The 56,391-nt window shown below is 71.6% G+C and carries 54 protein-coding genes (2 of these 54 only partly in view); 22 read left to right on the top strand and 32 right to left on the bottom strand.

Annotated features, from left to right (window positions below; translation table 11 throughout):
- The 3 genes in view from MZC64_RS03900 to MZC64_RS03890 are tightly spaced (each overlapping or abutting the next) and all read right to left on the bottom strand, a layout consistent with a single transcriptional unit that may run on beyond the window.
- A protein-coding gene (locus MZC64_RS03900; protein ID WP_247755667.1) for an error-prone DNA polymerase crosses the window boundary here: on the bottom strand, positions 1-1,051 show its beginning. Its footprint begins 2,243 nt before the window's first position; the window shows 1,051 of its 3,294 coding nt (coding positions 1-1,051); the start codon lies at positions 1,049-1,051; the stop codon falls past the left edge of the window.
- On the bottom strand, positions 1,051-2,967 hold the full coding sequence (locus tag MZC64_RS03895) for a DNA polymerase Y family protein (RefSeq protein WP_247755666.1): 1,917 nt from the start codon (positions 2,965-2,967) through the stop codon (positions 1,051-1,053). Before MZC64_RS03895 ends, MZC64_RS03900 begins: the two co-directional genes overlap by 1 nt.
- Positions 2,967-3,731, bottom strand: a complete 765-nt coding sequence (locus MZC64_RS03890) for a hypothetical protein (RefSeq protein WP_247755665.1) — start codon at positions 3,729-3,731, stop codon at positions 2,967-2,969. The genes MZC64_RS03895 and MZC64_RS03890 overlap by 1 nt, the downstream gene beginning before the upstream one ends.
- Before the next feature lie 342 nt (positions 3,732-4,073).
- Here MZC64_RS03890 and MZC64_RS03885 point away from each other — a divergent pair, with 342 nt between their 5' ends.
- Positions 4,074-4,715, top strand: a complete 642-nt coding sequence (locus tag MZC64_RS03885; RefSeq protein WP_247755664.1) for a hypothetical protein — start codon at positions 4,074-4,076, stop codon at positions 4,713-4,715.
- A gap of 24 nt (positions 4,716-4,739) precedes the next feature.
- Here MZC64_RS03885 and purH read toward each other — a convergent pair whose 3' ends face one another.
- From purH to MZC64_RS03845, 8 genes are all read right to left on the bottom strand, one after another.
- Entirely contained in the window at positions 4,740-6,320 is a 1,581-nt protein-coding gene (gene purH, locus MZC64_RS03880; protein WP_247755663.1) for a bifunctional phosphoribosylaminoimidazolecarboxamide formyltransferase/IMP cyclohydrolase, read from the bottom strand.
- 41 nt (positions 6,321-6,361) lie between these two features.
- Complete coding sequence (purN, locus tag MZC64_RS03875) at positions 6,362-6,979, bottom strand: phosphoribosylglycinamide formyltransferase (protein WP_247756247.1); 618 nt, start codon at positions 6,977-6,979, stop codon at positions 6,362-6,364.
- Between the two features lie 120 nt (positions 6,980-7,099).
- Entirely contained in the window at positions 7,100-8,608 is a 1,509-nt protein-coding gene (locus MZC64_RS03870; RefSeq protein WP_247755662.1) for a DUF6350 family protein, read from the bottom strand.
- 141 nt (positions 8,609-8,749) lie between these two features.
- Entirely contained in the window at positions 8,750-9,436 is a 687-nt protein-coding gene (locus MZC64_RS03865) for a DUF5336 domain-containing protein (RefSeq protein WP_247755661.1), read from the bottom strand.
- A 162-nt stretch (positions 9,437-9,598) separates the two neighbouring features.
- Positions 9,599-10,489, bottom strand: coding sequence for a succinate--CoA ligase subunit alpha (sucD, locus tag MZC64_RS03860; RefSeq protein ID WP_185000240.1), 891 nt, complete (start codon positions 10,487-10,489; stop codon positions 9,599-9,601).
- A 3-nt stretch (positions 10,490-10,492) separates the two neighbouring features.
- A complete protein-coding gene (gene sucC, locus MZC64_RS03855; protein WP_247755660.1) occupies positions 10,493-11,662 on the bottom strand; it encodes an ADP-forming succinate--CoA ligase subunit beta in 1,170 nt (389 codons plus the stop codon).
- A gap of 104 nt (positions 11,663-11,766) precedes the next feature.
- Positions 11,767-12,165 carry a cobalamin B12-binding domain-containing protein gene (locus MZC64_RS03850; RefSeq protein ID WP_247755659.1) on the bottom strand — a complete coding sequence of 133 codons (399 nt, stop codon included), beginning with the start codon at positions 12,163-12,165 and terminating at the stop codon, positions 11,767-11,769.
- Between the two features lie 9 nt (positions 12,166-12,174).
- Entirely contained in the window at positions 12,175-13,839 is a 1,665-nt protein-coding gene (locus tag MZC64_RS03845) for a hypothetical protein (protein WP_247755658.1), read from the bottom strand.
- A 140-nt stretch (positions 13,840-13,979) separates the two neighbouring features.
- On the opposite strand from MZC64_RS03845, the gene MZC64_RS03840 reads away from it, so the two are divergent.
- The 6 genes from MZC64_RS03840 to MZC64_RS03815 all read left to right on the top strand — a co-directional run bounded on the left by MZC64_RS03840 (position 13,980) and on the right by MZC64_RS03815 (position 18,643).
- Positions 13,980-14,981, top strand: a complete 1,002-nt coding sequence (locus MZC64_RS03840) for an alpha/beta fold hydrolase (RefSeq protein ID WP_247755657.1) — start codon at positions 13,980-13,982, stop codon at positions 14,979-14,981.
- A 302-nt stretch (positions 14,982-15,283) separates the two neighbouring features.
- Entirely contained in the window at positions 15,284-15,952 is a 669-nt protein-coding gene (locus MZC64_RS03835; protein ID WP_247755656.1) for a M23 family metallopeptidase, read from the top strand.
- 478 nt (positions 15,953-16,430) lie between these two features.
- Entirely contained in the window at positions 16,431-16,733 is a 303-nt protein-coding gene (locus tag MZC64_RS03830) for a hypothetical protein (RefSeq protein ID WP_247755655.1), read from the top strand.
- On the top strand, positions 16,730-17,728 hold the full coding sequence (locus tag MZC64_RS03825) for a hypothetical protein (protein WP_247755654.1): 999 nt from the start codon (positions 16,730-16,732) through the stop codon (positions 17,726-17,728). The genes MZC64_RS03830 and MZC64_RS03825 overlap by 4 nt, the downstream gene beginning before the upstream one ends.
- A gap of 2 nt (positions 17,729-17,730) precedes the next feature.
- Entirely contained in the window at positions 17,731-18,072 is a 342-nt protein-coding gene (locus tag MZC64_RS03820) for a hypothetical protein (protein ID WP_247755653.1), read from the top strand.
- Positions 18,073-18,088: 16 nt separating this feature from the next.
- On the top strand, positions 18,089-18,643 hold the full coding sequence (locus MZC64_RS03815) for a hypothetical protein (protein ID WP_247755652.1): 555 nt from the start codon (positions 18,089-18,091) through the stop codon (positions 18,641-18,643).
- Here the strand turns inward: MZC64_RS03815 and pcrA are convergent.
- Positions 18,640-21,036 (bottom strand): DNA helicase PcrA, encoded by a 2,397-nt coding sequence (gene pcrA / locus MZC64_RS03810; RefSeq protein ID WP_247755651.1) that lies wholly within the window; start codon positions 21,034-21,036, stop codon positions 18,640-18,642. The two genes, MZC64_RS03815 and pcrA, sit on opposite strands and share 4 nt — an antisense overlap.
- 138 nt (positions 21,037-21,174) lie before the next feature.
- Here pcrA and MZC64_RS03805 point away from each other — a divergent pair, with 138 nt between their 5' ends.
- Entirely contained in the window at positions 21,175-21,789 is a 615-nt protein-coding gene (locus MZC64_RS03805; protein ID WP_247755650.1) for a DedA family protein, read from the top strand.
- On the opposite strand, the gene MZC64_RS03800 is transcribed toward MZC64_RS03805, so the two are convergent.
- Positions 21,773-22,243 (bottom strand): hypothetical protein, encoded by a 471-nt coding sequence (locus tag MZC64_RS03800; RefSeq protein WP_247755649.1) that lies wholly within the window; start codon positions 22,241-22,243, stop codon positions 21,773-21,775. The genes MZC64_RS03805 and MZC64_RS03800 overlap by 17 nt on opposite strands.
- Before the next feature lie 278 nt (positions 22,244-22,521).
- Here MZC64_RS03800 and MZC64_RS03795 point away from each other — a divergent pair, with 278 nt between their 5' ends.
- Complete coding sequence (locus MZC64_RS03795) at positions 22,522-22,818, top strand: chorismate mutase (protein ID WP_282104639.1); 297 nt, start codon at positions 22,522-22,524, stop codon at positions 22,816-22,818.
- On the opposite strand, the gene MZC64_RS03790 is transcribed toward MZC64_RS03795, so the two are convergent.
- Positions 22,815-23,921, bottom strand: a complete 1,107-nt coding sequence (locus MZC64_RS03790) for a histone deacetylase (RefSeq protein WP_247755647.1) — start codon at positions 23,919-23,921, stop codon at positions 22,815-22,817. The two genes, MZC64_RS03795 and MZC64_RS03790, sit on opposite strands and share 4 nt — an antisense overlap.
- A gap of 62 nt (positions 23,922-23,983) precedes the next feature.
- Here MZC64_RS03790 and MZC64_RS03785 point away from each other — a divergent pair, with 62 nt between their 5' ends.
- The 6 genes from MZC64_RS03785 to MZC64_RS03760 all read left to right on the top strand — a co-directional run bounded on the left by MZC64_RS03785 (position 23,984) and on the right by MZC64_RS03760 (position 30,012).
- Positions 23,984-24,286, top strand: a complete 303-nt coding sequence (locus MZC64_RS03785) for a hypothetical protein (RefSeq protein ID WP_247755646.1) — start codon at positions 23,984-23,986, stop codon at positions 24,284-24,286.
- 102 nt (positions 24,287-24,388) lie between these two features.
- Complete coding sequence (locus tag MZC64_RS03780; RefSeq protein ID WP_247755645.1) at positions 24,389-25,126, top strand: PIG-L deacetylase family protein; 738 nt, start codon at positions 24,389-24,391, stop codon at positions 25,124-25,126.
- Positions 25,127-25,165: 39 nt separating this feature from the next.
- The gene (locus MZC64_RS03775; RefSeq protein ID WP_247755644.1) at positions 25,166-26,041 is read left to right on the top strand and encodes a hypothetical protein; all 876 of its coding nucleotides are present in this window, start codon (positions 25,166-25,168) and stop codon (positions 26,039-26,041) included.
- 220 nt (positions 26,042-26,261) lie between these two features.
- Positions 26,262-27,071 carry a hypothetical protein gene (locus MZC64_RS03770; protein ID WP_247755643.1) on the top strand — a complete coding sequence of 270 codons (810 nt, stop codon included), beginning with the start codon at positions 26,262-26,264 and terminating at the stop codon, positions 27,069-27,071.
- Positions 27,072-27,181: 110 nt separating this feature from the next.
- Complete coding sequence (locus MZC64_RS03765; RefSeq protein ID WP_247755642.1) at positions 27,182-28,090, top strand: hypothetical protein; 909 nt, start codon at positions 27,182-27,184, stop codon at positions 28,088-28,090.
- A 170-nt stretch (positions 28,091-28,260) separates the two neighbouring features.
- Positions 28,261-30,012: a serine/threonine-protein kinase gene (locus MZC64_RS03760; protein ID WP_247755641.1), complete on the top strand. Its 1,752-nt coding sequence runs from the start codon at positions 28,261-28,263 to the stop codon at positions 30,010-30,012.
- Here the strand turns inward: MZC64_RS03760 and MZC64_RS03755 are convergent, their stop codons facing one another.
- Entirely contained in the window at positions 30,013-30,918 is a 906-nt protein-coding gene (locus MZC64_RS03755) for a LysR family transcriptional regulator (protein WP_247755640.1), read from the bottom strand.
- Between the two features lie 82 nt (positions 30,919-31,000).
- Here MZC64_RS03755 and MZC64_RS03750 point away from each other — a divergent pair, with 82 nt between their 5' ends.
- A complete protein-coding gene (locus tag MZC64_RS03750) occupies positions 31,001-31,930 on the top strand; it encodes a DMT family transporter (protein ID WP_247755639.1) in 930 nt (309 codons plus the stop codon).
- A gap of 37 nt (positions 31,931-31,967) precedes the next feature.
- Here MZC64_RS03750 and MZC64_RS03745 read toward each other — a convergent pair whose 3' ends face one another.
- Both MZC64_RS03745 and MZC64_RS03740 read right to left on the bottom strand, forming a co-directional pair.
- Positions 31,968-32,660 (bottom strand): response regulator transcription factor, encoded by a 693-nt coding sequence (locus tag MZC64_RS03745; protein WP_247755638.1) that lies wholly within the window; start codon positions 32,658-32,660, stop codon positions 31,968-31,970.
- Positions 32,657-33,988, bottom strand: coding sequence for a PspC domain-containing protein (locus MZC64_RS03740; RefSeq protein ID WP_374205609.1), 1,332 nt, complete (start codon positions 33,986-33,988; stop codon positions 32,657-32,659). The genes MZC64_RS03745 and MZC64_RS03740 overlap by 4 nt, the downstream gene beginning before the upstream one ends.
- A gap of 143 nt (positions 33,989-34,131) precedes the next feature.
- Here MZC64_RS03740 and MZC64_RS03735 point away from each other — a divergent pair, with 143 nt between their 5' ends.
- The 3 genes from MZC64_RS03735 (at position 34,132) to MZC64_RS03725 (ending at position 37,025) form a co-directional block, all read left to right on the top strand.
- Positions 34,132-35,670: a PspC domain-containing protein gene (locus tag MZC64_RS03735; RefSeq protein WP_247755637.1), complete on the top strand. Its 1,539-nt coding sequence runs from the start codon at positions 34,132-34,134 to the stop codon at positions 35,668-35,670.
- The gene (locus MZC64_RS03730; protein WP_247755636.1) at positions 35,660-35,863 is read left to right on the top strand and encodes a hypothetical protein; all 204 of its coding nucleotides are present in this window, start codon (positions 35,660-35,662) and stop codon (positions 35,861-35,863) included. The genes MZC64_RS03735 and MZC64_RS03730 overlap by 11 nt, the downstream gene beginning before the upstream one ends.
- A gap of 124 nt (positions 35,864-35,987) precedes the next feature.
- The gene (locus MZC64_RS03725; protein WP_247755635.1) at positions 35,988-37,025 is read left to right on the top strand and encodes a LacI family DNA-binding transcriptional regulator; all 1,038 of its coding nucleotides are present in this window, start codon (positions 35,988-35,990) and stop codon (positions 37,023-37,025) included.
- A gap of 79 nt (positions 37,026-37,104) precedes the next feature.
- Here MZC64_RS03725 and guaA read toward each other — a convergent pair whose 3' ends face one another.
- On the bottom strand, positions 37,105-38,679 hold the full coding sequence (guaA, locus tag MZC64_RS03720) for a glutamine-hydrolyzing GMP synthase (RefSeq protein ID WP_247755634.1): 1,575 nt from the start codon (positions 38,677-38,679) through the stop codon (positions 37,105-37,107).
- Positions 38,680-38,757: 78 nt separating this feature from the next.
- On the opposite strand from guaA, the gene MZC64_RS03715 reads away from it, so the two are divergent.
- Complete coding sequence (locus MZC64_RS03715; protein WP_247755633.1) at positions 38,758-39,465, top strand: aminoglycoside phosphotransferase family protein; 708 nt, start codon at positions 38,758-38,760, stop codon at positions 39,463-39,465.
- 27 nt (positions 39,466-39,492) lie between these two features.
- The gene (locus MZC64_RS03710; protein WP_247755632.1) at positions 39,493-40,950 is read left to right on the top strand and encodes an aldehyde dehydrogenase family protein; all 1,458 of its coding nucleotides are present in this window, start codon (positions 39,493-39,495) and stop codon (positions 40,948-40,950) included.
- Here the strand turns inward: MZC64_RS03710 and MZC64_RS03705 are convergent.
- The 6 genes from MZC64_RS03705 to guaB form a co-directional block, all read right to left on the bottom strand.
- A complete protein-coding gene (locus MZC64_RS03705; protein ID WP_247755631.1) occupies positions 40,940-42,406 on the bottom strand; it encodes an FAD-binding oxidoreductase in 1,467 nt (488 codons plus the stop codon). The two genes, MZC64_RS03710 and MZC64_RS03705, sit on opposite strands and share 11 nt — an antisense overlap.
- A 62-nt stretch (positions 42,407-42,468) precedes the next feature.
- Complete coding sequence (locus MZC64_RS03700) at positions 42,469-44,013, bottom strand: FAD-dependent monooxygenase (protein WP_247755630.1); 1,545 nt, start codon at positions 44,011-44,013, stop codon at positions 42,469-42,471.
- A gap of 163 nt (positions 44,014-44,176) precedes the next feature.
- Complete coding sequence (locus tag MZC64_RS03695) at positions 44,177-45,844, bottom strand: FAD-dependent oxidoreductase (protein WP_247755629.1); 1,668 nt, start codon at positions 45,842-45,844, stop codon at positions 44,177-44,179.
- Positions 45,845-45,902: 58 nt separating this feature from the next.
- Positions 45,903-46,415, bottom strand: a complete 513-nt coding sequence (locus MZC64_RS03690) for a GNAT family N-acetyltransferase (RefSeq protein ID WP_247755628.1) — start codon at positions 46,413-46,415, stop codon at positions 45,903-45,905.
- A complete protein-coding gene (locus tag MZC64_RS03685) occupies positions 46,412-47,539 on the bottom strand; it encodes a GuaB3 family IMP dehydrogenase-related protein (RefSeq protein ID WP_247755627.1) in 1,128 nt (375 codons plus the stop codon). Before MZC64_RS03685 ends, MZC64_RS03690 begins: the two co-directional genes overlap by 4 nt.
- Positions 47,540-47,601: 62 nt before the next feature.
- Positions 47,602-49,113, bottom strand: coding sequence for an IMP dehydrogenase (gene guaB, locus MZC64_RS03680; protein WP_247755626.1), 1,512 nt, complete (start codon positions 49,111-49,113; stop codon positions 47,602-47,604).
- A 138-nt stretch (positions 49,114-49,251) separates the two neighbouring features.
- Here guaB and MZC64_RS03675 point away from each other — a divergent pair, with 138 nt between their 5' ends.
- Positions 49,252-49,638, top strand: a complete 387-nt coding sequence (locus MZC64_RS03675) for a DUF5319 family protein (RefSeq protein WP_247755625.1) — start codon at positions 49,252-49,254, stop codon at positions 49,636-49,638.
- Positions 49,639-49,766: 128 nt separating this feature from the next.
- Here the strand turns inward: MZC64_RS03675 and MZC64_RS03670 are convergent, their stop codons facing one another.
- The 8 genes from MZC64_RS03670 to MZC64_RS03635 form a co-directional block, all read right to left on the bottom strand.
- The gene (locus MZC64_RS03670; RefSeq protein ID WP_247755624.1) at positions 49,767-51,101 is read right to left on the bottom strand and encodes a hypothetical protein; all 1,335 of its coding nucleotides are present in this window, start codon (positions 51,099-51,101) and stop codon (positions 49,767-49,769) included.
- Positions 51,102-51,202: 101 nt separating this feature from the next.
- Complete coding sequence (locus tag MZC64_RS03665) at positions 51,203-51,856, bottom strand: DUF1345 domain-containing protein (RefSeq protein WP_247755623.1); 654 nt, start codon at positions 51,854-51,856, stop codon at positions 51,203-51,205.
- Positions 51,849-52,715 (bottom strand): CPBP family intramembrane glutamic endopeptidase, encoded by an 867-nt coding sequence (locus MZC64_RS03660; RefSeq protein ID WP_247755622.1) that lies wholly within the window; start codon positions 52,713-52,715, stop codon positions 51,849-51,851. The genes MZC64_RS03665 and MZC64_RS03660 overlap by 8 nt, the downstream gene beginning before the upstream one ends.
- Positions 52,715-53,851: a PrsW family intramembrane metalloprotease gene (locus tag MZC64_RS03655; RefSeq protein WP_247755621.1), complete on the bottom strand. Its 1,137-nt coding sequence runs from the start codon at positions 53,849-53,851 to the stop codon at positions 52,715-52,717. Before MZC64_RS03655 ends, MZC64_RS03660 begins: the two co-directional genes overlap by 1 nt.
- On the bottom strand, positions 53,848-54,381 hold the full coding sequence (locus MZC64_RS03650; protein ID WP_247755620.1) for a hypothetical protein: 534 nt from the start codon (positions 54,379-54,381) through the stop codon (positions 53,848-53,850). Before MZC64_RS03650 ends, MZC64_RS03655 begins: the two co-directional genes overlap by 4 nt.
- Before the next feature lie 118 nt (positions 54,382-54,499).
- On the bottom strand, positions 54,500-55,474 hold the full coding sequence (locus MZC64_RS03645; protein ID WP_247755619.1) for an anti-sigma-D factor RsdA: 975 nt from the start codon (positions 55,472-55,474) through the stop codon (positions 54,500-54,502).
- Between the two features lie 2 nt (positions 55,475-55,476).
- Positions 55,477-56,049 (bottom strand): sigma-70 family RNA polymerase sigma factor, encoded by a 573-nt coding sequence (locus MZC64_RS03640; protein WP_185000298.1) that lies wholly within the window; start codon positions 56,047-56,049, stop codon positions 55,477-55,479.
- 291 nt (positions 56,050-56,340) lie between these two features.
- Positions 56,341-56,391 carry the end of a response regulator transcription factor gene (locus tag MZC64_RS03635; protein WP_086781717.1) on the bottom strand. 546 nt of this gene lie beyond the right edge of the window, so the window shows 51 of its 597 coding nt (coding positions 547-597); the start codon falls outside the window, past its right edge; its stop codon occupies positions 56,341-56,343.

The raw sequence follows: 56,391 nt of genomic DNA, 5'->3' as shown, positions 1-56,391 counted from the left end.
AGCTGTCCTCGTCGTGGCCCGGCCCCACCGGGTAGGGCGGCAGCCGCGGTTTGACGCTGTTGAGGTCGAAGCGCAACCGGATGCCCAGTTCGGCGGCGGTGGGCACCGCGGTGGGATAGCGCCGGAACCGCTCGGCCATCTCCGCGCCGGAGCGCAGGTGCGCGGCCCCCGCGGCAGGCAGCCAGCCGTCCATCTCGTCCAGGCTGCGCCGGGCCCGCACCGCGGCCAGCACGGTGGCCAGCCGGTGCCGGTGCGGCGCGGCGTAGTGCACCGCGTTGGTGGCCACCACCCGCAGCCCGGCCCGCTCGGCCAGTCCGGCCAGCCGGTCGTTGCGGATGGTGTCGCCGGGCAGCCCGTGATCGGTCAGCTCGACCACCACGTGCTCCCGCCCGAACAAGGCCACCAGCCGGTCCAGTTCCCGCCCGGCCGCGTCAACGCCACCGGTGGCCAACGCCTGGCGCACCATGCCTTTCCGGCAGCCGGTCAGCACCAGCCAGTCCTCATTCGCCTGCGCGGCCACGTCTTCCAGCTCATAGACCGGCTTGCCCTTCTCCTGCCCCGCCATGTGCGCCGTGGTGATCGCCCGGCACAGCGAGCGGTAGCCGTGCGCGTTCCGCGCCAGCACCAGGAGATGACTGCCCTCCGGATCCGGGATCCCGTTCTGCGGCATGGTCAGGCCCAGGCTCAGCTCGGCCCCGAACAGCGTGCCCAGCCCGTGTGCCCTGGCCGCCTCAGCGAAGCGCACCACGCCGTACATGCCGTCGTGGTCGGTGATGGCCAGCGCGGTCAGCCCCAGTCGCGCCGCCTCGGCCGCCAGTTCCTCCGGATGGCTGGCGCCGTCCAGGAAGCTGAAGTTGGAGTGGCAGTGCAGTTCGGCGTAGGGCACCCGCGGCGGCAGCTGGCTGGGCGGCAGATCCGGTTCGTAGGCGGCGCGGCGGCGGGTCCAAGCCGGGCTATCCCCGCCGTCGCCGGGATGTTCCTCGTCCCGAGGCTTGCCGGACAGCGCCCGCTCGAACTCCTGCCAGCTCACCGGCGGGTTGTTCCAGCCCACTAGTCGTACACCCCTTCCACCTGCCAGGACCCGTTGACGCAGGCCAGTAACAGCGCCTGCCCGTCGGCCAGCAGCACCTGCAACCGGGCCACCCGGTTCGCGCCCTGCTCCGGCGGCAGCCACCAGCGCTCCTCCACCGTCCACGGCCCGGCCCAGGCGGTCACCAGCCGCGACCGTCCACTTTCGACAGTCACCTCATACGGCACGCCGCTGATCCGCTGCCGCGCGCTGACCCCGATCAGGTTGCCGAGCCGATCCCGCACGATCGCGGCCACCGGCTCCTCCGGCACCAGCGTCGGCGAGGGCGCGGGCAACTGTCCCGGCCACGGCGGTTCCGGATCGTGCCGGGCCCGCGGCTCATCCCCCCAGGGCACCAGCCGGACACGCTCCCCAGGACCGCGCCCACCGCCGAGCACCCCGGTGCACACCGCGTCCGGCCCCAGCATCCCCTGCACCCGGACGAAGGCCCGGCCCGCGCGTTCGGCCAGTTGCGCGGCGCCCTCGCCCTTCCACAGGTCGAGCTGGAGCACCCCGGCGTCGACCACTTCCTCCGGCTCCACCCGCAGCAGGCTGATCCCGGCGGTGGGCCCGCCGGCCCGCAGCCAGCCGTCCAGCTGCCAGCGCACCCGGTCGGCGATCCCGTTGGCGGTCAACGGTTCCGCACAGCGCCACACCCGGCTCAGCTCCTCCCCGTGCTCGGTCCGGGCCTGGATGCCCAGCCGGGTGCAGGCCAGCCCGCGCGCGGTCAGCAGCGTGTGCAGTTGCTCGGCCAGCGCCCGCGCCGCGAACGCCGCCGCGTCCACCCGCTCCACCGGCGGATCCAGCACCTGGGCCACGGCCAGTTCCGCGGGCGGCAACCGCCGGTCCGCGGGCCGTTCCTCCAGCCCACGCGCCAGCCGATGCGCCCGCACCGCCCCCGCCCCGAACCGCGAGGCCACCTCCCGCTCCGGCAACGCCCCGAACTCCCCCAGCGACCGCAACCCCAGCCGCCGCAACAAATCCACCAGCTCCCCGCGGCCGCTCAGGCGCTCCGCGGGCTGGTCCAACTCCCCAATCCCCAATGGCGCCAAGAACTCCGGGCTCCCACCCGCCGGCACCAACACCCCCCGATGCGCGGCCAGCGTCGCCGCGAACAACCCATCAGCCACCCCGACCTGGCACTCCACCCCCGCCAGCGCCCCCACCTGGTCCACCAACCGCTCCGCGGCCCCCGCCGCCCCGAAGTACCCCACCGGCCCCTGAGCGGGCAACGCGACCAACCCCGGCCGCACGATCTCGATCCCCGGCGCGAGTTCCTCGATCCCCAACGCCACCGGCTCGAACAGTCGTGCGTCCCGGGTCTGGTCGTCCTCGAACACCACCAACTCCGGACAGCGCCCCTCGGCCTCCCGCCGCCGCAACCCACGCCGGATGCCCTCCACCCGCGCGGTGACCGAGCAGGCGAGCACCTTGCCGCCCGCGAGCACGGCGCAGGGGGTGCGCGGGTCGAGCCCGGCAGCGGCGATGGCGGCGGTCACCGGCCAGTCCGGGCACCAGAGCACGAGCAGGCGCAGCGGTCGGTAGCCGGCGGGGATCGCGGGCAGCGCGGCTTCCGGGACCCGGTGCGCGAGCCCGGCATAACGCGCCAGCCCGGTACCGCCGCCGGTAGGGCGGGGAGGGCGGCCCGGCTCCGACGGCGCAGATCCCGGCGACTCGGCCTCCAGCCCGCAGCCACCCCGCCGGTCAAACGGCTCCGGCGCCAACGGCACGGACTCGGGCAACGCGGGCCCGGAGAACGCGGGTTCAGACACCGCGGGCTCTGCCAGCACGGACTCGGACAACGCAGGCTCGGAGAACGCGGGCCCGGACAGCGCGGCTCCCACCGTGCTGCCGCCACCCCGGCCGGACTGCCCCGCCCCCGGTTCGGCCGCCATCATCAGCCCGCCAGCGCCGCGTCCGCCGCGACACCCACGGTCGCAGCACCCATCGCCGCAACATCCGCCGCCGCGGCATCTCTTGCCCCAGCCCTCCCTGCCGCAGCAACCACCGCGGGAACTCTCCCCGCCGCGGCGTCCACCACCGCGACACCCGCTGGCGCGACGCCCACCTCGCCGAACTCATCCGGTGCTGGCGTGCCCGGTCCCTCCAAGCTCAGCCAGTCGCGGCGGGGGCGGGTGGCGGCGCGTCTGCCGCTGACCTCGATCAGCAGCTCGCTGCGGGTGAACTGGCCGTGGCCGTTCGCCAGGCCGTGCCAGCGGATGTCCACACAGGACAGTTGGAGGTCGGCGCCCGGCCAGGTGCCGAAGGCGAGCAGCACCGAGCCGCGGTGGCGGGCCCGGACTTCCAGCTTGCGGGCCTGGGCGGGAGCGAGCGCGGCCGGGTTGGCCAGGACGACCAGGTCCAGGCCGTCGAGCAGGGCGGCGGTCACCGCCGCCGATTCCCGGCGCGGCCGTGGTACCAGGGCCAGGCGTTGTACCGCCACCCCCGCTTCCGCGGCGGCGACGAGCCCTAGCCCCGGCAGCCCAACCACGGCGGCCCAGGAACCGGCGGCGGTGGCCGTCGACAGCAATCCCAGCAGGAGTGCTGTCGACCCGCGCACCGCTACGGTGCTGCCGCGGCGCAGGCCACCCCCTGGGAGAATGGCAGCCAGCTCCGCGCGCACCGGCAGCATCCGCCCCAAGGCGCGATCGCCGGTGGTCACGGCAACCCCATTTGCCGTGACCACCTCAGCGAGCGCTGCCAGCGAGGCAACTGCCACCTCAACACCGCCTTCCCACGTTCACGTGCACGCACCCAGGTGCACGTCACAAGCCGTGGGAAGTCGGCTGATCGAGTTCCCCGGAACCCCGGCACCGGTTTCCTCGACTCAATCGAACAGGTGTTCGATCGATGGGAGTATCTAATCGGGTCGAGGGGGCGAAGGTCAAGTGACGTCACCCGTTTTTTCGAACTGACGTTCGAGCGCCACACTGTCGGGCAGAACGATGTTCGACCGTCACGCTCTGGGGGTTTGATGACCGCGGTTCCACCACCCGGCTGGGGGATGCCGAAGCCTCGCCGGCATCGCAGCACCATCCCGCTGGTGATCCTGCTCGTCGTACTGGTACTGATGATCATCGGTGGCGGGATCTTCGCCTACATCCAGTACCAGTACGCGCACAAGGACTACGGCACATCGCCGAACACCCTCAGCTCGAACGCGTTGTGCGACAAGGTGTCCGGGCCGGCCAAGGAACGCGCCCGGACCACCAACCCGGACAAGGCCGAGCTGAAGAAGTACGACAACGGCAGCCAGATCGCCTGGTGCGGCTGGCGGCAGACCAAGGGCAAGGACGGCGAGGGCCAGCGCTTCCTGCAGGTCGAACTGGCCGACTCCACCGAGAGCACCGACACCCGGCGGGCCGAGGACCTGGTGGAGCGGCTGGAACTGGCCAAGCGCTACGCCGGCGGCGATTACCAGGTGGACAAGCTCGACGGCGTGGGCGACGAGGCCTACTTCGCGGTGAAGAAGCCGGCCACCACCAGCATCACCACCGTCGAGGTCCAGGTGGGCGCGCGCAACGCGAACGGATTCGTCAAGGTCACCTACAGCGGCTTCGACGTCGGCACCTTCAGCAAGCGCCAGCCGAACCTGGACGACCTGAAGACCGCGGCGGTCGCGGTCACGCAGGACGCCCTGCGCTGACCACGACCGCCGCCGGTCCCAGGATCAGTGTGCGAAGTGCCGGGTCCCGGTGAGGTACAGGGTGACCCCGGCGGCCTCCGCGGCGGCGATGACCTCGGCGTCGCGGACCGAGCCGCCGGGCTGCACCACGGCCCGCACCCCGGCGGCCAGCAGCACTTCCAGGCCGTCCGGGAACGGGAAGAAGGCGTCCGAGGCGCCGACCGCGCCCTTGGCCCGCTCACCCGCGCGGGAGACCGCGAGCCGGGCCGCGTCCACCCGGTTGACCTGGCCCATGCCGCAGCCCACGGTGGCCCCGTCGGCGGCGAGCAGGATGGCGTTGGACTTCACCGCGCGGCAGGCCCGCCAGGCGAAGGCCAGATCGGTCAGGGTGGCCTGGTCCGCGGGCGTGCCGCAGGCCAGGGTCCAGTTCGCCGGGTCGTCGCCGGTGGCGTCGATGGCGTCGGCCTGCTGGACGAGCAGCCCGCCGGAGACCGGGCGCAGCTCGATACCGCCCCGCTTCGGCGGTTCGGCGACCAGGATGCGCACGTTCTTCTTGCGTGCCAGCACATCCACCGCGCCGTCGGCGTAGCCGGGGGCGATGATCACCTCGGTGAAGATCTCCGCGACCTGCTCGGCCAGCTCCACGGTGACCTCGCGGTTGACCGCGATGACCCCGCCGAAGGCGCTGACCGGGTCGCAGGCGTGCGCCCGCCGGTGCGCGTCCGCGATGGCGCCAGGGTCACCGTCGGGCAGCGTGGAGACCGCGATGCCGCACGGGTTGGCGTGCTTGATGATGGCCACACAGGGCAGCTCGTGGTCGTGCGCGGCCCGCCAGGCGGCGTCGGAGTCGACGTAGTTGTTGTACGACATCTCCTTGCCGTGCAACTGCTCCGCGTTGGCCAGCCCGCCGCCGCGGTGGCTGGAGGTGTACAGCGCGGCCTGCTGGTGCGGGTTCTCGCCGTAGCGCAGCACCGAGGCGCGCTGCCAGGTCGCGCCGACCCAGCCGGGGAAGCCGGAGCCCTCGTCGTCGGGCGCGAGCGTGCTGCCGATCCAGGAGGCGACCGCGACGTCGTAGCTCGCGGTGTGCCGGTAGGCCTGCGCGGCCAGCCGCTGGCGCTGGGCCAGGGTGAAGCCGCCGGCCTGGATCTGCTCCAGCAGCCAGCCGTAGCGGGTCGGGTCGACCACGACGGCCACGTTGGCGTGGTTCTTCGCCGAGGCGCGCACCATCGCCGGGCCGCCGATGTCGATCTGCTCCACGCACTCCTCCGGCCCGGCGCCGGAGGCGACCGTGGACTCGAACGGGTACAGGTTCACCACCAGCAGGTCGAACGGGGCCACGCCGAGCTGGCCGAGCTGCTCGACGTGCTCGGGCCGCCGCACATCGGCGAGCAGCCCCGCGTGCACCCTCGGGTGCAGGGTCTTGACCCGCCCGTCCAGGCACTCGGGGAAGCCGGTCAGCTCCTCCACCGGGGTCACCGGCACGCCCGCGTCGGCGATCCGCGCCGCGGTGGAGCCGGTGGAGACGATCTCGATGCCCGCCGCGTGCAGGCCGGTGGCCAGCTCGAGCAGGCCGTCTTTGGCGGAGACGCTCACCAGTGCGCGGCGCACGGGACGTCGTTCGTCCACCGGGGACTCTGTGGGTCGAACCGTCGCATCAGGCGCAGCGGTCACGGAATGCTCACCTCTCGTCCGGTCACGGTGCAGCCGTGTGCGGCCAGCCTGGCGATGGTGTCCACCAGCAGGCCGCGCTCCACCGTCTTGATCCGTTCATGCAGCTCGTCAAGGCCCTCGCCGGGCCGGACGTCCACCGCGCCCTGGGCCAGGATCGGGCCGGTGTCCACCCCGGCGTCCACCAGGTGCACGGTGCAGCCGGTGACCTTGACCCCGTAGGCCACGGCGTCGGCCACCGCGTGCGCGCCGGGGAAGGCGGGCAGCAGCGCGGGATGGGTGTTGACCACCCGGCCGCCGAAGCGGGCCAGGAAGTCGGGTCCGAGGATCTTCATGAACCCGGCCGAGACGACCAGGTCGGGTTGGCAGGCCTGGACCGCCTCGGCCAGCGCGGTGTTCCAGGCCGCCCGGTCGGCGTGCTCGCGCAACCGGACCGTGAAGGTCGGGATCCCCGCGCGCTCGGCGCGGGCCAGCCCCTCGATGCCGCCCCGGTCGGCGCCGACCGCGACCACGGTGGCCGGGTAGTCCGGCGCGGCCGCGGCGTCCAGCAGCGCCTGCAACAAAGTGCCGGAGCCGGAGACGAGGGCGACGATGCGGACCGGTGCGCTCCACCGCAGCCGTTGGACTGCCGGGGCGAGGTCCGGTTCGATAGTGCTCAGCGTGGTCTCCTGCGGGCCGGATCCGGGGCTGCGACCAGCGTAGGCGCTGCCCCGTTCGGCCCTGTGGCCAGGGGCGGCCTAGCGTTTCCCTGGTTCCTCTGGCGGTTCCAGGAGGGCTTGTTCCAGCTCCTCCTCGCCGACGAAGTCCTCCTCCTCACCCGCGGGCGGCGGCACCTCCTCGGCCACCGGCTCGGGCTCGGGCGTCACCTCGGCCGCGTCGTCCTCAGCGACCTCCGGCTCCTGATCCGGCTCGTCCTCGGCCACCGGTTCCGCCTCGTCAGCGTCCTCGACGGCCTCCGCAGCCACCTCGGCAGCGTCCTCGGCCTCGGCGTCGGTTTCCGCGCCGTCAGCGGCATCCTCGGCCGCCTCGGCGTCCTCCTCCTCGACGGCCTCCGGATCGTCCTCATCCTCGATCTCGTCCGTCTCCTCGCGCGGCCCGGCGACCCAGGCCACCACCGCCGCGGGCCCGGCCACCCAGCAGAACAACGCCACCGCGAGCAGCCCGGCCTGGATCCGGAAACTCGTCACACCCAGGTTCCCACCGGTCAGCGCCGCCGCCACGAAGGCCGCCGCGGCCACCACCGCGCCGGCCACCCCGACCACCAGCACCCGGTTCTGCGGCTGCGGATCCGCCCGGCGGCACACCCAGCCCAGCAGCACTCCGGCGCCGATCGGCAGCAGCAGGCACACCAGCCACCACCGGGTGCCGGACTCCGGCAGCGCGGCCAGCAACGGAAACGGCGGTTCCAGTCCGCCGATCACCCGCAGCGGACTCACCACCACCGCACCGAGGTTGAACCCCGCACCGGCCACAAAGGACAGTGCGGCGACCACCGCGTTCGGCAGGTACAGCAGGCACACCAGCAGCAGTCCGAACCCGCCGATCCCGGGCGCCAGCTCGGCGAAGGCGCCGCGCACCGAGCCGAAGGACAGCGCCAGTGCCAGCGCGACCAGCAGCGCACCCATGGCGCACAAGGACATCAGCGCGACCCGGGCCGCGCGCAACCCGGCGTACCCGCCCTCACCCAGCCGCCGCCGGAGCAGCGCGGTCAGCCCGCACCCGCGGGCCACCCCGGTGGTCGCGGCCAGCGCGGCGATCAGCCCGCAGGCCAGCGCGCCGGTGGCCGGGGCGGCGGCGAAGGGCGGATCGGTGAACGCGGCCAGCATCCCGCCGACCACCAGGTGCGCCACGCCCATGGTGGCGATCACCCGCACCGCGTCGGCCGGGCGACTCAGCCGCAACCGGCGGGCCAGGCCACCGGCGGCCTTGGCGGACAACAGGAACACCAGCACGGTGGGCAGCAGCGGCAGCACGCCGAGGGCGAAGCCGCGAATGGTCAGCGGCACGTGGTGGGCGGCCAGCCACAGCGGTCCGGCGGCCGCGGACACCGCCTCCAGCGAGATCACCGCGCGGTCCGCACCGGCCAGCACCAGCGCGATGACCGCGGCCGATCCCAGGTAGCCCAGGGCGATCACGCCGAGGGCCACCGCCAGCGCGGCCCGCACCTGCTGCGCCGCGGTGGCGGGCGGCGCGGCAACGCCGGGGCCGGGGACGCTGCCGTGCGTAGTCGGTCGGAGCACGGTCACCCGGCCACCATCGCACCCCGACCTGGGCGATTCGCCGAGGCACGCCGAGCTAACCAGGTATCTGCACACCACCGGGGGTGACTCCGAGTGTTCGGAATCACCCCCGGCGTCGCACTGTCCGCTATGGACAGTGCGGGTGGCTCAACTCTGTTGCGGGCCGCCGAATCCACTGGGCGGCGTGCCCGGGTGCTGGAACTGCCGGGTCGCCTCGGGCGAGCCGAAGCCGCCACCGGCGGGCGGCGGCTGCTGTGGCTGCCCGTACTGCTGCGGCTGCCCGAACTGGCCGGGCTGCTGCTGCGGCTGGCCATACTGCTGCGGCTGCTGGCCATAGGGGGGCTGCTGCTGCGGCATCGCGCCCGAGGGCGGGTTCCAGCCACCGGGCTGGCCGCCGTAGGGGTTGGCCGGCGCGGCGGGCTTCGGCTCGAACTTGATCATGCCGATGTCCAGCAGCAGCGCGGCGGAGACCGCACCGGCCTGGAGCACCGCGGCGATCAGCACCACCACGTACAACCCGGCCACGCTCACCGTGTTGGTGATGTTGACCAGCAGGTCGAGCATGCCGACCACGGCCAGCATGGCCGCCACCCACAGGAACTGCGGCGCCTTGGGCAGCAGGGTCATCCCGGTCAGCACGGCGCTGGCCAGCATCAGCGCGATGCCGAAGGGCAGGCCGAGCCGGGAGACGTCATCGGAGAAGGTGCAGAAGAAGATGACCAGGCCGAGCCCGGCCGCGACCAGCGCGAGGATCAGGCCGAAGTTCGGTCCGGCGGCTGGCTGCCCCGGCTGCTGCTGCGGCTGCGGCGGGGGAACGCCGAATGGCACGGACATGACCGGTTGTCCTCCTCGTTCGAGGTGACCGCGAGTGACGGCTCTGCGCCGGAAACGCTAGCCGATATCGATCGGGTGAGATGCCCCGGGACCCCGGAACGACAGCGGCCGGGCGCCCCCGTTGGGCACCCGGCCGTGTCCGTCCACAAAGGACTATTGGGCTCAGCCCAGGTTCTGCATGATCTCGCGCATCAGCGCGGCGGTCGCACTCGGGGTCTTGCCGACCTTGACGCCTGCGGCCTCCAGGGCCTCCTGCTTGGCCGCGGCGGTGCCCGAGGAACCGGAGACGATGGCGCCCGCGTGGCCCATGGTCTTGCCTTCGGGGGCGGTGAAGCCCGCGACGTAGCCGACCACCGGCTTGGTGATGTGCTCGGCGATGTAGGCCGCCGCGCGCTCCTCGGCGTCGCCGCCGATCTCACCGATCATCACGATCGCCGCGGTCTCCGGGTCGTCCTGGAAAGCCTGGAGGGCGTCGATGTGGGTGGTGCCGATGATCGGGTCGCCACCGATGCCGACCGCGGTGGAGAAACCGAAGTCCCGCAGCTCGTACATCATCTGGTAGGTCAGGGTGCCCGACTTGGACACCAGACCGATCTTGCCCGGCCCGGAGATGTCGGCCGGGATGATGCCCGCGTTGGACTTGCCGGGCGAGATGACGCCGGGGCAGTTCGGCCCGATGATCCGGGTCTTGTTGCCGGTGGCGTTGGCGTGCGCCCAGAAGTAGGCGGTGTCGTGCACCGGGATGCCCTCGGTGATGACCACCGCGAGGCCGATGCCGGCGTCGATGGCCTCGACCACGGCGCCCTTGGCGAACTTCGGCGGCACGAAGACCACGGTGACGTCCGCACCGGTGGCGGCCATGGCCTCACCGACGGAGTTGAACACCGGGAGCAGGGTGCCGTCGAAGTCGACGGTCTGGCCGCCCTTGCCGGGGGTCACGCCGCCGACAATGGTGGTGCCGGACTTCAGCATCCGCTTGGTGTGCTTGGAGCCCTCGGCACCGGTCATGCCCTGGACGATGACCTTGCTGTGCTCGGTCAGGAAAATAGCCATCGGTCATGCCCCCGCAGCAGCGAGCTCGGCGGCCTTGTCGGCCGCGTTGTCCATCGTGTCCACCACGGTCACCAGCGGGTGGTTGGCCTCCGCCAGGATGCGGCGGCCCTCTTCGACGTTGTTGCCGTCCAGGCGGACGACCAGCGGCTTGGTGGCCTCGTCACCGAGGATGCCCAGCGCCGCGACGATGCCGTTGGCCACCGCGTCGCAGGCGGTGATGCCACCGAAGACGTTGACGAAGACCGACTTGACGTCGGTGTCGCCCAGGATGATCTCCAGGCCGTTCGCCATGACCTCGGCGGACGCGCCGCCGCCGATGTCCAGGAAGTTGGCCGGCTTGACGTTGTTGTGCTGCTCGCCCGCGTAGGCCACCACGTCCAGGGTGGACATGACCAGGCCCGCGCCGTTGCCGATGATGCCGACCTGGCCGTCGAGCTTGACGTAGTTGAGGCCCTTGGCCTTGGCCTTGGCCTCCAGCTCGTTCTCGGCGGCCTTGTCGACCAGCTCGGCGTGCGCCGGGTGCCGGAAGTCGGCGTTCTCGTCGAGGGTGACCTTGCCGTCCAGGGCGATGATCTTGCCCTGGGGGTCGCGGACCAGCGGGTTGACCTCGACCAGGGTGGCGTCCTCGGCGACGAAGGTCGCCCAGAGCTTCACGATGACCTCGGAAACCTGGTCGGCCACCTCGGCCGGGAACTTGGCCAGCGCGACGATCTCGTCCGCCTTGGCCTTGTCCACGCCCTTGATCGGGTCGATCAGGACCTTCGCGAGGGCCTCGGGCTTGGAGACCGCGACCTCCTCGATGTCCATCCCGCCCTCGACGGAGGCCATGGCCAGGAAGGTGCGGTTGGCCCGGTCCAACAGGAAGGAGAAGTAGTACTCCTCCGCGATGTCGGAGGCCGGGGTGACCAGGACGCGGTGCACGATGTGCCCCTTGATGTCCAGGCCCAGGATGGCTTCCGCCTTGGCCTTGGTGTCCTCGGGGCTCTCGGCGAGCTTGACGCCGCCGGCCTTGCCACGCCCGCCGGTCTTGACCTGGGCCTTGACCACAACGGTCGTGCCGAGGTCCGCCGCGATCGCGCTGGCTTCTTCAGGGGTGCTGGCCACGTTGCCGGGCAACACCGGCACTCCGTGGGCGGCGAAGATATCCTTCGCCTGGTACTCGTACAGGTCCACTAGAAGTCTCCTGCGACGCCGGTGTCGGACTGGCAGACCCTATCGACACCAGACCCTTGACACGCGCCCCTACCCGGTGAAGTCCGTCACCGTGAGCAACGGCACTACTGCGCAGGCACGTTCCCGCGGACCCAGTCCACGATTTCCTGGGTGGTCGCGCCGGGGGTGAAGACCTTCGCCACGCCCAGCTCACGCAGCCTGGGCAGGTCGTCGTCGGGGATGATGCCGCCGCCGAAGACGACCACGTCCGCCGCGCCTTTCTCCCGGAGCAGTTCGATCACCCTGGCGAACAGGGTGAGGTGCGCGCCGGAGAGCACGGACAGGCCGACCACGTCGGCATCCTCCTGGATGGCGGTCTGCACCACCTGTTCCGGCGTCTGGTGCAGGCCGGTGTAGATGACCTCCATGCCGGCGTCCCGCAGTGCCCGCGCGACCACCTTGGCGCCCCGATCGTGGCCGTCCAGACCGGGCTTGGCCACCACCACGCGAATGCGACCGCTCATGCCGGCACGCTACTCCGTGGAGCGCGTTGCTGACGAGCGTCGCGACCACGCGACACCCGCCCCGGCGAGCAGCACGATCAGCGCGCAGATCCCGGCGAAAAGTCCGGCACCGGCAGAACCGCCACCGCGGATCGGCAGTTCGGCCACCCGCAACGCGATCACCAGCGCGGCCCCGGCAAGCAGCGCGGTGCCCCTGGCCGGCCGGGCGCGCGGGGCGAGCAGGGCCGCGGCCAGCACGGCGGCCGCGGCCAGCAGCAGGCCCCAGCTCTCGGTGCGGAAGTCGCCGAGCAGCCCGCTGGCGAAGTCCGGGCTGTCCACCACCGGCAGCAGGTAGGCGGCCAGCCCCAGCACGGCCGCGAGCAGCGCCGGGACCAGCACCACCCGGTCCGCGCTGATCTCGGACAGGTCCACGGTGTCCTCCCGCTCCACCCCGCCGGCCAGCAGGGTGAGCAGCCCGGCGACCGCCGCGCAGGCCACCGCGATGATCACCAGCACCGCCGCCAGCACCGCCACCGGCGTCCCGTTGACCTGGCTCAACGCCGTGTCCAGCACGTCGAGGCCGGTGACCGGGACCGCCACCCAGGCCACCGCGAGCGCGGGCCGGGTGCTGGTCGCGGTGTCCCGGAAGAGCAGCAGCAGCCCCAGCCCGAGCAGGATGAACCCGGCCGGGGCGAGCATCCGGGAGGAGCCGACGGTCTGCGTCACGCCCGAGGCGAGCCGGGCGATCGGCAACGCGCTGGCCGTCACCGCGAGCACGCCGGAGACGGTGGCCAGGATGCCCGCGGCGAGCTGGAGCTTCTGGTACCCGGCCAGTCCGATCTCGAAGACCAGGTCCCGGCGTAGCCCGGCCACCCAGGCGAAGACCAGCAGCGCCGTCAGCAGCAGCGCGGTCAGCAGCGCGCCGATCCAGTGCAGCAGGCCGAGCTCCAGACCGGGCGTGGCCAGCGCGGAGATCATCGGCACCAGCGTCTGACCGGCGAGGACGGCGACCAGGCCGATCAGCCCACCCCTGGCCACCGCCGGATCGGCCGCGCTGGCGAAATACCCGGCGGCGAACAGCACCGACCCGGCCAGCAACAGTGTGCCGGCGAACGCCAGCGCCGGGGTCTCAGTGATCACCCGGACCGGCAGGAACGGCTCGGTGGAGCCGAAGGCGGGCAGGAACTGCAGCAGCACGACCGCGCAGGCCACGCCCAGCACACCGAACATCAGCCCCGGCCGGGACCGCGCGGCCTCCCTGGCCTCGACCTCCCCGCCGCTGCCCGCGAGCACTCCGGCCGCGGCCAGCAGCAGCCTGCTCAGCAGCAACAGGTAGAGGCCGCCGCTCGCGGAGAGCTGCACCAGCGCGGTCGGCACGAACAACTCCGGCCGGGTCACGCTCCACGGGTCGGCCAGCACCTGGAGATCGGCCAGCAGCAGACCGGGGGTGAGCATCGCGGCGGCGCGCAGGATCCCGGCCGCCCCACCGTGGTCGCCACGCACCGTCCAGATCAGCGCCAGCACCGCCGGTAGCGCGCTGACCAGCCCCAACAGCAGCCAGGACGGGTAGCTGGGCGGCATCGCGGGCGAAACCGACCCGATCAGCGGAGCGAGTGCGGCGAACGGGACCGCGAGCGCGGCCACACCGATCGCGGCGCGTAGCCGGGCGGGCGAGACGGGGGATCCGGACGTCACTGCGCAGATCGTAGGTGAGCCGGGTGGCCCAGGCGCGGCGAATGATCTCCAGCCAACCCTGGTTCGCGCTGGTGGGAACCCACATAAAACGATGCGATCGAGGGCGGCGAATATGGTCCAGATCACTTACCGTGAGTTGTATGGGCAACGATGCCACGACCGGGTTACTGGGGTTCGCCAGCGGGCTGCTCCAGCAGGCCCGGCATGGCGTGGACGGGGCGGTTGAGGTCTCGTCGGAGACGCTGCGGTTCGTCCGGTCGCTGCTGACCCCCGGCGGGTTGCGCGGGGCGACCATGGAGACGGCCTGGCTGGCCGCGCACGCGGTGCTCTACCCGTGGGGCGCGCTGACCGAGCAGCTGCGTTCCGAGGGGCCCTACGGCAGCTACCGCACCGACGGGCTGCCGCCGATGCAGCGCGGGCTGGTGTGCTCGGACCTGGAGGCGGCCGGCACGCCGATCGTGCTGGTGCACGGGATCGGCGACAACCGGTCGATCTTCACCTTCCTGGCCGCCGCGCTGCGCAGGCGCGGCTTCGGCGTGGTGCACGCGGTGAACTACAGCGTGCTGACCGCGCTGACCGGCGACATCCGGGCCGCCGCGGAGTACCTGGGCAGGCACCTGGAGCGGATCTGCGAGCAGACCGGGGCCGAGTCGGTGCACCTGGTCGGGCACTCCCTCGGCGGTGTGATCGCCCGCTATCACGTGCAGAAACAGGGCGGGGACGCCCGGGTCCGCTCGCTGGTGACGCTGGGCTCGCCGCACGCGGGCACGATGACCGCCTACCTGCTGCCCACCCGGCTGGCCCGGCAGCTGCGGCCGGGCTCCAAGCTGCTCGGCGAGCTGGCCGAGCCCGCGCCCGGCTGCCGGACCCGGTTCCTGGCGGTGTGGAGCGAACTGGACCAGATCATGATCCCGCAGCGGACGGCTTGCCTGGAGCACCCCGATCTGGACGTGGTCAACCACCGGGTCCGGGATGTGGGTCACCTCTCGCTGCCGGTGGACCCCGCGATCGTGCACACGGTGCTCACACACCTCACTCGATCGGATGGACTGAGGCAGCACCCAGTAGCGAACAGAAGTGAGCTGGGTCACATGATCGCGGATACTGAGTGTCATCTCAGCAAGTCTCAGACTTGCCAGTAACCCCCGTTCAGCAGAATCTCCGCCCAGGGGTTTGCCCCTAGGGGCGCCGCGCCGTTACTGTCCCCGGGTCCGTTGTCACGGTCCGATCACAAGAGGACACGGAGCCGGTTACCCCGACCAGCTCCACCAGGATCCCCCGCCTGGTTCGTCCAATCGGACTCCCCGAGACGGAAGGGCAGGCATTGACTCAGCACCGCTCCCCCGGCGGCGGTCATCCCTCCCACGCTGTCGACGTGGTCGAACAGCAGAAGGGCGAAGTGCGTCCCCGTGGCGCGCACCGGCTTCCGCCGCCGTCCTCTGCCATGCGTGGCAGGGTTGTCGTAGCAGCAGTAGCAGCAGGCGCTTTTGTCGCCGCAGGGTCATCCCTGGGCACCGGCAACAGCACTGCCGCGGCCAATGACGAGGTCACCCCACTGGCCTCCGGCGCGGACGCGTCGGCCAACTTCACCGCCGTCGGCGGCGACTCCCTGGAGGTCCTGCCGCTCTCGCGGTCCACGGACTCCTCGGTCGAGTACCAGAAGCTGGCCAAGAGCGAGCGCCTCAAGCAGGACCGCGCGGCCCGCGACGCCGAGGCGCGCAGGCCCATGTTCGTCCCGCCCGCACAGGGCGTGTTCACCTCCGGCTTCGGTGGCCGCTGGGGCACCACGCACTACGGCATCGACATCGCCAACCGCCTGGGCACCCCGATCGTCTCCGTCGCTGATGGTGAGGTCATCGAGGCCGGCCCGGCAAGCGGTTTTGGCCTGTGGGTCCGCGTGCAGCACAAGGACGGCACCATCACCGTCTACGGCCACATGGACCGCATCACGGTCAAGGAAGGCCAGAAGGTCAAGGCCAACCAGCAGATCGCCACCATGGGCAACCGCGGCTTCAGCACCGGCGTGCACCTGCACTTCGAGGTCTGGAGCCCCAGCGGCAAGAAGATCAACCCGCTGCCCTGGTTGAACGAGCGCGGCGTGTTCGTGAAGTAACCCGCGCCCAAGCCTGAACCGCGCCCGCCCGGGTGTCGCATTCACGTGCGGCACCCGGGCGGATGCGTGTCCCCACAGTTCCCCGGCCGGTTGTCTCCCGTCGGACCCGGCGGCCCCCGAAACACGCCGCCCAAGCCCTCAACCGCCGAAGCTCTGTCTCTTGGTAACTACCCGTTGTCCTCCCCGGTTATTCCCGCCCGTTCGGGTGCCGATGACGATCTAACACCGCCCCACCGACAAAACTTCCCGGCCCGCGCGCCCGGGTGCCTGTCGAGTTCCTGTTGGGGTGGAGTCGCAGGTCAGGGACTTGGCCAGAATTGGTCAGGGGCGGTTGTGGATGTCCGGAGGGGCAGCCCGCCGCGACCGTTAGGCCAAACGGGTCAGGACATACCGGCTGGTAGCGTGCTCGGCGGTGTCAGAGGGGAGGCTGCACCACCCCTCTCGCCATGTCTGTGTTCCGACAGTGCGGGGAGGCGCTGTGGCTGGAATCAGCCTGACCGAAGAACAAATCCGCCAGGCAGGCCAGGCCTTCGTCAACGAGGCCGCCGTGATCGGCGAACAGGAACGCACGGTGGCCGCGGGCACCGTGGACGCCACCGCGGCGGGCCGGACCTTCTTCGCCGACGCCGAGGCCTACACCACCGTGATCGACCGCCTGCGCGCCGCGGTACGCGACTCCAGCGCCCGCGCGAGCCGGATCGGCGACACCCTGATCACGAACGCGGGCGACTACGCGAGCACGGAAGGCACGAACACCGGCCACCTGCGAGCCGCCCAATGAGCTTCGTTGTCACCATCGCCAAGCTCCAGGAAGCCTTCACCCCGGGACTGACGGGCTACGCGAAAACCCTGGAGCAGGCCATCTCGACCGGGGAGGCCTACGACCGGTCCATCGCGCAGGACACCCAGGCGCTGGAACGCGGCCGGCAGGTCATCGCCAAGGCTCCCGGCGACCTCGGCAAGTCCGACGAACTGCTGGACGCGGCCCGCCCGGCGCTGCTCTTCTTCGACCGCTTCCTGCCGCTGTACAACAAGTGGACCTACTCCGCGCTGAGCCTCCAGGAGGAGGTCTACGCGAAGTTCGACCGGTTCCGCGGCATCGATTTCGCCCGGTTCCGTGCGGACAGCGAATCACTGCGCTCGGTGCGGCAGGAACTGGTCGGCGCCGACGCGGTGCTGCGCAAGGCTCACGACGGCCTGAGCACGCAGTGGCGCGGCAAAGCAGCGGATGGCGCCACCGAGCACATCGACCGGTACCTGACCGTCACCGACGAGGTGAACCGGCGCTTCACCACCATCAGCGCGCACACGGACAACCTCACCAACGGCCTGGTGCGCGACATCCAGCGACTGGCCACCGAGGTAATCGCACTGCACTCCGCGGACTGCGGCGGTTACACACCGCATCAGGTGGACGAAATGATCAACTTCGTCCGCGGTGAGACCGGCATGCCGCTGGCCAACGCCTTCAGCAAGGTCCTCTCCTGGACCGGCGACACCTCGGCCGATGTGGTCAAGGAACTCCCGAACGTCGGCTCGGCGGCGGCCGCGGGTGTCATCAAGGTGCTCAACGCCATCCGCAAGAGCTTCGAGGAACGGCTCAACGAGCGGTTCGCGAAGAACTTCACGGAGAAGCTGAAGACGTTCCAGGACACCCTGTGCAAGGGGCGCGAGGCCGCCATCCGGGAGATGTGGGACGGGTTCAGGGGCGCGACCGCCAAGTTCACCGACCACCCGTTCGAGAAGGTGCCGCTGCTGCCGCCCAGGGGGAAGTGACCATGACTCAGGACGAGCACCGCTTCGCCGAGGAGATCGACCGGATCCTGGCCGCCACCCAGGAACGCACGGACACCGCCCTCGCCGAGCTGCACCGCGCCGAGGAGGGGTTCCGGGAGGTGGCCGCCGCCGAGAACGCCCAGTTCGAGGCTGAGGCCGACGCCGCCGTCAGAGCCGTGCGGGAGGCCGAGGCGCGCCCGACGCCCGGCGGCGCTCCGGACCTCAAGCTCTACGACGACTCCTGGGAGGAGCGGCCCGCCCAGCCCAGGCCACCGGCCAGGAAACCGGTTCAGCACCCGGCGGACGAGGACGAGGACTTCTCCGAACGGAAGTGGACCTCATGAAGGGACCGGCACGCCGATGACCTGGCAACCACCCATGCCGCCCCAGCCGCCGAGCTACCCACCACCGCTGTTCCAGCCGCCACGCCGACCGGCGGCGGTGGAAGCGGCCTTCGCGCTGCTGCTCATCCGATCGCTCGTCCTCATGGGCTTGCTGAAGCTGCGCATCGACGCCAGCAACGAGGCGAACCGCTCGCCGGGCGTCTCGCTGCGCCCCGAGATCGAAATCCTGTCGGTGCTGTTTCCCCTTGGCGTGCTGGCGTTGCTGGTGATGTTCGCGGTCAAGATCCGGCGTGGGTCCGGCGCGACCGCGATCGGGATGAGCGTGCTGTTCGGCTTCCTCGCCGTGTCCGAGGTGACGGGGCTGTTCAGTGCCGCCACCCCGGTCGCGCTGGTGACCGGTCTGGTGAGCATCGCGCTCAGCGGCACCATGATCGCGCTGCTGTGGCTGCCGTCCTCGCGGGCCTACTTCGAGGGCATGCGGCCGTTCCGGGCGAAACGGCCGCCCATGCCGCCACCCGGCTGGCAGCCGCCCCCACCGCCGCCGCAGCGCTGGGGGCCGCCGCCGGGTTAGAGCTTCACCATCGGCACGCCGCCGATGAGCATCAGGCGGACCTTGCCGGAGCTGCCGAAGTCGATGGTGGCGGTGGCCTGTGGGCCGGTGCCGTTGGTCTCCACCACGGTGCCAAGGCCGTACTTGTCGTGGCTGACCCGGTCGCCGACGTCGAGTTGCATGGCGGGGGTGTTCTGCCAGTTGCGGGCGCCGGGCATGCGGGAGCCGCGCAGCGGGGAGGTGACCGTCTGGCTGCTGCTGGCGGCGCGGTCGAAGCCGCGGCGGCCCCAGGTGGTGGCGGCGGCCGGGCCGGCGCGGTCGGGTTCGACCCGGCGCCAGTCGAGCAGTTCGGCCGGGATCTCGTCCAGGAAGCGGGAGGCGGGGTTCATCATCGGCTGGCCCCAGGCCGAGCGCATCAGGGCCCTGGAGACGTAGAGGCGTTCCCTGGCCCTGGTGATGCCCACGTAGGCCAGCCTGCGCTCCTCGGCCAGCTCGGCCGGGTCGCCGAGGGCACGCTGGTGCGGGAACATGCCGTCTTCCCAGCCGGTGCAGAACACGACCGGGAACTCCAGGCCCTTGGCGGTGTGCAGGGTCATCAGGGTGACCACGCCGTCGCCCTCGTCCGGCAGCTGGTCGGAGTCGGCGACCAGGGAGACGCGTTCCAGGAAGGCGGCCAGCGAGTCCTGGGCCGGCAGGCCGTCGTCCTCGGGCAGCGGGGCGACCTCCGCGTCGTCCTCGCCGTCGGTGGGGGTGGCGACCTGGAGCTGGACGAACTCGCGGGCGACGGTGACCAGTTCGGTCAGGTTGTCCAGCCGGGAGGCGTCCTGCGGGTCCTCGCTGGCCTCCAGCTCACCGCGGTAGCCGGTCTTGTCCAGCAGGGTGTCCAGCACCTCGGCCACGTCCTGGCCGACCTCGACCAGGCCGCGCAGTTCGGTGATCAGATCCACGAAGCCGGTGATGGCACGCTGGGAACGCGGGTTGAGCAGCGAGATGCGGTCCGCGGCCGCCTCGCGCAGGGCGGCGGCGAAGGAGATCCGCTCGCGTTCGGCGTGCGCGGCCAGCACCGCCTCGGCCCGGTCACCGATGCCGCGCTTGGGCACGTTGAGGATGCGGCGCAGGCTGACCGTGTCCTCCGGGTTGTCCAGCACCCGCAGGTAGGCCAGCGCGTCCCGGACCTCGCGCCGCTCGTAGAAGCGGACGCCGCCGACCACCCGGTAGGGCAGGCCCAGCCGGATGAAGACCTCTTCGAAGACACGGCTGGAGTTGTTGGTGCGGTAGAAGACCGCGATATCGCCGTTGACCGCCTCGGCCGAGTCGACCAGCCGGTCGATCTCGTTGGCCACGAACGCGGCCTCGTCGTGCTCGTTGTCCGAGACGTAGCCGACGATCTTCTCGCCGTCGCCGGAGTCGGTCCACAGCCGCTTGTCCCGGCGGCCGGTGTTGCGCGCGATCACCGCGTTGGCCGCGGACAGGATGGTCTGGGTGGAGCGATAGTTCTGCTCCAGCAGGATGGAGCGCGCCTGCGGGTAGTCCCGCTCGAACTCCTCGATATTGCGGATGGTCGCGCCGCGGAAGGCGTAGATGGACTGGTCCGCGTCGCCGACCACGCACAGCTCGGCGGGCGGGACGCCGTCCGCCCCGGTGCCGACCAGCTCGCGGATCAGCACGTACTGCGCGTGGTTGGTGTCCTGGTACTCATCGACCAGCACGTGCCGGAACCGCCGCCGGTAGTACTCGGCGACGCCGGGGTGCTGCTGCAGCAGCTCCACCGTGCGCATGATCAGGTCGTCGAAGTCCATCGCGTTGGCCTGGGTCAGCCTGCGCTGGTACTCCCCGTAGACCTCGGCGACCCGGCGCTCCAGGTCGTTGCCCGCGCGCTCGGCCGCGTCCGCCGGGACGAGCAGCTCGTTCTTGAGGTTGGAGATCTGGATGGCCAGGTTCCGCGCCGGGTAGCGCTTGGGGTCCAGGTCCAGATCCCTGGCCACCAGGGTGATCAGCCGGCGGGAGTCGTCGCTGTCGTAGATGGAGAAGTTGGAGTTCAGCCCGGCGGACTTCGCCTCCCGGCGCATCACCCGCACGCACATAGAGTGGAAGGTGGACACCCACATCGCCCGCGCCCGCGGTCCGACCAGGGCGGTGACCCGCTCCTTCATCTCCGCGGCTGCCTTGTTGGTGAAGGTGATCGCCATGATCTCGCCGGGGTGCACCCCCCGCGCCGCCAGCAGGTAGGCGATCCGGCTGGTCAGCACCTTCGTCTTGCCCGAACCAGCGCCGGCCACCACCAGCAGCGGCGCCCCGCTGTGCTCGACGGCCTCGCGCTGCCGTGGATTGAGCCCGTGCACCAGCTCGGCCGGATCGGCGACGACCGGGCGGCGGGGGGCGGGTGGGTCCTGAAGTTCGAACAAGGCGTCCATCGGGAGACCACGGTACTCGGGGCCACTGACACCCCAGGGTTTGCGTTCAGGGACGGCCCAGGGTCGTTCCCCGATTCTTCTCACCAGGTTCAGCGACAACATCACTACTAGTCCGATCGACCTAGTAAGAGGGATGTCATGAACCTGATGCCGGACCTTGCTGGGCTGGGACCGCTCACGGTTCTGCTCATCATCACCGCGCTGTGCGTGGTCGAGGCGACCCTGCTGATCGGTTCCCTGGTGCCGGGCGAACTGGTGGTCATCGCGGGCGCGGTGGCCCTGGGGCCGGAGTACTTCCCGCTGGTGGCCATCGCCGCGGGCCTGGGCTCGCTGCTCGGCCAGACCGGCGGCTATCTGCTGGGCCGCGGCACTGGCGGCCGGATCAGGTACAGCTGGGCAGGCCGGAAGCTGGGCGAGCACCGCTGGGCCCGGACCGAGGCGCTGGTCAACCAGGCCGGACCGAGCATGATGATCGCGGTCCGGTTCGTCGCGGTCGGGCACACCCTGGCGCCGATCCTGGCCGGCGCGATGCGGGTGCCGCCGCGCCGGTTCTTCTTCCTCGCCGCGGTCAGCTCGATCGGCTGGTCGAGCGTGTGGGCACTGCTCGGGTTGTTCGCCAGCAGCCTCGGCCAGGCGATGGACAGCCAGCTGATGGCCCTGGCGCTGGGCGTCGCCGGCATGGTCGTGGCCGGGATCCTGCTCACCAGGGCCGCCAACAAGGCCCTGCCGGTCGAGGTCAGTGGTCGTAGCTAGTCACCTGGATGTTGACCACGTTGTTGGTGTGGTTCTGCTCGGAGCGGCGGTGGCCGTCCGCCGTCACCGGGATGAAGGTGTGCGAGGTGCTGCCGTCCGTCACCCCGCTCACCCTGATCTTGGGCAGGCTCTGCCCGTGCTCCAGGTTGACCTGGTTCATGCAGAAGAACGACCAGGACTCCGCGGGCTCGGGCACGCAGTCCCAGCCCTCGCCGGTGGCGGTCAGCTTCAGGCCCTTGATCCTGGGCGCGTGCACCGCGCCCACGCTGCCCGCGACCGTGCCCAGGTTGGTCACGGTCAGCTCGAAGTTGAACGCCTCCCCGTTGTAGGCCTGGATCTCGGTGACGTTGCTGGCCATCGCGATGTCGTACTGCAGCGCGGGCGCGGCGCTGGCGACCGGCGCCGTGACGGCGAGCATGGACAGTCCGACCGCGGTGAGGGCGAGCTTGCGCATGTGGGTTCCTCCCAGTGAGTGGATCTAGCTACCCAGCACATTCACGCACAAACAGGCCGTCAGGTTGCCCGGTATGCGGGACACGGGTCGACGCGGGCCGATGATCGTGCCAGAATCGGCACGTGGCTCACCGCGCGTTCTATTTTTTCTACGGGTACCGGACTCCGGCACCCGTGGTCAGCTGACGCCAGCCGAACCACGACCGATGCCCCGGAGTCCTTGGACCCGGGGCTTTGTGCTGCGGGGACCGGGATAGCCGGGTCAGCCGACCCGAGCAGATGAGGATCACCATGAACGCCGCGCTCGACAGCGACTCACAGCCCACCAGCACCGACGGCGACATCAGTTCGCTGCGCGAGGAGATCGACCACCTCGACGCGGAGATCCTGCGGTTGATACAGCGTCGTACCCAGGTCTCGCAGACCATCGGCGCCGCGCGGATGGCCGCGGGCGGGCCCAAGATCGTGTACAGCCGGGAGATGGCGGTGCTGGCGCGCTTCCGCGAACTCGGCCCCGAGGGCAAGGAGCTGGCCATGATCCTGCTCCGGCTCGGCCGCGGCCGCCTCGGGCGCTAGAGCTTCCAGAACGGGCGCAGCGCCGACCGCACCAGGTCCAGATCGGCTGTGGTGCGGTCGGGGTTTCGCGCCGAATCGTCCGGCAGGTAGGCCAGTGGGTCGGCCAGCAGTGGTTCGGTGTGGCCGAGCAGGCCCTCGATGAGGGCGTGCAGGCACAGGGCCGCGTAGCCCCGCAGGTAGCCGCCTTCCTGGGTGAGGACCGGGCCGTGGCCGGTCAGTTCGCCGGCCAGCGCCGCCACGCGGCCGCCGATCCAGCGGTAGCCGGCGGCGGTCAGGTTGTGCCTGCCGTTCGGGTCGAAGGTGGAGCCGTCGAAGCCGGAGGCGCCCAGCAGCAGGGTGGGGCGGAACTGGCGGAGCACGGGTTCGGCGATCTCGGTGAAGGCCCGGCGGTAGGCCTCATCGCCCGCGCCGAGGGACAGTTCGATGTTGACGTTGTGGCCGGCGCCGACCTCCTCGGGCGCGCCGGTCTGCGGGTGCGCCTCGCCCCAGCGGCCGTGCCGCATGTGCACCGAGATGGTGAGCACCCTGGGGTCGTTGAAGAAGGTCTCCTGGGTGCCGTTGCCGTGGTGCACGTCCCAGTCCAGGATCGCCACCCGCTCGACGCCGCAGGCCAGTGCGTGCGCGGCGGCCACGGCCACGTTGTTCACCAGGCAATAGCCGTCGGCCTGGGTGGGCTGGGCGTGGTGGCCGGGTGGGCGGACCAGGGCATAGGCGGTGGTCGACCGGCCGGAGCGCACAGCCTCGGTGGCGGCGATGGCGGTCCCGGCGGCGGCGCGGACCGCGTCCCAGGAGCCGGGGCCGACGACGGTGTTCTCCTCGATCGCGACCAGCTCGCCGGTCGAGCAGGCCGCCTGGAGGTCGGCCAGGTAGGCGGGGGTGTGCACGGCGGTCAGTTCGGCGGGAGTGGCGTGCCTGCCCTGGTGCCAGCGCAGGGCGTCGGCGACCGGGCCGTGCTGGAGGGCGTGCCGGAAGGTGCGTAGCCGGGCCGCGTTCTCCGGGTGCGGTTCGGGCTCGTCCAGCCAGTCCCAGCGGCCGGGCAGTTCCCACAGGCCTGCGCCGGTGTCGTGCGCCAGGCAGTCCGGGTGCCAGTAGACGTCGATCACCGGGGGAGCATTTCAGGGATGTCACCGATGCCGCCGCCGTTTTACCGGCGCACACTGGGCTTATGCATCTCATCGCTGTTCTCGTCGCGCTTGTCGCCTTGCTCGCCGCGCTGGCGAACGGCGGCTACCTGGCCATGTTGAAGTCCGCCGCCGCCAAACGGGCCGGTGGCGAACCGGTCGTGCACTACGTGCAGGAGCGGATGCCCAAGGTCGGGATCACCGTCGTGCTCGCCGTGCTGGCGCTGGTGATGACCTCCGGTGGGTTCATCCTGGACGTGCTGGCCGTCGTGGTCGCCGCCGGAGCCGGGGCCACCGCCGCCAAGGAGCTGCGCTCCACTCACGAGCGGTATGGCAAGGCAAGCTGATCTTGCTCCCGGGCGGGTGGAATACACCCGTCCGGGTATCACTCCGGGTAGTTAGAGGGACCCGGAGCGCAACCAGATGGCGGGACACCTACCCTGGGTGAGATGGCTCACGGACCCGCTCTCGACGACCACGACATCACCCGCGCCCTGGTCGTCGCAGCTCACCCAGACGACGTCGACTTCGGCGCCGCCGGGACGGTGGCCGCCTGGATCAAGGCGGGCGTCGACGTCGCCTACTGCCTGTGCACCTCCGGCGAGGCGACCGGCGACCTGGCCACCCCGCGCGCGGACATCGCCGAAGCGCGCGAACAGGAACAGCGCGCGGCCGCCGAGATCGTCGGCGTGACCACCCTGTACTTCCTGCGGCACCCGGACGGCCGGGTGGTGCCGGGGCTCGCCCTGCGCCGCGACATCACCAGGGTGATCCGCACCTTCCGGCCGGACCGGGTGCTCACCTGGTCACCGGAGATCAACTGGGACCACATCGTCACCTCGCACCCGGACCACCGCGCCGCGGGTGAGGCCACGCTGGCCGCGGTCTACCCGGACGCCCGCAACCCGCACGCCTACCCCGAGCTGCTCACCCAGGAAGGGCTCCAGCCCTGGACGGTGCGCGAGCTGTGGCTGGCCGACGGGCCCCGGCAACGACGCAACCACGCCGTCGACATCACCGACCTGATGCCACTCAAGCTGGCGGCCCTGCGCGCGCATCAGTCACAGACCGAAGGAATGGCGGGGCTCGAAGAGCAGCTCCGCGGCGAGTTCGCCAACCAGGCGAACTACGCCGGCCTGCCCGCGGGCAGGCTCGCCGAGACGTTCCAGGTGGTCAACACGGCATAGGCGGGAAACCGCCCTGCTGGGGCGAAAGAGGTCAGCGAGATGAACAGCGGACAGGGGCCCCCTGAGCGGTACCGGCCACGCCATGGCCGGCACCGCCCGGAAGCCAACGCGCTGTCCTGGACGCCGGAGGTGTCGCGGCCGGAGCCGCCACCCCTGGTGGACCCGGTGGCCGACACCGCGCCGCCCGGTCTGCGCAAGTTCGACCTCGGCATGGTCCCGGCCTCGGTCACCCCGCCCCGCACCTGGAAGCGAGCGGCCTGGTTCGCCGGGCTGTCCTCGGCCACCGTGCTGCTGGTGCTGGTCGCCGCGGCCACCGCGCTGGTCAGTCCGGGCGGGGACGACCAGCTCGAAGCGCTGCCCGGTTATCCCAGTGACATGGTGCTGCCCGAGGGCAGCAAGTCCGGCACGCCGAAGCCGGCCATCAGCAGCGGCGCCCGCGCGGGCAGCCGCACGCCCAGCGCCGGGCCCAAATCGCCGCGCACCTCCGGCACGCCGTCCGGACCGGCCCGGCTCACCGGGGGCGAGAGCAAGCCCGGCAGCAGCGCCTCGCAGCCGCCGATGACCACGGTGACCAACGACCGGGCCGTGCCGCTGGTCCCGGTGGACAAGCTGGCCGGGCAGACCATGGCCTTCTTCGCCGCGCTGCCCGAGGACCCGCAGCGCGCGTTCGAGGCGCTGACCGGCCCGGCGATCAAGGACAGCGGCTTCCCCGCCTTCCAGCAGCGCTTCGACAACCTCCAGCGGGTCGAGGTCAAGACCATCCAGGTCGATCCGGGCCGCGGGGTGACCACCTCGGTGGTCGAGGTGGTGGCCAAGGACGGGTCGCTGAGCACCCAGCAACGCGAGCTTGTGTTCACCGTGGCCGAGGTGCCATTGGTCAACGGCGAACGGCTGGTGTCCGCCGCCGAACGGTGAGCCCGGACCTCTGCCGGACTCAACGCACGCAGTGACCATTCATCCGTTCGACTGGCTTTTTTCGACCGCTTGTCGACTCGAACGGGTGAACTGTGGCCAGTCGCTGGCTCCCGCTGCCGATGTGACGGTACGAGTCCTGACGACCACAGAACGTACGGAGGCCACCACCGTGGAGCGTTCGACGACTGGTCGTCGGCACCACCGTGCCGGATCAGTCACCGTGGCGGATCTGATCAGGCAGCAGCCCTGCCCGGTCCGGATCCCGCCACGCGAGGTAGTCGAGACCGAGGAATTCGTCGACGAGCTGCTCGGCGAGGAGACGACCGTGACGGTCGCCCCGCCGCAGCCGGTCGAGCGCACCAAGCGCTCGACCCGGCTGATCGGCATGCTCATCGGCGCCATCGTGCTCACCGGCGCGGTGACCGCTGCCTCGGCGATCACCTCGAACAACTGGACCAGCCCGCAGGCGAGCCCGGCCCCGGTGCAGCGGGCGACCGAGCTGACCGGTGCCATGGTGCTGCGCCCGGATCTGCTCACCGCCGAACTCGTCAGCTCGCGCACCTCGCAGCGGGCCCCGGCCGAGCGGAGCCCGGCCCCGCTGCCCGGGGTGCTGGTGGCCGAGGCGACCAGCTCGCCGCTGGCCGTGCGGCCCGGCAAGCCGGTGGTGACCACCACGCCGGTGGCCCAGCGCACCGCGACCACCCAGCCGCCCGCACAGGGGTTGAACACCCCGGCGGGCGTGGTCAAAGAGTTCTACCAGCGGCTCGGCCAGAAGCAGCCGGAGACCGCGGCCGGACTGCTGACCCCGAACCTGCTCGGCGACCTGGCCGCCTTCATCCGGTCCTGGACCGAGCTGCGCCAGCTGGAGCTGAAGGAGACCGAGACCCGGCCGGACGGCTCGGTGCTCGCGGTGGTCCGGTTCCAGCAGGCCGACGGGAGCTGGCTGCACGTCGAGCAACTGCTCCGGCTGGCTAACTCGGTACCCATGCGGATCACCGGTGCGGAGCTGCTTTCAGCCCAGCGCGGCTAGGCCATTAGGCCGAAGATTGCGCATAAATTCACCCGAATTGGTGGCACACAACACCTCAAGTCCGGTATCTCAACCCCGTTGAGAAGCTCCCCGGCCGGAAGGTGATTGCGGTGCGCAAGGGCAGTTCACGGGATACCGAGTCCCAGATCCTGGTGACCGACCTGCTCCGCAGGGAGGGCCAGACGCCCAAGGCGGAACGCCGCCCGAAGACGGGGCTGCGGGTGCTCGGCGCGGCCGCGGGTGTCGCGGTGCTGTGCGGCACGGTGGCCCTGGGCATCACCTACGCGAACTACGAGGACGGCCCCAAGACGCCGGCCGCGGCGCAGCAGAACCTCTCCGGCATCGTCGGTGGCAAGGCGCTCTCGCCGAACGCGATCAACGCGCAGACCGGCCAGGAGGGCGGCGGCGAGCAGCCCGGCGGCGGCACCGGTGGCGACCAGCCCGGCGGCCAGGGCGGCAACGGCGGTCAGGGTGGCCAGGGCGGCAAGCAGGGCGGCGCCGGGACCGGCGGCGGTCAGCAGGGCGGCAACGGCGGCACCGGCAACGGTGGCGGCCAGCAGGGCGGCAACGGCGGCGGCACCAGCACCGACCCCGCGCCCACCGGCGGCCAGACCAGCCAGACCGGCGTCCCGGCCACCAGCGCGGGCAAGCCCACCTCCAGCGCGCCCAAGCCCACCTCGGCCGCGCCCACCAGCAGCAAGAGCGGCGGGATCCTGGACCCGATCCTGGATCCGATCCTCGGTCTGCTGGGCAAGGCGCCCGACCAGCCCGAGCAGGCATTCGCGATGCTCGCCCCGGAGATGCGCACCGGCGGCGTCGAGGAGTTCAAGTCCGACTGGGCCGGGGTCGAATCGGCCACCATCGCCGAGTCCCGCGCCGACGGCGCAGACGCGGCCGTGGTGACCGTGGACTACCGCTGGAAGGACGGCCGCACCCTGCGGGTCGAGCAGCGGATGACCGTGGACAAGGTCCAGCGGAAAATCACCAACGCCAAGGTTCTGTCCAGCAAAGGGCGTTGACCAGCACTGATGGCATTACCTCCAGGAGCGGCTGCACCCGTGTTGACCAGCCGCAAGTCAACCCGTCCGGGTGATACCCCTAACCTAGGAGGCGTGACCGACACCGGGACCCGGGCTGACGAGCGCCGCTGGCACGCCCCGATCCTGCCGGTGCGCAGGACGGAGGAGCTGTGAGCGACGAAGGCCGCCTGGTCTCCGGGCGCTACCGACTCACCAGGCGGATCGGCGCCGGTGCGATGGGTGTCGTCTGGCAGGCCAAGGACGAACGTCTCCAGCGGGTCGTGGCGGTCAAGCAGCTGCTGCTCCAGCCCAACCTGGAGCACTCCGAGGCGGAAGAGGCCAAGCAGCGGGCGATGCGCGAGGGCCGGATCGCGGCCCGGTTGCAGCACCCCAACGCGATCGGCGTCTTCGACGTGGCCGAGGACGACGGCGCGCCGTGGCTGGTGATGGAGTACCTGCCCTCGCGCAGCCTGGCCGCGGTGGTCAGCGACGAGGGTCCCTTGCCGCCGCGCGAGGTCGCCCGGATCGGCGCGCAGGTCGCGCTGGCGCTGTGGGCGGCGCACCAGGCCGGGATCGTGCACCGGGACGTCAAGCCCGGCAACATCCTGATCGGCGACGACGGCACGGTGAAGATCACCGACTTCGGCATCTCGCGGGCTCAGGGCGATGTCACGGTGACCCGCACCGGCATGCTCGCCGGCACCCCGGCCTACCTGGCCCCCGAGGTGGCCAAGGGCTACGAGCCGGGCGCGCCCTCGGACGTGTTCTCGCTGGGCTCCACGCTGTACGCGGTGGTCGAGGGCGAGCCGCCGTTCGGGCTGAACGAGAACACCCTGGCGCTGCTGCACTCGGTGGCCGCCGGCGTGGTCCGGCCGCCGCAGATGGCCGGTCCGCTGACGCCGGTGCTGATGCACCTGCTCCGGCCGCAGCCGAACGACCGCCCCAACATGACGCAGGCGAGCGAAGCCCTCTCCGCGGTGGCCGCGGGGCGGCAGAGCGCGCTCAGCACGCCTCCGGGCGGCTGGGCCACCGTGGTGACGCCGACCACCCAGCTGCCCAACGGGCCGTCCGCGCCGACCCAGTCGATGCCGCCCGCCCTGCAGTCGCATCCGCAGGCGTTGCAGTCGCCCCGGCTGCACCAGGGTTCCGGCCCGCACATCCAGAACCAGCAGCCGATGACCCGGCTGGACGCGCGGCCGCTCTCCGACGCGCCGATGACCAGGGTGGGTCCACCCACCCCGCCGCCGCGCCCGCACCCGGCCACCAGCACCGGCGGCCGCCCGATCGGCCCGATCGGCCCGGTGGGTCCGGGCGGACCGGCCAAGAGCGCGCCGCCGCCGGAGCGCTCGCGGCGCAAGACGATCCTGCTGGCCGCCGCGGCGGTGGTGGTCGCGGCGCTGGTCGGCGTGCTGATCGCGAACTACGCGCTCAACAACAACACCGGCAACGCGGGCACCCAGACCTCGAACGTGGTGGTCCCGCAGACCACCGCCTCGGCCACGAAGAAGACCACGCCGAAGAAGACCACCGCCGAGTCCACCTCCAGCAGCACCACCACCAGCGCCACGACCACCTCGGCCGCGCCGACGCTGGCGCCGGAGGACATGGTCTCGGAGGTCAAGAAGTACTACGCGCTGCTGCCGGACCGGGCGGAGGCCGCCTGGCAGCGGCTGGGCCCGGCCATGCAGCAGAAGACCCCGTTCGCCTCGTACAAGAAGTTCTGGGACGACATCAAGGATGTCGAGGTCGGTGACGTCACCGCGCAGGGCAAGGACAAGGTGAAGGTGCAGCTGACCTACACCAAGAAGAACGGCGAGCAGAACGAGTCCTCCGAGACCCGGGTGCTCACCATGATCCCCAACGCCGACACCGGCGCGGCCCAGATCAACGGCGACCAGCGCACCGGCGGCGGTAGCAACTAGCTACCGGGCGGCCGTGCGCGCGGCCGTCTGGAGCGCGCCGAGCAGCGCGCGCAGCACCGGGCGGCCCGCGTCGGCGGTGCGCACCGCGGCGTAGATCCGGCGCACCGGTTCCGGGTTGCGGACCTTGCGCACCAGCACGCCGGGGTGCACCGCGCCCAGGCCCAGTTTGGGCACCAGGGTCAGGCCGAGTCCGGCCGCGGCGAAGCCCTGCGCGGTGGGGAAGTCGTCGGACTCGACCACGAAGCAGGGGCTGAATCCGGCGCTGGCACAGGCTTCCAGCACCGCCTTCCGGCAGGGTCCGCTGGTGGCCATGCTGTCCACCAGGGGTTCGCTGCCCAGGTCAGCCAGGTCGATGACCCGTTTCGCGGCCAGCCGGTGGCCCTTGGGCAGGACCAGCCGGTAGGGGTCGTCGAAAAGATGGGTGAGCTGGATGCCGGGCACCGCGGGCTCGTCGTCGAAGACCACCACCACGGCCAGGTCGGACCGGCCGGCGATCACCTCGGCCAGGGGGCTGTCCGGGTCCTTGAGGGTCAGGTCGAGCCGGACCGTGGGGTGTTCCCGGCGAAAGGCGGCGACCGCGGGCGGGACCAGGGCGGCGCCCGCGGTGGCGAAGAAGCTCACGCCGAGCCGTCCGGTGCGGCCTTCGCGCAGGTCGGCCAGACTGCGTTCGGCCTCGGCGAGCTGGGCGGTGATCACCCCGGCGTGGTCGGCGAGCAGCCTGCCCGCCGCGGTGGGGCGCACGCCGCGGCCGGACTTCTCCAGCAGCGGCAGGCCGGCCTCGCGTTCCAGCGCGGTGATCTGCTGGCTGATCGCCGAGGGCGTGTAGCCCAGGTTGGTGGCCGCGGCGGTGACCGAACCGCTGGTCACCACGGCTCGGAGGACTCGCATCCGGCGCACGTCGAGCATGGTTCGACTGTACAGATTCGCTAAAGGGTCGTGTAGAAGTATTCACTTGTGCTGACAGGTTGCGGAGCGCACCGTTGTTGACGTGACATCCAAGGGCAATCTGGTGCGGTTGGGCCTGCTGGCGCTGTTCTGGGGCTCCAGCTTCCTGTGGATCAAGTTCGCGCTGACCGGGTTCTCCCCGGTGCAGATCGTGCTGATCCGGGTGGGGCTGGGGGCGCTGGTGCTGCTCGCGGTGGTGCGGGTGCAGCGGCTCCGGCTGCCGCGTGGCGGCCGGCTGTGGGGGCACCTGGTGGTGGCCGCCTTCTTCAGCAACGTGCTGCCGTTCACCCTGTTCGGCATCGGCGAGCTGACCGTGGACTCGGGCATGGCCGGCGTGCTCAACGCCACCGTGCCGCTGTGGACGGTGCTGCTCGGCCTGGTGGTCGGCCAGGAACGGCGGATCAGCATGGTCCGGGCGATCGGCCTGGCGATCGGGTTCGCCGGCACGCTGGTGATCTTCGCCCCGTGGCAGGGCGCGACCTCGGAACTCGGCGGCGCGCTGGCGATCACCGCGGCCGCGGTGAGCTACGGCATCGGCGCGCTGTACATGGCCAGGTTCCTGGCCGGCGAGGGGCTGCCGCCGGTGGTGGTCTCGGCCGCGCAGATGATCTCGGCCACCGCACTGATCGCGCTGGCGGTGCCCGTCGCCGGGCTGCAGCCGGTGCACCTGAGCTTCGCCTCGGTGGGCGCGGTGACCGTGCTCGGCGTGCTGGGCACCGGGATCGCCTTCATCTTCTTCTACCGGCTGATCGCCGATGAGGGCCCGACCAGCGCGACCACCGTGGCCTACCTGATGCCGCTGGTGTCGGTGCTGCTGGGCGCGCTGGTGCTGCAAGAAGAAATCGGACTCCGGGTGGTGCTGGGCATGGTCGTGGTGCTCGCCGGGGTCATGCTGGCCCGGCGCCAGCCGAAGGTGGCCGTCGCCGCACCGGAACCACTGCCGGTGCCCACGGCGGCCACCGCCGGGAAATGAGCGGTGCGGCCCGGCGCTCGCCGCCGGGCCGCGTCGCTCAGACCAGCCGGCGGTCGGAGGCCCAGCGGGACAGCTCGTAGCGGTTGGACAGCTGGGTCTTGCGCAGCACGCTGGACACGTGCGTCTCCACCGTCTTGATCGAGATGAACAGCTCCGAGGCGATTTCCTTGTACGCGTAACCCCTGGCCAGCAGGCGCAGCACATCGCGTTCGCGCGGGGTGAGCAGGTCCAGCTCGGGGTCGCGGATCGGGGCGGCGCCCGGCCGGTCGGCGAAGGCGTCCAGCACGAAGCCGGCCAGGCGTGGGGAGAAGACCGCGTCGCCCTCGCGCACCCGGCAGACCGCGTCCACGAGTTCGCGGCCGGAGATGGTCTTGGTGACGTAGCCGCGGGCGCCGTTGCGGATCACCGCGATGACGTCCTCGGCCGCGTCGGAGACGCTGAGCGCGAGGAAGACCACGTCCGGGAATGCCTTGCGGGCGCGGCGCAGCACCTCGTTGCCGCCGCCGTCGGGCATGTGCACGTCCAGCAGCACCACGTCCGGGCGGAAGTGCCCGATGCCCGCGACCGCCTCGCCGACCGACCCGGCCTCGCCGACCACCTCGACCTCGGCGTGCGCCTCCAGTTCGGCGCGCACGCCCGCGCGGAAGAGCGCGTGGTCGTCGACCAGGAAGACCCTGACCGGTCCCTTGGCCTCCGCCGGGGTCCCGGTGCTCTCGACCTCTTCGCTCACGTCCGTGCCTCCTTGCTCGCCCTGGGCATCTCGAGCTGGATCTCGGTGCCCTCACCGGGCGCGGTGCGCACGCGCACCTTCCCGCCGTTGCGCTCCATCCTGCCGTGAATCGAGTCGGCGAGCCCGTGCCGGTCGGCAGGCACCGCCTCCGGGTCGAATCCGGCGCCCCGGTCGCGCACGAAGACGTAGACCACCTCGGGCTCGACCTCGGCGTACACGCTGACCTCGCTGACCCCGGCGTGCTTGGCCGCGTTGACCGCGGCCTCGCGGGCGGCCTGCACCAGCGCGGCCAGCCGGTCATCCAGCGGGCAGTCGCCGACCACGACCTGCTGCACCCGGATGGCGAAGGTGTCCTCGACCTGGCCGCAGGCGATGGCCACCGCGTCGGCCACGCTCTCCCCGGCCACGCCGTGCGCGGGTTCCTCGGCCTCGGGGGCGGCGGCGCCGCGGCCGTAGCCCGCCGGGCCGTAGAGCCAGTTCCGCAGCTGACGTTCCTGGCCGCGGGCCAGCCTGCTGACCTCGCGCGGGTTGTCCGACTGCTTGAGGATCAGGGCGAGGGTCTGCAGCACCGAGTCGTGCAGGTGGGCGGCGATCTCGGCGCGTTCCTCGGTGCGGATGCGCGCCCGGCGCTCCTCGTTCAGGTCGCGGACCAGGCGCAGCCACCAGGGCACGGTGAGCACGCCGACGCCGAGCAGGGTGGTGATCACGGCCAGCACGGCCAGCTGGGCCTGGTTCAGGTCCACGCTGCCGACCAGGAAGAACACGATGCCCGTGGCGGCGAACAGGATGCCCGCGCCCATCCGGAGCACGGCCATCCGGCCGCCCTGGCCGAGCATCCCGGACTTGGCCGAGTCCCGCCAGCGCCGTTTCTGCGCCTCGTCGGCCTCCCGCCAGACCAGGGCGGCGCCGGCCAGCGCCACGCCCAGCGGGCCGACCACCCAGCCGCTGATCGCGCCGCTCCACATGCTCAGCGCGAGCGCCATGGCCAGGCCGATGGCGATCACACCGATGGCCTGCTGGCGCTGCACCGGGGTGTCGGTCTGCGGTTCGGCCCCGGCCATCCGCTGCGGCACCAGCAGCCACAGCAGGCCGTAGGCGAGCACGCCGGCGCCGGCGAAGGCGACCAGCACGGTGAAGGCGACCCGCACCCACAACACGTTGACGCCGAGGTGCTCGGCGAGGCCGCCGGCGACCCCGGCGAGGATGCGGCCGTTGCGGCGGCGGTACATGCGCAGCGGGAGCACCATGGTGGCCTCGCCCGTGCTGACGGGCGGCTGGCCCACGCCGCTGCGGTCGGTGCTGCCCGACGTGGCCTGGGAGTTCACCATGGCATGGTCACACGCGGGCAGTAGGGCCCGCATCGGGGCGGAACCCGGAGACCAGGCCTCGGGGTGAGGTCGGGGGGCTTCCCTGATGTGGCGGAGCGACCGGATGACCGAAGCTGTTCATCGTGAGCGGGACGGACGGAAACATGCGCGTCGAGGAGACGCTGCGCGACCTGTGGTCGTCGCGGCCACGGCGGCCCAAGGACGATCGCAAGATCGCCGGGGTGGCCGCCGCGATCGGCAATCGCTATGCGCTCGATCCGGTCGTGATCCGGGTCGGGCTCGTGGTGACGGCGGTGTACGGCGGCATCGGGTTGATCGTCTACCTGGCCGGGTGGCTGTTGCTGCCTGGTCCGGAGGACCGGGTCTCCCCGCTGGAGTCGCTGCTCGGGCGGGGCCACAGCGCCACGCCCAAGGTGCTGACGCTGCTGTTGCTCTTCGGCATGCTGCCCGCCTTCGGCTGGGCGGCCACCACCTTCATCGGCGGCATCTTCGCGCTGGTCATGGTGGTCGGACTGGCCTACCTGCTGCACCGCAGTCGCGGCAAGATGCCCGCGCCGCCACCCGCGGCGAGCTTCGTGCCGCCGCCGATGCCGCCCTTCCCCGCGCCGGAGACGACCATGAACCCCGGGCCGTACGTGCCCCCGGCGCCGCCGGAACAGCCGACCATGGACCTGCTGACCCCGCCGCCGCCCGCAGCCCAGGAGACCTCGGCTGCCCCGGAGCCCCAGCACACCGTTGACCTGGGCATCCACCAGGAGCAGGTGACCAGCCGGGTCGAGCCGGTGGCCGAGACGAGCACGCAGGCCGCGGACGCGCCGGTGACCGGGACGACCGCCGGGCACCCGGCCGAGGCGCCGCAGGTCACCCAGTCGATCAGCACGCCGGAGACGCCGGAGGCGCAGGCCCGCCGCGAGCAGCTGCCCGCGCCGAGCTTCCCGCCGGTGACCTATCCGGCCGTGACCTACCCGGCCGCGGGCACCCCGCCGCAGTGGGATCCGCTGGGCGCCGCGCCGTTCGCCTGGGACCTGCCGGAGCCGCGCCGCACCACCGAGGTGGAGGCCGAGCCGGAACCCAAGCGCAAGACCAGGGTCACCGCGGTGACGCTGGCGCTGGCCTTCATCGTGGGCAGCGTGTCCGGCATCCTGGCCGGGCTGGTGCCCTGGTTCACCGCACCGCACGTGGCGGGCATGGTGGTCGCGGTGCTGGCCATCGGCACCATGGTCGGGGCCTTCCGCGGTGGCGGCAGACTGCTGGTGGTGCTGGGCTTCCCGGTGGCCATCGTGGCGATCGGGCTGACCGCCTCGCAGTACTGGACGCAGACCGTCGGCGACCGGAACTACCGGATCACCTCGGTCAGTCAGCTGGAGCCGACCTACCGGCTCGGCGCGGGCTCGATCGAGCTGGACCTGAGCGCGCTGGACCTGAATGACCCCAAGGTCAACGCGAGCACCAGCATCGTGGTGGGCGCCGGGACGATCCAGGTGATCGTGCCCAAGAACGTGGACCTCGACCTCTTCTGCAAGTCCGCGATCGGCTCGGTCCAGTGCCTGGGCAACGAGCGCAACGGCGGCGGCGAGGTCAAGTTGGACGACAACGGGGCCGACGGCCCCGGCGGCGGCAAGTTGCGGCTGCGCGCGGAAGTGCAGGGACCGGGAAGCGTGGAGGTGCACCGTGTCGGCTGAACAGCAGACCGAACGCAAGCCGAAGGCAAGCCTGTTCATGGTGTTGTTCGGGCTGTGCGGCCTCGGTGTCGCCGCCTACGCGCTCACCGACGGGGTCATCTGGCAGGTGGTGGACGTGCGCTGGGCGATCGCCGCCATCGCGTTGTTCATCGGGCTGGCACTGCTCGGGAACTCCCTGCGTCCACGCAGGTAGGAGACCTGCCGGAAATCAAATCGATACTGAATTCACGTTTGACCCGATTGCGTCGCCCCGGTGGTTTCTTCCCACCGGAGCGGCGCATTCGGCTTTTTCGATCCATATCTGTATTAATAGCGGGGTGAAGACGCCGCCAGCCCTGCACGGAATCGGCCGCCCCACCCTGGAAGACGTGGCCGCGGTGGCGGGTGTGTCCCGCGCGACCGTGTCCCGGGTGATCAACGACTCGCCCCGGGTGAGCCCGGAGGCGCGCGAGTCCGTGCACGCCGCGGTCCGCCAGCTCGGGTACGTGCCGAACAAGGCGGCCCGGACGCTGGTCACCCGGCGCACCGAGGCGATCGCACTGGTGCTCTCGGAGGGCGAGAACAAGGTCTTCGACGACCCGCACTTCGCCACGGTGGTGCGCACCGCCACCGAGGAGCTGGCCGCGATGGACACCCAGATGGTGCTGATGCTGACCCAGGACGAGACCACGCACGCCAGGGTGCTGCGCTTCCTCGGCGGCGGGCACGTGGACGGCGCGCTGCTGCTGGCCCCGCACAAGCAGGATCCGCTGCCGGAGGCGGTGGCCAACCTGCCCATCCCGGTGGTCTTCGGCGGCAAGCTGTGGCTGCCCGAGGACGGCCTGCACCTGGTGGACAACGACAACGTGGGCGGCGCCCGGATGGCCACCGAGCACCTGCTCGGCCTGGGCCGCCGGACCGTGGTGACCATCACCGGCCCGTCGGATGAGAAGGCCGCGCTGGACCGGCTGGCCGGCTGGCGGCAGGCGATGAGCGCGGATCAGGACCGGGTCGCGCGGCTGAGCGCCTGCGGTGAGTTCACCCGGCAGGGCGGCGAGCAGGCCATGCGGGAACTGCTGGCCAGGGTGCCCGAGCTGGACGGGGTGTTCGCGGCGAACGACCTGATGGCCGACGGCGCGCTGCGCGCACTGCGCGCGGAAGGCCGCCGGGTGCCGGCGGAGATCGCGGTGATCGGCTTCGACGACCAGCCCGCGGTGGCCCCGCTGTCCGACCCGCCGCTGACCACGATCCGGCAGCACCCCGGCGAGCAGATGCGCCGGATGGTGCAGATCCTGCTCCGCCTGGTCGCCGGCGAGGACGTGCCGCCCGGCCGGGAGATCCTCCCGACCGAGCTGATCCGCCGAGCCTCCGCCTAACCCGCCGAGTTGGCCCAACTCGTACGCCCGGTTGGCCCAAGTGGGCGTCCCACTTGGGCCAAGTCGGCGGCGGTGGGGGTCATTCCCACTCGATGGTGCCCGGGGGCTTGCTGGTGACGTCGAGGACGACCCGGTTGACGTCGTTGACCTCGTTGGTGATGCGGGTGGAGATGCGTTCCAGGACGTCGTAGGGCAGCCGGGTCCAGTCCGCGGTCATCGCGTCCTCGCTGGAGACCGGGCGCAGCACCACCGGGTGGCCGTAGGTGCGGCCGTCGCCCTGCACGCCCACCGAGCGCACGTCGGCCAGCAGCACCACCGGGCACTGCCAGATGGTGCGGTCCAGACCGGCCGCGGTCAGCTCCTCGCGGGCGATGGCATCGGCCGCGCGCAGCAGGTCCAGGCGGGCCGCGGTGACCTCGCCGATGATCCGGATGCCCAGGCCCGGTCCGGGGAAGGGCTGGCGGTGCACGATGACCTCCGGCAGGCCCAGCTCCAGGCCGACCCGGCGCACCTCGTCCTTGAACAGCGCGCGCAGCGGCTCGACCAGCTTGAACTGGAGGTCCTCCGGCAGGCCGCCGACGTTGTGGTGGCTCTTGATGTTGGCCGCGCCGGTGCCGCCGCCGGACTCCACCACATCCGGGTACAGGGTGCCCTGGACCAGGAAGTCGTAGTGCTCGCCGGACTGGCCGGCCTCGGTCTGCAGATCGCTGGCGGCCTGCTCGAAGACCCGGATGAACTCGCGGCCGATGATCTTGCGCTTCTCCTCCGGGTCGGTGACCCCGGCCAGCGCGGTGAGGAAGCGCTCGCGCGCGTCCACGGTGACCAGGCGGACGCCGGTGGCGGCCACGTAGTCCCGCTCGACCTGGCCCCGCTCGCCGGCGCGCAGCAGGCCGTGGTCGACGAAGACGCAGGTCAGCCGGTCGCCGATGGCCCGGTTGACCAGCGCCGCGGCCACCGCGGAGTCAACCCCGCCGGAGAGGCCGCAGATGGCCTTGCCGTCGCCGACCTGGGCGCGGATCAGCGCGACCTGCTCGTCCACGATCGAGGAGGTGGTCCACTGCGGCCGCACGCCCGCGATCTCGTGCAGGAAGCGGCGCAGCACCTCCTGGCCGTGCGGGGAGTGCAGGACCTCGGGGTGGTACTGGACGCCGGCGAAACGGCGCTCGACGTTCTCGAAGGCCGCGACCGGGGCGCCGGTGCTGGTGGCGGTGACGGTGAAGCCCTCGGGGGCCTTGGTCACGCAGTCGCCGTGGCTCATCCACACCGGGTGGTGGCCGGGCAGGTCCTCGTGCAGCACCCCGCCGTCCTCGGCGATGGTCAGCTCGGTGCGGCCGTACTCCCTGGTGCCGGTGTGCTCGGTGGCCCCGCCGAGGGCGACCGCCATGGCCTGGAAGCCGTAGCAGATGCCGAACACCGGGATGCCGGCCTCGAACAGCTTCGGGTCGACCTGCGGGGCGCCGTCCTCGTACACGCTGGACGGGCCGCCGGAGAGCACGATGGCGGCCGGATTGCGCTTGATCAGCTCGTCCACCGATTCGGTGGAGGGCACGACCTCGGAGTACACCTGGGTCTCGCGGACCCGGCGGGCGATCAGCTGGGCGTACTGCGCGCCGAAGTCGACGACGAGCACGGGGCGGTCGGTGTTACTGGCCACCGTGGCGAACCTCCAGGTCAGGACCGGGATCGGGGAAACCGATTCTCCCAGCCGCACGGGCCCGGTTAACGTCCGGGGGTGGACGAGGAGCAGCTGCTGGGCGCGGGCGTGACGCAGGTCGCGCGGGCCGGGGACACGGTTCGACGCACCGCCAGCAGGTGGACACCCGCCGTGCACGAGCTGCTGCGTGGTCTGCGCCGCGCCGGGTTCACCGAGGCGCCGGAGCCGCTGGGCTTCGACGAGCAGGGCCGGGAGGTGCTCAGCTTCGTGCCGGGCGAGGTGACCGACGACCCGCGCACGGAGGCGGCGGTGGTGTCGGCGGCCCGGCTGCTGCGGCGGTTCCACGACGCGAGCGCGACGCTGGTGGATCGGCTGCCGCGCACCGGCTGGCAGTTCCCGGCACTCGAACCGGCCGAGGTGATCGTGCATGGCGACTTCGCGCCGTACAACCTGGCCTTCGCCGGGCCGGACGCGGTCGGCATGATCGACTTCGATACGGCCCGGCCGGGTCCGCGCTGGTGGGACATCGCCTACGGGGCCTACCGGTTCAGCCCACTGCCCGATTTCGCGCACCGGGCGAACCTGTTCTGCACGGCCTACGGGCGCGAGCTGGCCGAGCCGGAGCTGCTGCCCGGCCGGGTGGTGCGCTACCTGCGCTGGCTGGCCGGGCTGATCAGGGAGCAGGCCGCGGCGGGGCACCCGGCCTTCTCCCAGCACCTCGCCGAGGGCCACGACCTGGGCTATCTGGCCGACGCCGAGCGGATCGCCGGGATCACCCTGTGCTGAGGCCGGGGGCAGGCTTACGGTGATTCCATGACCGACCTCGAGCCCCCGAAACCCCGCCCGTCCTGGATCGCCGGCAGCGCCGAACCCGGGGTGACCGAACTGGTCGTGCGCCATCCCTTCGACGGCAGCGAGGTGGCCACCGTCGGGGTGCCCGGACCGGAGCAGGTCGAGCGCGCGGTGGCCGCGGCCGCCGCGGTGTTCACCGAGTTCCGCTCCTCCCCCGCGCACCTGCGGGCCAACGCGCTGGCGCACGTGTCGAAGCGGCTGGCCGAGCGCACCGAGGAGATCGCCGAGATCATCACCGCCGAGAACGGCAAGCCGCTGAAGTGGGCCGTGGGCGAGGTCGGCCGCGCGGTGCACACCTTCCGGCTGGCCGCCGAGGAGGCCCGCCGGTTCACCGGCGAGCTGACCCGGCTGGACACCGATCCGGCCGCCGAGGGCCGGGTGGCGATGATCAAGCGGATCCCGCGTGGCCCGGTGCTGGGCATCTCGCCGTTCAACTTCCCGCTCAACCTGGTGGCGCACAAGGTCGCCCCGGCGCTGGCGGTGGGCGCGCCGATCATCATCAAGCCCGCCCCGCGCACCCCGCTGACCGCGCTGATCCTGGGTGAGATCCTGGCCGAGACCGATCTCCCGGCGGGTGCGTTCTCGGTGCTGCCGGTGGGCAATGAGGCGACCGCGGCGCTGGTCAAGGACGAGCGGCTGCCGGTGGTCAGTTTCACCGGCTCCGGGCCGGTGGGCTTCTCCATCATGGACTCGGCGCCGCGCAAGCACGTGGTGCTGGAGCTGGGCGGCAACGCGGCCGCGGTGGTCTGCGGGGACTGGAGTTCCGAGGCCGACCTGGACTTCGCGGCCAAGCGGATCGCGTTGTTCAGCAACTACCAGGCCGGGCAGTCCTGCATCGCGGTGCAGCGGGTGCTGGTGGACCGCTCGGTGTACGAGGACTTCCTGCCCCGGCTGGTCGGCGCGGTCGGCGCGCTGCGCACCGGCAGCCCGCACGACCCGGACGTGGAGGTCGGCCCGCTGGTCGACGTGGCCGCGGCCGAGCGGGTGGAGCAGTGGATCGCCGAGGCGGAGCGGGCCGGGGCGAAGATCCTGGCCGGCGGCACCAGGGACGGGTCCACGGTGGCGCCGACCGTGCTCACCGAGGTGCCCAAGGACGCCAAGGTGTGGTGCGAGGAGGTTTTCGGGCCGGTGCTCGCGGTGGCCGCGGTGGACGGCGTGGACGAGGCATTCGCCGAGGTCAACAACTCCGCGTACGGGTTGCAGGCCGGGGTGTTCACGCACGATATCCAGACCGCGTTCCGGGCGGGCACCGAGCTGGAGGTGGGCGGCGTGATCATCGGCGATGTGCCGTCCTACCGCGCGGACCAGCTGCCCTACGGCGGGGTGAAGGGCTCCGGCGTCGGACGCGAGGGCGTGCGCACCACGATGACCGACTTCACGCAGGAGCGGGTGGTGGTGCTCACCGGCGTCAGCTGGTGAGCCCCTGGGCGAAGCGGAACACGCCGTCCGGGTCGTACCGGGCGGCGGCCGCGCGTAGCCGGGCCAGGTTCGGGCCGTAGTAGGCCTGCGCCCAGTCCCGCTGCGCGGGGTCGAGGTAGTTGACGTAGCTGCCCTTGCCGACCAACCCGGTCAGTGTGTGCTGCACCTCGGTGACCGCGCTGGTCTGCTTGGCCAGGTCGGCGCGCTCGGCCGGGGCGTAGATCTGCACGCTGGCCAGGGCTTGACGGTGCGGGAAGGCGGTCTCGGCCACGCCGATGTCGCCGACCGCGCCGCCGAGTCCGTCGAAGAGCAGGTCCATCTTGCGGCCCTGGAGCTGGCTCACCACCTGGTCCAGGCCGGTGATCTTGTGCTCCATGATCCGGGAGGCGGCGGCGAAGCCCTCGCGCTTGCCGCCGCCGCTGCCGGCGAAGTGCCGCATCGCGTCCAGGTAGCCCTTGGGCTGCACCAGCCGCTGGCCTGGGCGCGCGCCGGTGGCGCTGATCAGCCGGTCCAGCAACGGGTTCAGCCCGGCCGCGCCGCCGACGTAGCAGCCGGCGACCACCGGCACCGGGGGCGCGCCGCCGAGCAGGTGGCAGATCGACCACAGCTCGGGCGGGGCGGCGGTGATCCAGTCCTGCCAGGCGCCGAGCACCGCGGCCCCGGACCCGGCCGGGAAGCGCAGCGAGAACACGGTCAGCCCCGGCGCCGGCACGGTGCCGAACTCGAACTGGGTGACGATGGCCAGGTTGCCGCCGCCGCCCCCGCGCAGGGCCCAGAACAGTTCCTGCTCGGAGTCGGCCGAGGCGGTGCGCAGCGACCCGTCCGGCAGCACGACCTGGGCGGAGCGGAGGTGGTCGCAGGTGAGACCGAATTTCCGGGCCAGCACGCCGATCCCGCCGCCGAGGGTGAGTCCGGCGATGCCCACCGAGGGGCAGGATCCGGCGGGCAGCGCGCGCCCGGCGCGGGCCAGCCCGGAGTAGACATCGGCGAGTTTGGCACCGGCGCCGATGATCGCGGTGCCGTCCGGCCGCACCCGCACGGTGTTCATCGGCGAGACGTCCAGCACCAGACCGCCGGCCGGTGCGCTGTACCCGGCGTAACTGTGCCCGCCGCTGCGCGCGGCCACCGGGATCTTGGCCCGGCGCACCACGTCCAGGCAGGCCTGCACCTGCTCGGGGGTGCCGCAGCGGGCCAGCGCGGCCGGCGGGGCCGGGGTGAGCGCGGAGTTGAACGGGGACCAGGCGTTGGCGAACTCCGGGTCCTGCGGCAGCAGCAGGCTGACCTTGCCGCGCAGACCCGCCCAGTCCGGCGGCGGGGGCGGGCCGGTGCTGCCGGGCGGGGGCGGCGCGCTGCCGCTGGTGCCGCTGATCGGGGCGGTCTCGCCGCTGCCGCACGCGCCGGTGGCCAGTGCCGCGGCGCCGATCCCGGCCAGCCGCAGGAATCCACGACGGTCCATCCGTTCACCTCCTGCCGTACAGGAGACGCCTGATGGGGTGCCCGCGTTGGGTGTAAGCCCGGTCACCACCCGGTCGCGCGACGCAACGCGCTGACCAACCCGGCGCCGAGGTCCCCGGCACGCAGCACCGCGGCCAGGTGACCGTCCGGCCGGACCAGCGCGGCCGAGCCCGGCGGCATGCGCAGCGCCTCGGCCAGCGCGCCGCCGTCGGCGGCCTCCTCCAGCGGCTGCACGTGCACCGGCGGGCCCTTGGGGATGCGCGGCCGGGAGGCCACGGTGAGCAGGTGGAACTCGGGGCCGAAGTGTGGACGTAGTCGCCCGTGGCCGGTCAGCGGGGCGTCCGGGCAGAGCACACCGGGCAGCGGTGGCCGGGCCTCGCCGGGATCCCGCGGGAAGGCGGCGATCTCGGTGGGCTGGGCCGGCGTGGTCAGCGGGGAGTCCAGGTAGTAGTAGGGCTCGGCCAGCTTGCCGGAGTCGATCTTGGCGCGGGCCGCGGCCTCGCGCACGCTGCGTTCCAGCACATCCCGGCGGTAGGCCTGTTCGGCGCCGGTGCGCGGCACCAGGAAACGCATGGTCTCGCCGGTGACCCGCAGGTTCTCCCTGGCCGCGGCCCGGCGTTCGGCGTCGTAGGAGTGCAGCAGCACCGGCCCGCCCCAGCCAGCCCGGTCGAAGGCGATCTTCCAGGCGGCGTTCTCCGCGTCGGCGATGCCGGAGTTGAGCCCGCGCGCGCCGAAGGGGCTCATCACGTGCGCGGCGTCCCCGGCCAGCAGCACCCGGCCGATCCGCATCGCGGGCACGCAGCGCTGGTGGAAGCGGTAGACCGAGGCCCATTCCAGCTCGTAGTCGGCCTCCCCGACCACCGAGCGGACCAGGGTCTCCAGGCCGCCGTTGTTGCGCTGCTCGGTCAGGTCGAAGTCATCCGGCACCTGCCAGTCGATCCGCCAGCGGCCGCCGGGCTGCGGGTGCACCAGCACCTGGCGGCCGGGGTTGGCGGGCGGGTCGAAGTAGAAGCGGCGTTCCGCGGCGTGGGTGAGCGGGGCGCAGATGTCGGCGATGAGGAACTTGTCCCGGAAGCTGTAGCCCTGGAACGGCAGGTCGAGCAGTTGGCGGACCAGCGAGCGCGGGCCGTCGGCGGCCAGGCAGTGGCTGCCGCGGAAGGTGCGTTCGCCCACCGGCGCGGCCACCGTGACCTCGACGCTGTCCCGGTTCTGGGTCAGTCCGACCACCTTGTGCGCCAGGTGCACGGTGATCAGCGGTTCGGCCGCGACCCGCTCGTCCAGCAGCCGTTCCAGGTCGGTCTGCGGCAGGTTCACGAACGGCGGGAAGCCCGGCCGGTGCGGCAGCCGGACGGTGAGCACCTCGTGCTCGCGGTAGTAGGTGCGGCCGGTGTGCCAGGTGACCCCGGCGGCGGCCACCCGCTCACCGAGTCCGACCCGCTCCAGGATGTCCAGCACATCGCCCTGCACGCAGATGGACCGGCTGCCGACCGCGGACCGCCGGGGGGCCGCCTCCAGCACGATGCTCGGCACTCCGGCCCTGGCCAGGAGCAGCGCGCCCATCAGACCGACCGGGCCGCCGCCGACCACGAGCACACACTCCGCACTCATGCCCGCTCCCTGACGTCCTCTATCGGCTGATCCATCCCCACACTGTGCCAGCGGTCACACTCGCGCGGAACATTCCGTGATGGATCAGCTACATGCCGTACCCCAACGGCCGAGATCGTCACCATTCCGCCCACTGAGCGTGATCTCCAGGGGCGGAATGAGGTCAGCTGACGATGGGCAGCCGGAGCGCGCCGGGCGCGGCCGTGGGCACCGCGGGACTGACCGGCGGGACCGGCGCGAGCCGCTGGTACGGGGCGTCCTGGGCCGGGCGGATGTCCGGCTCGCCCTTGTTCGGCCACAGCGAGAGCGCCCGCTCGGCCTGGGCGGTGATGGTCAGCGAGGGGTTCACCCCGAGGTTCGCCGAGATGGCCGAGCCGTCCACGATGGACAACCCGGGGTAGCCGTGCACCCGGTGGTAGGGGTCGATCACGCCGTGCTCGGCGTCCAGGCCGATCGGGCAGCCGCCGAGGAAGTGCGCGGTCATCGGGATGTTGAACATCTCGCTGATCGCCCCGCCCGGGATGCCGTCGATCTTGTCCGCGGCCAGTTCGGCGGCCTTGACCCCGGCCGGGATCGAGTTCGGGTTGGGCGCGCCGTGGCCCTGTTTGGAAGTCAGCTTGCGGCGCCCGAGCCAGGTCTTGCGGGTGAAGGTGGTGATCGAGTTGTCCAGGCTCTGCATCACCAGCAGGATCACCGTGCGCTGGCTCCAGTCCCGCACCGAGAGGTTGCGCAGGGTCAGCAGCGGGTGCCGCAGCATGGTGGCCACCGCCGGGGCCTGCAGCAGGCCCATCGCGTTGCTGCCCTTGCCATAGCGGACCGGCTCGATGTGGGTGACCTCGTCCGGGTGGAAGGAGGAGGTGATCGCCACGCCCCTGGTGAAGTCCCGGCTCGGATCGATCTTGGACGCCTTGGCGCCCAGGATCGCCTCGGAGTTGGTCCGGGTGAGCTGGCCCAGCTTGCCGGAGAGGTTGGGCAGCGAGCCGTTGTCCCGCAGCTTGTGCAGCAGGTTCTGGGTGCCCCAGGTGCCCGCGGCCAGCACCACCTGGCCGGCGGTGAAGGTGCGGCGGCCCTTGCGCAGCCAGGACCCGGTGCGCTCGGTGCCGATCACCCAGCCCCCGCCCTCGCGCCTGCGCAGCCCGGTGACCGTGGTCAGCGGGAAGACCTCGGCGCCCTTGCGCTCGGCCAGGTAGAGGTAGTTCTTCATCAGGGTGTTCTTCGCGCCGACCCGGCAGCCGGTCATGCAGGAGCCGCATTCGGTGCAGCCGGTGCGCTCGGGCCCGGCGCCGCCGAAGTACGGGTCGGCAGCGGGTTGGCCCGGCTGGTCGAAGAACACGCCGACCGGGGTGGTGGTGTAGGTCCCGGCCACGCCCATGTCCGCGGCCACGTCCTTGATCACCTGATCGGACGGGGTGGTGGTCGGGTTCGGCACCACGCCGAGCATCCGGGTGGCCTGCTCGTAGTAGGGCGCGAGTTCGGCCTCCCAGTCGGTGATGTGCGCCCACTGCGGGTCCCGGTAGAACGGTTTGAGCGGCCGGTACAGCGTGTTCGCGTAGTTCAGCGATCCGCCGCCGACGCCGGCCCCGGCCAGGATCAGCACGTTGCGCAGCATATGGATCCGCTGCACGCCGAAGCAGCCGAACCTCGGCGCCCACAGGAACCGCTTGAGGTCCCAGGAGGTCTTGGCGAACTCCTCGTCGGCGAAGCGGCGCCCCGCCTCCAGCACCGCTACCCGGTAACCCTTCTCGGCCAGTCTCAGCGCCGAGACGCTGCCACCGAAGCCGGAACCGATCACCACGACGTCGTAGTCGTTGTTACTGGCGAGTTGGGTCATGCAGCCAAGGTAGGCAGAACGCGTCGCCGCCGCTAGAGGGTGTTACCCGAAGTAACGATTAAGACGAAGGCAGATCCGATCGGAGCATTCCGTAGACCACGATGTCCCGGCGCGCCCCGTCCCGCAGCTGGGCCCCGCGCAGCACGCCCTCCCGGCGCAGCCCGGCCTTCTCCAGCGCGCGCTGCTCGGCCCGGTTCTCCACATCGGTGGATGCCTCCACCCGGTCCAGGTCGGTGCTGGCGAACAGGTGCTCGACCAGCAGCCGCTGGGCCGCCACGCCGAGCCCCCGGCCCCGGGCCGAGGGCAGCAGCGCGATGCCGAAGTTCCACGCCGTGCAGGCGTAGGACGGGCCGTAGGAGACCGGGTGCCAGGAGACGTCGCCGAGGAGCTCGCCGGTGATCTGGTCCACCACCACGGCGTGCCCGGCCTCGAAGCTGATCAGCTGCTCCCGGTGGTCCCGGTCCACGTCGAAGGCGCCGTCGCTGCCGTTGTCCAGCAGCTCCTTGTCCCCCGGCGCGAACTCGGCCAGGGCGACCAGGTCGTTCTCCGCCAGGATGTCCCGGACGGTCACGTGCGCACCGTCAGTCCGACCTTCTGGAACTCCTTCAGGTCCGAGTAGCCGGTCTTGGCCATCGCCCTGCGCAGCGCGCCGAAGAGGTTCAGCGTGCCGAACGGGCTGGTGGCCGGGCCGAACAGGACCGACTCCAGGCTGTGCCCGCTGGTGTAGCCGGCCACGTCGCTGCGCGGCAGCGAGGGGTGCGCGGCGGCCGCGGTCCAGTAGTAGCCCTGGCCGGGCAGGTCCTGGGCCTCGGTGAGCGCCTCGCCGAGCATCACCGCGTCCGCGCCGCAGGCGATGGCCTTGGCGATGTCGCCGGAGTAGACCAGGCCGCCGTCGGCGATCACATGCACGTACCGGCCGCCGGTCTCGTCCAGGTAGTCCCGGCGGGCGGCCGCGGCCTCGGCGATCGCGGTGGCCATCGGCACCCCGATGCCCAGCACCCGGTTGGTGGTGCTGGCGTGGGACTCGCCGTAGCCGACGATGACCCCGGCCGCGCCGGTGCGCATCAGGTGCATCGCGGTGCGGTAGTCGCCCACCCCGCCGGCGATCACCGGGATGTCCAGGTCGGCGATGAACCGCTTGAGGTTGAGCGGTTCGCCGTCCCTGGAGACGTGCTCGGCGGAGATGATGGTGCCCTGCACGATGAGGATCTCCACGCCCGCGGCCAGCAGGTCGGGGGTCAGCTCCTCGGCGTGCTGCGGGCTGACCCGCACCGCCACCGTGTTGCCGGACTCGCGCACGGTCCGGATGGCCTCGGTGAGCAGGTCCACCCGGATCGGCGCGGCGTGCAGCTCCTGCAGCATGCGCACCGCGGCGGCCGGGTCCTCTTCCTCCTCGGCCGCCTGCACCACGCGGAAGAGCGCGTCCTCGGCGTTGGCGTGCCGGGCCCACACCCCCTCCGCGTTGAGCACGCCGAGCCCACCCAGCTCACCGAAGCGCACCGCGGTGGCCGGGGAGACCACCGCGTCGGTGGGGTGGGTGATCAGCGGGATGTCGAAGCGGTAGGCGTCGATCCGCCAGTCCAGCGACACGTCCTTGGAGGAGCGGGTGCGCCGGGAGGGCACGATCTCGATGTCGTCAAGCCCGTAGGCACGCAACGCGGTGCGCCCCGCACCGATCTCCACCTGGTCCCGCACGTCGATCCTCTTTCACTCATCCGAAATGCACTGTCCAACCACGATCATCCTGGCAGGACGAGTCAGCGGGTGGTGTAGTTCGGCGCTTCCACGGTCATCGTGATGTCGTGCGGGTGGCTCTCCTTGAGCCCGGCCGCGGTGATCCGGACCAGCTGCGCCTGCTGGAGCTGGGTGATGGTGGCCGCGCCCGCGTAGCCCATGCCCGAGCGCAGACCGCCGACGAGCTGGTGCACCACGTTGGACAGCGGGCCGCGGAAGGGGATCCGGCCCTCGATGCCCTCGGGCACCAGCTTGTCCTCGCTGAGCACGTCGTCCTGGAAGTAGCGGTCCTTGGAGTAGGACTTGGCCTGGCCGCGGGACTGCATCGCGCCCAGCGAGCCCATGCCGCGGTAGGTCTTGTACTGCTTGCCGTTGTGCAGGATCAGCTCGCCCGGCGCCTCGGCGGTGCCCGCGAGCAGGCTGCCCAGCATCACCGTGCTGGCCCCGGCCGCGATGGCCTTGGCGATGTCGCCGGAGTACTGGATGCCGCCGTCGCCGATGACCGGGACCCCGGCCGCGGCGCAGGCCAGCGATGCCTCGTAGATCGCGGTGATCTGCGGCGCGCCCACGCCCGCGACCACCCGGGTGGTGCAGATGGAGCCGGGGCCGACCCCGACCTTCACGCCGTCCGCGCCCGCCTCGACCAGCGCCTGCGCGCCCGCCCTGGTGGCCACGTTGCCGCCGATGATGTCGGTGGACTCGCCCAGTTCCTGCTTGAGCTTGGCCACCATGTCCAGCACGTTGCGCGAGTGCGCGTGCGCGGAGTCCACCACGATCGCGTCCACGCCCGCGTCCACCAGGGCCATCGCCCGGTTGTAGGCGTCATCGCCGACGCCGACCGCGGCGCCGACGACCAGGCGGCCGTCCGGGTCCTTGGTGGCCAGCGGGTACTGGTCGGTCTTGACGAAGTCCTTGACCGTGATCAGCCCGCGCAGCTTGCCGTCACCGTCGATGATCGGCAGCTTCTCGACCTTGTGCCTGCGCAGCAGCCCGAGCGCGGCCTCGGCCGACACGCCGACGTGCGCGGTGACCAGCGGCATCTGGGTCATGACCTCGCGCACCGGGCGGGAGTGGTCGACCTCGAAGCGCATGTCCCGGTTGGTGATGATGCCGACCAGGCGGCCCTGCTCGTCGGTGACCGGCAGGCCGGAGATGCGGAAGCGGCGGCACTTCTCGTCCACCTCGGCCAGGGTGTCCTCGGGCGAACAGGTGACCGGATCGGTGACCATGCCCGCCTCGGAGCGCTTGACCACCTCGGCCTGGGCGGCCTGCTCCTCGACGGAGAGGTTGCGGTGCAACACGCCGACCCCGCCCTGGCGGGCCATGGAGATGGCCATCCGGGCCTCGGTGACGGTGTCCATCGCGGAGGAGACCAGCGGCACACGCAGGGTGATGTTGCGGGAGAGCCGGCTGGAGGTGTTGACCGCGCCGGGCACGACGTCGGACTCGGCGGGCAAGAGCAGGACGTCGTCGAAGGTCAGGCCGAGCATGGCGAACTTCGGCGGGATGCCGTGAGCGGTGAGCTCGCTGGTCATGACTGGTGTCGGCCTTCCTGGTGCGCCGGTCCCACGGTGGTTCCCGCCGGCCCGGTGGAGCCAGCGGAACGGGTGACCACATGCTAACCGGCCGACCGGCGGCAACACCTCCGGCCGCGAGCCAGGTACCGTGCCCACGTGCCGCACAACGCGTTGCCGCCCGATCCCTTCGCCGGGGATCCGGAGGACCCGGCCCTGGTGCTGGGTGAGGCAGAGGAGGAAACGGCCGAGCCACTCGGCGAGGACGAGCGTGCCGACCTGCTCGCCGACCTGGCTGATCTGGCCGTCTACCAGGCACTTCTGGAGCCGCGTGGACTCCGTGGCATCGTCGTGGACTGCGGCGACTGCCGGGAGCCGCACTACCACGACTGGGAGTTGCTGCGTTCCAGCCTGCAGCAGCTCCTCGACGACGGCCGGATGCGCCCGCACGAGCCCGCCTACGACCCCGACCCGGCCAGCTACGTCAGCTGGGAGTACTGCCGGGGTTACGCGGATGGCGTAACTCACACCGAGGGCGAGCGGTAATTCAGCTCACGGTCGACCCGCCCGCCTGACTCATCCCATTCGGTGAATCGGGTCGACGACCTGGCCCGCGCCCCGGACGGGAGCACGGGACCTAGGTCATCGGGTTTTTCACTTCAGTGCGGCGAGCGTCAAGGTCGTTCGATGCGGCTGTGCACCGCGGCGTTGTCGTTACGCGCCTGCTGCCGGTTGGCCGGGGTCACACACACGTCGTCACCGGGCCAGGCATCCCGCCAGACAAAACCCTGCACGCAGGTGTGCGGGCCGTACGGGCCGTTGTACCAACGGGTGTTGGCCAGGTTGTTGTCCGTGGCCGTCTGCTGCCGGACCGCGTGGCTGACGCACACGTAGTCCTGCTGGTCGCCGTCCCGCCACACGAAGCCGCTCTTGCAGGCGTTGGGGCCGTAGGTATTGCCCTGCACGGTATTGGTGCTCACGGTGACCGTGGCGGTGTTGCCGCTGACACTGTTGATCCGCACGGACACGCCGTTGGCGTCCAGGGACTGCACCGGGTGCCGGTCACCGCCGCGGGTGCGCAGCAGGTACGGGGTGCCGTTGCGCACCTCGTTGAGCATCACGATGTCCGCGGGGATGCCCGCGCTCCAGCCGGTCTTCTTGCGGAATTCCACCGTGTAGTAGCGGTACGGATCGTTGGCGTCGAAAGGGATGCGCAGCAGCTGGGTGCCCGCGGTGCCCGGGGTCTCCAGCGCGGAGAGGGTGATGGTGCGGGTGCGCACGCCGTCCGCGCCCAGGGTGAACACCCGGTCCCTGGCCAGCCAGCCGAGCTTGTCCCGGAAGTAGCCGTTGAGCCCGACCGCGCTGGTGCCGAAGCGCGCGGTCTGGAAGGTGTGGATGTTCATCGCGGACTGGATGTCCCACGGGTTGTCGTACTCGCCGATCTGCGCCCACTCGACGTTGCGGTAGGTCGGGTCGTCGGAGAAGGAGTGGCCGAGGCCGTAGCCGTGCAGCATCTCGTGCGCGGCGAAGCCGACGTTCCAGGCGCCGGGGTCGAGCAGCACCCGGTCACCGGCCGCGCCGGAGTCCACCCAGTCGTTGAGGATCGCGATGATCCGGTGCCCGGCCGGCACGCTGTAACCGTTGCTGGCAGCGGTGTTCACGCAGTCCTGGATCCGGTCCCAGCGGGTCTTCGGCCGCTGCTGGTCCAGGGTGAACGGCATGGTGTACCAGCCGCGCACCGTCGAGCCGTGCAGGGTCACCCGGCCGCGGGACTGGTCGGCGAAGTAGTCGGCCAGACCGCCCTGGCCCGCGCCGTCCTGGGTCAGGAAATCGCGGAAGAACTGCGGGTTCTGCGGTTCCTGGGCCTTGTCCTTGAACTTGCACAGCAGCACCGACCAGCCGGTCTGCCCGCGTACCGGCACCGCCTGCGCCGGATTGGCCAGCACCAGTCCGATGCCGCCCACCAGCAGGGCCAGCGCCAGCGCCGCCCATGTCCGCCGTTGTCTCACGTCACTCCTCCAAAGAAGTTGGCGGAGCGGAAACTAACCAGCGAAAACGACTAAATCGGGCAGCTGCCCGCGCTGCCGCACCTTGGGGCGGCAGCCCTGCCCTATCGCCCGGTCAACACGCCGATCGCGATGCCCAGCAGGGCGGTGTTGTACAAAAAGGACATCGTGCTGTGCACCAGCACGGCGTAGCGCAGCTCGCGGCGGCGCACGGTGACATCGGAGACCGCGAACGAGGTGCCGATGGTGAAGGCGAAGTAGGCGAAATCGGCCAGGTTCGGCTCCTCCTCGTCCGGGAAGCCCAGGCCCTGCCCGCCAGCCAGCTCGTAGTGCAGGTGCGCGTACCGCTCGGCGAAGCCGAAGTGCAGCATCAGCCAGGCGAAGATGATGGTCGGCGCACCGATCAGCTTGATCAGGAAGGTCTGTTCGCCGTCCATGCCGAACCGGTCGTAGAGCACGATCATCAGCCCGGACAGCACGCCGACCAGACTGGCCAGCACGGTGGCCACGAAGCCCAGCCTGCGCCCGGCGACCGTGTGCAGCCAGGCCGGCGAGCCGTCTTCCCGCTCCTCCATGCCCAGCCGCGCGTGGCGCACCCGGCGCCAGCGCAGCAGCACGTAACCGAAGGCCACCAGGTTCCACACCGCCAGCAGCAGCACGCTGGACACGCTGACCAGTTCGCCCAGCACCGCGGCCAAGCCGAGCAGGATCAGCACCAGCTCGCCGAGGCGGTAGACCAGCCTGCGCGGGCTAGCCACGGCTCGCCCGCCGGGCCGGGGCGAACACCAGCGCGCAGCCGAGCGCGAGCGCCACCGTGGTCAGCACACTGGCCTCCAGGCCGAAGGCCGCGCCGTTGAGGATGCTGGGCTCACCGGCGTGCAGGCTCAGCAACGCGGTCTGCACCGAGGTGCCCGAGACCGAGGCGCCGAAAACGTTGCCCTGCACCCAGTTCCACATCAGGTGGAAGCCGCAGACTCCCCACAGCCCACCCTCGGCGATCGCCCAGCCCGCGGTGAACAGCCCGTACAGCACCAGATTCAGCACCGCGAGCACCTGCAACCCGCCCACGTTCCCGGTGTGCAGCGCGGCGAACAACGCGGCCTGCACCAGTACCGCGGCGAGCACGCCCCAGCGCCGGGTGAGCGCCTGCAGCAGGAAGCCGCGGCACAGCAGTTCCTCGGTGGAGGCCTGGATCGCGTACGCGGCCAGCGCGATCAGCACTCCTGGCAGCAGCGACCACCTCGGCTGCCCGGCGAACTCCATCTGTCCACTCAGGACAGTGACAAGCACGATCGCGGTGAAGGCGAGCAGTGCCGCCAGCATCCCGCCCAGCGCCCGGCGCGGGGGCGTGCCGAAGCCGACGGAGGCCAGCGGGCGGCCTTCCTTGAACCGGATCCACAGCCACAGCGCGAGCGCCACCGGCGCGAACCCGCCGAGCAGCATCGCCACCTGACCGCGCAGGGTGCCCTCCGGCGCGGTCGAGCCGGTCAACAGCAGGTTGGCCGTCAGCCCGCCCGCGCCGCCGACCAGCAGCATCAGCAGCACCACCACGACCAGGGCGAGCCAGGGACCGGTAGGACGCCGCGCGGTGTCCATACCGGAGAGGAAGGGACTCATCAGGCTCCTCGCTGCTCCAGGGCGAGACGAGCATGCCGCACGTCGTGCCGGGCCCGGTCGACGGAGGGGTCCAGCTCGTGATCCGTGCTGTTCTCCAGCGCGATGGCCAGTGCCAGCTGCGCGTCCTGGAGCTGATGCATCCGTTGCGCGCCAACGCTTCCGTACTGCCGCCGGGCAAGGCGGCGAGCCTTGCGCCTGGCCCGGCCGGTGCGCAGCGCGTACACCTCGTGCGGGGTGATGATCTCCGGGTCCTCATCGTGCACGGTGGCGGCGAACCAGGCGAACTCCTTGCGCGCGGTGTACCGGTAGACCAGCGCGAACAGCAGCACCAGCACCGCGTACTTGGCCAGCGCGCCAAGCACGCCGAGCTGCCCGAGCAGCGGGGAGTTCCACAGCACGTGCAGCCCGTACCCGGTCAGCACCGCCCCGGCCGCGACCAGCGCCCGGTGCCCGTGGGAGCGGTCGAGGGCGGTGCGCGCGTAGCCCAGGCCGAACCCGGCGATGCCGGTGAAGATCACGTGCGCGCCGACCCCGAACAGCAGCCGGGCCACCGAACTGCCCAGCGCGGCGGAGAAATCGTCGTTGACGTCGGTGAGCGCGGCGTTGACCGCGTAGCCGAAGTTCTCCAGCGCCTCGAAACCCAGCCCGACCATGGCGCCGTAAACCAGCCCGTCCAGCGACCGGTGCAGGTGCTCGCGGGCGATCACCAGGATGGCCACCACCCCGAGGCCCTTGAGCCACTCCTCGGACAGCGGACCGGCCAGCGCCGCGCCCCAGTCCGCGGCGAAACTCGCGCCGCCGGTCTTGCCTGCCAGGCTGAGCAGCGCGCCGTTGGCCGGGGCGGCCACCGCGGGCGCGACGAAGGCGCCCCACAGGAAGGCCAGCGCCAGCAGCACCGGCGGTTCCTTCTCGAACAGGTCCAGCCGCCGGATCAGCACGGTGAACAGCACCACCAGCAGGCACTGCGCCAGCACCGCGGTGAGCGCGGCGATCGGCGCCCCGCCCGCGGCGTAGAGATCGCCGCCGGCGAACGAGCGCAGGCCGAAGAGCAACAGGATCAGGTAGGCCCAGAACATCGGGCGGCGCAGCAGCACGGTCCAGCCCGAGCGCGGGGCCACCGGCGAGGTGATCGTCACGGCTCGATCACCACCCCGTCCAGCAGCCGCCGCAGCACCGGCGCGCCCAGCCCCTGCGCGGACACGGTCACCACCGGACCCGGCCCGCCCAGCAGCACCAGCGTGCCGCCGCCGAACTCACCGGCCAGCCCGGTCAATCCGGTCGCGGTGCGTAGTTCACCCAGCGGGGTGACCGGCCGCCCCTGCAGCTCGTACAGCCGGGCGATCCTGGCGAAGGTCACCGCCGGGTCGAGCACCCCGGTCTTCAGCTCCACGGTGACACTGGCCTGGTCCTGACCGGCGGAGAAGCTGTCCGGCGGGGTGCTGGCGGGCTGCCGGAACCCGGCCAGCGGACTCAGGTCCAGCCGCGCGTTCCCGGCGCCGTCGGACCGCAGGGCCGCGGTGTCCCCGGCACGCACGGTGACCGTCGGCTCGACCAGCACGGCATCGGCCAGCAGTGGCAGGACCAGCATGCCGAACACCCCGGCGAGCAGTCCCAGCGCGCCCCACAGACCACGCCACTCGAACCCCGGACCGCGCCACCGTGTCATCCGCACGCTCCCAGCCAGCCGATTCAGACGCTCCACAGTGGACCCGGGACTGCCCGGCGGCAAGAGCGCGAACACCCCCTGTTCGAGTGAGTCGAACAGGGGGTGCGCGGAGCTTTTCTCAGTTGTCCACGGCCGCCGGGGTCTCCTGGACCGTCTGCGGCGCGGTGGCCGGTGGCGGCGGAGGCGGTGGTGGCGGGTTGTTCTCGGTGCTGCGACCGCCACCGCTGCTGCTGTTGCCACCGCTGCCGGTGGGCGCCTCGGACGGCGAGGTGCTCGTCGTGCTCGACGGCGGTGTGGTGCTGGTCGGCACCGTGGTGGTCGAGGACGGGGTGGTCGTGGTCGGGCTCGGTGGCGGCGGTGGCTCCGACTTGGAGGTGGTGGTGGCCACCACCACCGGCGGCGGCTGCACCGGGGACGGGTTGCCGGTGTTCGGGTTGGGCGGCTCGCCGACCTGCTCCTTGAGCGTGTCGTGCTGCTGGGCCAGGGTGTCCTTGCCGTCCTCGGCCGCGACCGCGGCCAGCGCGGCGGCGGCCCGGTCCAGCGCGGCCTTGGCGATGTCCGGCCTGCCCTGCCGCAGTGCGTTGGTGGCGATGTCCAGGTCCGCGCGCACCGAGGCTGCGGCCTCCACCGACCGGGCGTGGTCGGCGTAGAGCACCCTGGTCAGTCCCCAGAGGGTGTCGCCGGGTTCGGCGGAGCGGGCCGCGAGGCCGACCCCGGTGAACCCGATCGCGAGCACCGCCGCGGCCGTGGCCAGCGGAATGAGAAAGCGGTGGCGGCGACGGCTCTGTGTCTTGGCCGCCTCGATGGTGGCCAGCGCGGTGTCCAGGTCGACCAGCTCGCCGATCGGCTCCGCGTCCACATCCCGTCGCCAGGACAGCAGCAGCGCGGAGAGTTCCTGGTCGCCGATGGAGCGGTTCACGTCCAGGTGCGTGGCGGACAGGCTGTCCAGCAGCATGTCGTCCGCGCGGACCGCCATCAGGTCGACCGGGCCGTCGACCTCGCCGTGGTCGGTGGTCAACGGGTCCTCGGGCGCCAGTGCCCCGGCGCGCCGCCGTGCCAGTTCGACGTCACCTTGGTTGTGCTGCTCGGCCATGTTCAGACCACCTCCTCCGGTGCCAAGGTCTTGCGGAGCCTGGCGAGCGCCCGGTGCTGGGCCACCCGCACTGCTCCCGGGGTCGAGCCGACCGCGTCCGCGGTCTCCTCGGCGGACAGCCCGACGACCACCCGGAGAAGCAGGATCTCCCGTTGCTTCGCGGGCAGCACCCGGAGCAACTGGGCCATCCGTTCGGACAGCTCACCGTGCATGGCCCGCTGTTCCGGACCGGCCTCGGTCTCCGGGGCGTCTGGCACCTCGGGGACCGGTTCCGACCGGTTGCGGGCGGCGCTGCGATGCGCGTCAGCCACCTTGTGCGCGGCAATGCCGTACACAAACGCCAGGAACGGGCGTCCCTGGTCGCGGTAGCTGGGCAACGCCGTCAACACGGCGAGACACACCTCCTGGGCAACATCGTCCGCGGAAGCGTACGAACGTTCCTGCCTGCCTACCCGGGCACGGCAGTACCGCACCACCAAGGGACGGATCGACGCCAGCAGACGGCCGATCGACTCTCGGTCGCCGCCGATCGCGGCGCCTACGACGGCGTCCAGTCCGTCCCCCGTGTTGGTCATCGTGGTGAGTAGCCCTGGTGTTACGCGCTGGCGGACTGACATAAAACGATTCACCGACCGTGGCCCGCCCTCCCGGTCCGCTTCACCGTACCCGCCGGGGTGCGGAGAAGAGAGTGCCGGGGCGCAGACCGTGGGGAAAGCGAGACCGAGTGCCCAGGGGGCCTGGCCTCGCGCGAATGGGTCACGGGGCGCGTCCGGCGGGCAACCGCCGAACACACCCCGGCATGGCAGCAGGTAGCCCGGCGAGACGCCGAGCTACCTGCTTCGTCAGCGAGTATGTGGCCGCAGCGGTCAGGAGACCAGACCGCGGCGGAAACCGTGCGCGACCGCCTGAGCGCGGTC

This window comes from Crossiella sp. S99.2 (genome assembly GCF_023094165.1).
Lineage (GTDB): Bacteria > Actinomycetota > Actinomycetes > Mycobacteriales > Pseudonocardiaceae > Crossiella.
Note: the sequence above shows the minus strand (reverse complement) of the source record. Positions and strands in the feature narration are given on the sequence as shown.

What these genes read in the sequence shown, in the direction of transcription:
- MZC64_RS03895 (WP_247755666.1), bottom strand. Translation starts at nt 2,967, where the DNA reads ATGATGGCGGCCGAACCGGGGGCGGGGCAGTCCGGCCGGGGTGGCGGC.
- MZC64_RS03885 (WP_247755664.1), top strand. Translation starts at nt 4,074, where the DNA reads ATGCCGAAGCCTCGCCGGCATCGCAGCACCATCCCGCTGGTGATCCTG.
- MZC64_RS03865 (WP_247755661.1), bottom strand. Translation starts at nt 9,436, where the DNA reads ATGTCCGTGCCATTCGGCGTTCCCCCGCCGCAGCCGCAGCAGCAGCCG.
- sucD (WP_185000240.1), bottom strand. Translation starts at nt 10,489, where the DNA reads ATGGCTATTTTCCTGACCGAGCACAGCAAGGTCATCGTCCAGGGCATG.
- MZC64_RS03850 (WP_247755659.1), bottom strand. Translation starts at nt 12,165, where the DNA reads ATGAGCGGTCGCATTCGCGTGGTGGTGGCCAAGCCCGGTCTGGACGGC.
- MZC64_RS03840 (WP_247755657.1), top strand. Translation starts at nt 13,980, where the DNA reads ATGGGCAACGATGCCACGACCGGGTTACTGGGGTTCGCCAGCGGGCTG.
- MZC64_RS03835 (WP_247755656.1), top strand. Translation starts at nt 15,284, where the DNA reads ATGCGTGGCAGGGTTGTCGTAGCAGCAGTAGCAGCAGGCGCTTTTGTC.
- MZC64_RS03825 (WP_247755654.1), top strand. Translation starts at nt 16,730, where the DNA reads ATGAGCTTCGTTGTCACCATCGCCAAGCTCCAGGAAGCCTTCACCCCG.
- MZC64_RS03820 (WP_247755653.1), top strand. Translation starts at nt 17,731, where the DNA reads ATGACTCAGGACGAGCACCGCTTCGCCGAGGAGATCGACCGGATCCTG.
- MZC64_RS03815 (WP_247755652.1), top strand. Translation starts at nt 18,089, where the DNA reads ATGACCTGGCAACCACCCATGCCGCCCCAGCCGCCGAGCTACCCACCA.
- pcrA (WP_247755651.1), bottom strand. Translation starts at nt 21,036, where the DNA reads ATGGACGCCTTGTTCGAACTTCAGGACCCACCCGCCCCCCGCCGCCCG.
- MZC64_RS03805 (WP_247755650.1), top strand. Translation starts at nt 21,175, where the DNA reads ATGAACCTGATGCCGGACCTTGCTGGGCTGGGACCGCTCACGGTTCTG.
- MZC64_RS03800 (WP_247755649.1), bottom strand. Translation starts at nt 22,243, where the DNA reads ATGCGCAAGCTCGCCCTCACCGCGGTCGGACTGTCCATGCTCGCCGTC.
- MZC64_RS03795 (WP_282104639.1), top strand. Translation starts at nt 22,522, where the DNA reads ATGAGGATCACCATGAACGCCGCGCTCGACAGCGACTCACAGCCCACC.
- MZC64_RS03785 (WP_247755646.1), top strand. Translation starts at nt 23,984, where the DNA reads ATGCATCTCATCGCTGTTCTCGTCGCGCTTGTCGCCTTGCTCGCCGCG.
- MZC64_RS03780 (WP_247755645.1), top strand. Translation starts at nt 24,389, where the DNA reads ATGGCTCACGGACCCGCTCTCGACGACCACGACATCACCCGCGCCCTG.
- MZC64_RS03775 (WP_247755644.1), top strand. Translation starts at nt 25,166, where the DNA reads ATGAACAGCGGACAGGGGCCCCCTGAGCGGTACCGGCCACGCCATGGC.
- MZC64_RS03755 (WP_247755640.1), bottom strand. Translation starts at nt 30,918, where the DNA reads ATGCTCGACGTGCGCCGGATGCGAGTCCTCCGAGCCGTGGTGACCAGC.
- MZC64_RS03740 (WP_374205609.1), bottom strand. Translation starts at nt 33,988, where the DNA reads ATGGTGAACTCCCAGGCCACGTCGGGCAGCACCGACCGCAGCGGCGTG.
- MZC64_RS03735 (WP_247755637.1), top strand. Translation starts at nt 34,132, where the DNA reads ATGCGCGTCGAGGAGACGCTGCGCGACCTGTGGTCGTCGCGGCCACGG.
- MZC64_RS03710 (WP_247755632.1), top strand. Translation starts at nt 39,493, where the DNA reads ATGACCGACCTCGAGCCCCCGAAACCCCGCCCGTCCTGGATCGCCGGC.
- MZC64_RS03705 (WP_247755631.1), bottom strand. Translation starts at nt 42,406, where the DNA reads ATGGACCGTCGTGGATTCCTGCGGCTGGCCGGGATCGGCGCCGCGGCA.
- MZC64_RS03700 (WP_247755630.1), bottom strand. Translation starts at nt 44,013, where the DNA reads ATGAGTGCGGAGTGTGTGCTCGTGGTCGGCGGCGGCCCGGTCGGTCTG.
- MZC64_RS03695 (WP_247755629.1), bottom strand. Translation starts at nt 45,844, where the DNA reads ATGACCCAACTCGCCAGTAACAACGACTACGACGTCGTGGTGATCGGT.
- guaB (WP_247755626.1), bottom strand. Translation starts at nt 49,113, where the DNA reads ATGACCAGCGAGCTCACCGCTCACGGCATCCCGCCGAAGTTCGCCATG.
- MZC64_RS03660 (WP_247755622.1), bottom strand. Translation starts at nt 52,715, where the DNA reads ATGAGTCCCTTCCTCTCCGGTATGGACACCGCGCGGCGTCCTACCGGT.
- MZC64_RS03650 (WP_247755620.1), bottom strand. Translation starts at nt 54,381, where the DNA reads ATGACACGGTGGCGCGGTCCGGGGTTCGAGTGGCGTGGTCTGTGGGGC.
- MZC64_RS03645 (WP_247755619.1), bottom strand. Translation starts at nt 55,474, where the DNA reads ATGGCCGAGCAGCACAACCAAGGTGACGTCGAACTGGCACGGCGGCGC.
- MZC64_RS03640 (WP_185000298.1), bottom strand. Translation starts at nt 56,049, where the DNA reads ATGACCAACACGGGGGACGGACTGGACGCCGTCGTAGGCGCCGCGATC.